General features: G+C 73.9%; 48 protein-coding genes and 5 tRNA genes (1 of these 53 only partly in view). 19 read left to right on the forward strand and 34 right to left on the reverse strand.

The annotated features are described in order from the left end of the window. Positions 1 to 144 precede the first annotated feature (144 nt). The 4 genes from IEW07_RS09840 to IEW07_RS09855 all read right to left on the reverse strand — a co-directional run bounded on the left by IEW07_RS09840 (position 145) and on the right by IEW07_RS09855 (position 4,981). Complete coding sequence (locus IEW07_RS09840) at positions 145 to 1,665, reverse strand: multicopper oxidase family protein (RefSeq protein ID WP_188536729.1); 1,521 nt, start codon at positions 1,663 to 1,665, stop codon at positions 145 to 147. Further along, on the reverse strand, positions 1,662 to 1,925 hold the full coding sequence (locus tag IEW07_RS09845) for an SHOCT domain-containing protein (protein ID WP_188536731.1): 264 nt from the start codon (positions 1,923 to 1,925) through the stop codon (positions 1,662 to 1,664). The genes IEW07_RS09840 and IEW07_RS09845 overlap by 4 nt, the downstream gene beginning before the upstream one ends. Before the next feature lie 76 nt (positions 1,926 to 2,001). Further along, a complete protein-coding gene (locus IEW07_RS09850; protein ID WP_188536733.1) occupies positions 2,002 to 2,676 on the reverse strand; it encodes a DUF305 domain-containing protein in 675 nt (224 codons plus the stop codon). A gap of 58 nt (positions 2,677 to 2,734) precedes the next feature. Then, positions 2,735 to 4,981, reverse strand: a complete 2,247-nt coding sequence (locus IEW07_RS09855) for a copper-translocating P-type ATPase (protein WP_188536735.1) — start codon at positions 4,979 to 4,981, stop codon at positions 2,735 to 2,737. A 355-nt stretch (positions 4,982 to 5,336) separates the two neighbouring features. On the opposite strand from IEW07_RS09855, the gene IEW07_RS09860 reads away from it, so the two are divergent. Both IEW07_RS09860 and IEW07_RS09865 read left to right on the forward strand, forming a co-directional pair. Next, positions 5,337 to 5,729 carry a hypothetical protein gene (locus IEW07_RS09860; protein WP_188536737.1) on the forward strand — a complete coding sequence of 131 codons (393 nt, stop codon included), beginning with the start codon at positions 5,337 to 5,339 and terminating at the stop codon, positions 5,727 to 5,729. 277 nt (positions 5,730 to 6,006) lie between these two features. Further along, positions 6,007 to 6,567, forward strand: coding sequence for a GNAT family N-acetyltransferase (locus tag IEW07_RS09865; protein ID WP_188536738.1), 561 nt, complete (start codon positions 6,007 to 6,009; stop codon positions 6,565 to 6,567). On the opposite strand, the gene IEW07_RS09870 is transcribed toward IEW07_RS09865, so the two are convergent. The 3 genes from IEW07_RS09870 to IEW07_RS09880 form a co-directional block, all read right to left on the reverse strand. Next, positions 6,564 to 9,083, reverse strand: coding sequence for an AMP-binding protein (locus IEW07_RS09870; protein ID WP_188536740.1), 2,520 nt, complete (start codon positions 9,081 to 9,083; stop codon positions 6,564 to 6,566). The genes IEW07_RS09865 and IEW07_RS09870 overlap by 4 nt on opposite strands. Before the next feature lie 729 nt (positions 9,084 to 9,812). Further along, complete coding sequence (gene lepB / locus IEW07_RS09875; protein ID WP_188536742.1) at positions 9,813 to 10,430, reverse strand: signal peptidase I; 618 nt, start codon at positions 10,428 to 10,430, stop codon at positions 9,813 to 9,815. A 15-nt stretch (positions 10,431 to 10,445) separates the two neighbouring features. Beyond that, complete coding sequence (locus IEW07_RS09880) at positions 10,446 to 11,039, reverse strand: DUF6448 family protein (protein WP_188536744.1); 594 nt, start codon at positions 11,037 to 11,039, stop codon at positions 10,446 to 10,448. A gap of 195 nt (positions 11,040 to 11,234) precedes the next feature. On the opposite strand from IEW07_RS09880, the gene IEW07_RS09885 reads away from it, so the two are divergent. From IEW07_RS09885 to IEW07_RS09895, 3 genes are all read left to right on the forward strand, one after another. Beyond that, positions 11,235 to 11,666: an OsmC family peroxiredoxin gene (locus IEW07_RS09885; protein ID WP_188536747.1), complete on the forward strand. Its 432-nt coding sequence runs from the start codon at positions 11,235 to 11,237 to the stop codon at positions 11,664 to 11,666. 197 nt (positions 11,667 to 11,863) lie between these two features. Then, on the forward strand, positions 11,864 to 12,406 hold the full coding sequence (locus IEW07_RS09890) for an SRPBCC domain-containing protein (RefSeq protein WP_188536749.1): 543 nt from the start codon (positions 11,864 to 11,866) through the stop codon (positions 12,404 to 12,406). 142 nt (positions 12,407 to 12,548) lie between these two features. Further along, a complete protein-coding gene (locus IEW07_RS09895; protein WP_188536751.1) occupies positions 12,549 to 12,830 on the forward strand; it encodes a hypothetical protein in 282 nt (93 codons plus the stop codon). A gap of 87 nt (positions 12,831 to 12,917) precedes the next feature. Here the strand turns inward: IEW07_RS09895 and IEW07_RS09900 are convergent. From IEW07_RS09900 to metG, 9 genes are all read right to left on the reverse strand, one after another. Next, positions 12,918 to 12,993, reverse strand: a tRNA-Glu gene (locus tag IEW07_RS09900). Between the two features lie 164 nt (positions 12,994 to 13,157). Continuing rightward, positions 13,158 to 13,230 (reverse strand) — tRNA-Glu (locus tag IEW07_RS09905). 72 nt (positions 13,231 to 13,302) lie between these two features. Then, positions 13,303 to 13,374, reverse strand: a tRNA-Gln gene (locus IEW07_RS09910). Between the two features lie 96 nt (positions 13,375 to 13,470). After that, positions 13,471 to 14,067 carry a cupin domain-containing protein gene (locus IEW07_RS09915; protein WP_188536753.1) on the reverse strand — a complete coding sequence of 199 codons (597 nt, stop codon included), beginning with the start codon at positions 14,065 to 14,067 and terminating at the stop codon, positions 13,471 to 13,473. A 142-nt stretch (positions 14,068 to 14,209) separates the two neighbouring features. After that, entirely contained in the window at positions 14,210 to 15,724 is a 1,515-nt protein-coding gene (gene gltX, locus IEW07_RS09920; RefSeq protein WP_188536755.1) for a glutamate--tRNA ligase, read from the reverse strand. 91 nt (positions 15,725 to 15,815) lie between these two features. After that, positions 15,816 to 16,589 (reverse strand): fumarylacetoacetate hydrolase family protein, encoded by a 774-nt coding sequence (locus IEW07_RS09925; protein ID WP_188536757.1) that lies wholly within the window; start codon positions 16,587 to 16,589, stop codon positions 15,816 to 15,818. A 93-nt stretch (positions 16,590 to 16,682) separates the two neighbouring features. Continuing rightward, on the reverse strand, positions 16,683 to 17,792 hold the full coding sequence (locus IEW07_RS09930) for a branched-chain amino acid aminotransferase (RefSeq protein WP_188536759.1): 1,110 nt from the start codon (positions 17,790 to 17,792) through the stop codon (positions 16,683 to 16,685). A gap of 97 nt (positions 17,793 to 17,889) precedes the next feature. Further along, entirely contained in the window at positions 17,890 to 18,966 is a 1,077-nt protein-coding gene (locus IEW07_RS09935) for a 3-isopropylmalate dehydrogenase (protein WP_188536761.1), read from the reverse strand. A gap of 83 nt (positions 18,967 to 19,049) precedes the next feature. Further along, positions 19,050 to 20,612 (reverse strand): methionine--tRNA ligase, encoded by a 1,563-nt coding sequence (metG, locus tag IEW07_RS09940; protein ID WP_188536763.1) that lies wholly within the window; start codon positions 20,610 to 20,612, stop codon positions 19,050 to 19,052. 98 nt (positions 20,613 to 20,710) lie between these two features. On the opposite strand from metG, the gene IEW07_RS09945 reads away from it, so the two are divergent. Next, positions 20,711 to 21,379, forward strand: a complete 669-nt coding sequence (locus IEW07_RS09945; protein WP_188536765.1) for an AIM24 family protein — start codon at positions 20,711 to 20,713, stop codon at positions 21,377 to 21,379. On the opposite strand, the gene IEW07_RS09950 is transcribed toward IEW07_RS09945, so the two are convergent. The 5 genes from IEW07_RS09950 to IEW07_RS09970 form a co-directional block, all read right to left on the reverse strand. Continuing rightward, positions 21,333 to 22,178: a CPBP family intramembrane glutamic endopeptidase gene (locus IEW07_RS09950; protein WP_188536767.1), complete on the reverse strand. Its 846-nt coding sequence runs from the start codon at positions 22,176 to 22,178 to the stop codon at positions 21,333 to 21,335. The two genes, IEW07_RS09945 and IEW07_RS09950, sit on opposite strands and share 47 nt — an antisense overlap. Positions 22,179 to 22,388: 210 nt before the next feature. Then, on the reverse strand, positions 22,389 to 23,414 hold the full coding sequence (gene ilvC / locus IEW07_RS09955) for a ketol-acid reductoisomerase (RefSeq protein ID WP_188536769.1): 1,026 nt from the start codon (positions 23,412 to 23,414) through the stop codon (positions 22,389 to 22,391). Between the two features lie 105 nt (positions 23,415 to 23,519). Then, positions 23,520 to 24,029, reverse strand: a complete 510-nt coding sequence (gene ilvN, locus IEW07_RS09960; RefSeq protein WP_188536771.1) for an acetolactate synthase small subunit — start codon at positions 24,027 to 24,029, stop codon at positions 23,520 to 23,522. A 3-nt stretch (positions 24,030 to 24,032) separates the two neighbouring features. Further along, positions 24,033 to 25,925, reverse strand: coding sequence for an acetolactate synthase large subunit (locus tag IEW07_RS09965; protein ID WP_188536774.1), 1,893 nt, complete (start codon positions 25,923 to 25,925; stop codon positions 24,033 to 24,035). A gap of 276 nt (positions 25,926 to 26,201) precedes the next feature. Beyond that, a complete protein-coding gene (locus IEW07_RS09970) occupies positions 26,202 to 27,206 on the reverse strand; it encodes an NAD(P)-dependent oxidoreductase (protein ID WP_308738224.1) in 1,005 nt (334 codons plus the stop codon). A 210-nt stretch (positions 27,207 to 27,416) separates the two neighbouring features. Between IEW07_RS09970 and IEW07_RS09975 the strand changes: the two genes are divergently transcribed. Continuing rightward, positions 27,417 to 27,492 (forward strand) — tRNA-Lys (locus IEW07_RS09975). Positions 27,493 to 27,780: 288 nt separating this feature from the next. Here IEW07_RS09975 and IEW07_RS09980 read toward each other — a convergent pair. Continuing rightward, positions 27,781 to 28,317 carry a MarR family winged helix-turn-helix transcriptional regulator gene (locus IEW07_RS09980; RefSeq protein WP_188536778.1) on the reverse strand — a complete coding sequence of 179 codons (537 nt, stop codon included), beginning with the start codon at positions 28,315 to 28,317 and terminating at the stop codon, positions 27,781 to 27,783. Between the two features lie 271 nt (positions 28,318 to 28,588). Between IEW07_RS09980 and bcp the strand changes: the two genes are divergently transcribed. From bcp to IEW07_RS10015, 7 genes are all read left to right on the forward strand, one after another. Beyond that, on the forward strand, positions 28,589 to 29,062 hold the full coding sequence (gene bcp / locus IEW07_RS09985) for a thioredoxin-dependent thiol peroxidase (protein ID WP_188536780.1): 474 nt from the start codon (positions 28,589 to 28,591) through the stop codon (positions 29,060 to 29,062). A 35-nt stretch (positions 29,063 to 29,097) separates the two neighbouring features. Continuing rightward, a tRNA-Leu gene (locus tag IEW07_RS09990) sits at positions 29,098 to 29,184 on the forward strand. 59 nt (positions 29,185 to 29,243) lie between these two features. After that, positions 29,244 to 30,857, forward strand: coding sequence for an ABC transporter substrate-binding protein (locus IEW07_RS09995; protein ID WP_188536782.1), 1,614 nt, complete (start codon positions 29,244 to 29,246; stop codon positions 30,855 to 30,857). Between the two features lie 137 nt (positions 30,858 to 30,994). Continuing rightward, complete coding sequence (locus IEW07_RS10000) at positions 30,995 to 32,479, forward strand: malate:quinone oxidoreductase (protein WP_188536784.1); 1,485 nt, start codon at positions 30,995 to 30,997, stop codon at positions 32,477 to 32,479. Positions 32,480 to 32,758: 279 nt separating this feature from the next. Continuing rightward, the gene (locus tag IEW07_RS10005; protein WP_188536786.1) at positions 32,759 to 35,923 is read left to right on the forward strand and encodes an efflux RND transporter permease subunit; all 3,165 of its coding nucleotides are present in this window, start codon (positions 32,759 to 32,761) and stop codon (positions 35,921 to 35,923) included. Positions 35,924 to 36,003: 80 nt separating this feature from the next. Further along, positions 36,004 to 37,152 carry an LLM class flavin-dependent oxidoreductase gene (locus IEW07_RS10010; protein WP_188536788.1) on the forward strand — a complete coding sequence of 383 codons (1,149 nt, stop codon included), beginning with the start codon at positions 36,004 to 36,006 and terminating at the stop codon, positions 37,150 to 37,152. Positions 37,153 to 37,415: 263 nt separating this feature from the next. Beyond that, positions 37,416 to 37,850 carry a MarR family winged helix-turn-helix transcriptional regulator gene (locus tag IEW07_RS10015; RefSeq protein ID WP_188536790.1) on the forward strand — a complete coding sequence of 145 codons (435 nt, stop codon included), beginning with the start codon at positions 37,416 to 37,418 and terminating at the stop codon, positions 37,848 to 37,850. A gap of 30 nt (positions 37,851 to 37,880) precedes the next feature. On the opposite strand, the gene IEW07_RS20970 is transcribed toward IEW07_RS10015, so the two are convergent. Beyond that, a complete protein-coding gene (locus IEW07_RS20970) occupies positions 37,881 to 38,705 on the reverse strand; it encodes a transglutaminase-like domain-containing protein (RefSeq protein WP_229741730.1) in 825 nt (274 codons plus the stop codon). A gap of 225 nt (positions 38,706 to 38,930) precedes the next feature. On the opposite strand from IEW07_RS20970, the gene IEW07_RS10025 reads away from it, so the two are divergent. The 4 genes from IEW07_RS10025 to IEW07_RS10040 are packed head-to-tail and all read left to right on the forward strand — an operon-like array spanning position 38,931 to position 42,808. Continuing rightward, positions 38,931 to 40,082 (forward strand): YihY/virulence factor BrkB family protein, encoded by a 1,152-nt coding sequence (locus IEW07_RS10025; RefSeq protein WP_229741731.1) that lies wholly within the window; start codon positions 38,931 to 38,933, stop codon positions 40,080 to 40,082. Positions 40,083 to 40,105: 23 nt separating this feature from the next. Then, the gene (locus tag IEW07_RS10030; RefSeq protein ID WP_188536792.1) at positions 40,106 to 40,870 is read left to right on the forward strand and encodes an alpha/beta fold hydrolase; all 765 of its coding nucleotides are present in this window, start codon (positions 40,106 to 40,108) and stop codon (positions 40,868 to 40,870) included. Positions 40,871 to 40,928: 58 nt separating this feature from the next. Further along, entirely contained in the window at positions 40,929 to 42,056 is a 1,128-nt protein-coding gene (locus IEW07_RS10035) for an S-(hydroxymethyl)mycothiol dehydrogenase (protein WP_188536793.1), read from the forward strand. Beyond that, positions 42,053 to 42,808 carry an MBL fold metallo-hydrolase gene (locus tag IEW07_RS10040; RefSeq protein ID WP_188536795.1) on the forward strand — a complete coding sequence of 252 codons (756 nt, stop codon included), beginning with the start codon at positions 42,053 to 42,055 and terminating at the stop codon, positions 42,806 to 42,808. Before IEW07_RS10035 ends, IEW07_RS10040 begins: the two co-directional genes overlap by 4 nt. Positions 42,809 to 42,923: 115 nt before the next feature. Here the strand turns inward: IEW07_RS10040 and IEW07_RS10045 are convergent, their stop codons facing one another. From IEW07_RS10045 to IEW07_RS10060, 4 genes are read right to left on the reverse strand one after another with little or no spacing between them, the layout of a single operon-like run. Then, positions 42,924 to 44,228: a hypothetical protein gene (locus IEW07_RS10045; protein ID WP_188536797.1), complete on the reverse strand. Its 1,305-nt coding sequence runs from the start codon at positions 44,226 to 44,228 to the stop codon at positions 42,924 to 42,926. Between the two features lie 59 nt (positions 44,229 to 44,287). Next, positions 44,288 to 47,452: an AAA family ATPase gene (locus IEW07_RS10050; RefSeq protein WP_188536799.1), complete on the reverse strand. Its 3,165-nt coding sequence runs from the start codon at positions 47,450 to 47,452 to the stop codon at positions 44,288 to 44,290. After that, positions 47,449 to 48,615, reverse strand: coding sequence for an exonuclease SbcCD subunit D (locus IEW07_RS10055; RefSeq protein WP_188536801.1), 1,167 nt, complete (start codon positions 48,613 to 48,615; stop codon positions 47,449 to 47,451). The genes IEW07_RS10050 and IEW07_RS10055 overlap by 4 nt, the downstream gene beginning before the upstream one ends. A gap of 44 nt (positions 48,616 to 48,659) precedes the next feature. Next, entirely contained in the window at positions 48,660 to 49,631 is a 972-nt protein-coding gene (locus tag IEW07_RS10060; protein WP_188536803.1) for an MIP/aquaporin family protein, read from the reverse strand. Between the two features lie 212 nt (positions 49,632 to 49,843). Here IEW07_RS10060 and IEW07_RS10065 point away from each other — a divergent pair, with 212 nt between their 5' ends. Further along, positions 49,844 to 51,010: an ADP-ribosylglycohydrolase family protein gene (locus IEW07_RS10065; protein WP_188536805.1), complete on the forward strand. Its 1,167-nt coding sequence runs from the start codon at positions 49,844 to 49,846 to the stop codon at positions 51,008 to 51,010. Here the strand turns inward: IEW07_RS10065 and IEW07_RS10070 are convergent. From IEW07_RS10070 to IEW07_RS10100, 7 genes are all read right to left on the reverse strand, one after another. Beyond that, a complete protein-coding gene (locus tag IEW07_RS10070; protein WP_229741732.1) occupies positions 50,979 to 51,617 on the reverse strand; it encodes a 3'-5' exonuclease in 639 nt (212 codons plus the stop codon). The two genes, IEW07_RS10065 and IEW07_RS10070, sit on opposite strands and share 32 nt — an antisense overlap. A 23-nt stretch (positions 51,618 to 51,640) precedes the next feature. Beyond that, positions 51,641 to 52,507 (reverse strand): phosphotransferase family protein, encoded by an 867-nt coding sequence (locus IEW07_RS10075; RefSeq protein ID WP_188536807.1) that lies wholly within the window; start codon positions 52,505 to 52,507, stop codon positions 51,641 to 51,643. A gap of 25 nt (positions 52,508 to 52,532) precedes the next feature. Next, positions 52,533 to 53,183 (reverse strand): RdgB/HAM1 family non-canonical purine NTP pyrophosphatase, encoded by a 651-nt coding sequence (gene rdgB / locus IEW07_RS10080; protein WP_188536809.1) that lies wholly within the window; start codon positions 53,181 to 53,183, stop codon positions 52,533 to 52,535. Continuing rightward, entirely contained in the window at positions 53,176 to 53,961 is a 786-nt protein-coding gene (gene rph, locus IEW07_RS10085; protein WP_188536811.1) for a ribonuclease PH, read from the reverse strand. Before rph ends, rdgB begins: the two co-directional genes overlap by 8 nt. A 57-nt stretch (positions 53,962 to 54,018) precedes the next feature. Next, a complete protein-coding gene (locus IEW07_RS10090; RefSeq protein ID WP_188536813.1) occupies positions 54,019 to 54,858 on the reverse strand; it encodes an MBL fold metallo-hydrolase in 840 nt (279 codons plus the stop codon). Between the two features lie 55 nt (positions 54,859 to 54,913). Then, entirely contained in the window at positions 54,914 to 55,849 is a 936-nt protein-coding gene (gene murI, locus IEW07_RS10095; RefSeq protein WP_188536816.1) for a glutamate racemase, read from the reverse strand. A gap of 126 nt (positions 55,850 to 55,975) precedes the next feature. Next, a protein-coding gene (locus tag IEW07_RS10100; RefSeq protein WP_188536818.1) for a DUF2017 domain-containing protein crosses the window boundary here: on the reverse strand, positions 55,976 to 56,454 show its 3' portion. The gene runs 82 nt beyond the window's last position; 479 of the gene's 561 nt are visible here — the last part of the coding sequence; the start codon falls outside the window, past its right edge — the gene reads right to left on this strand; the stop codon is at positions 55,976 to 55,978.

Consider the following 56,454-nt stretch of genomic DNA (forward strand, 5'->3'; position numbering starts at 1 on the left):
ACCCGCAGCTACCGGGCGCTGCAGCCGATCAACCGCGACGCCATGGCCGCGTTCCTCTACCGCATGGAGCTGGCGGGCGTGAGGGCGCGGTGAGGCGCTGTGCCACCGGGGCGCTCGCACCGGTGGCTCGGGGCGGGCCCGCCGTCAGCGGGCCTCGACGGTCCCCATCATGCCCAGGTCCTCGTGGTCGAGGATGTGGCAGTGGTAGACGGTGCGCCCGGGGAAGTCGTCGAAGGCCACCCTGACCACCACGCGGCCGCGGGCGGGGATGTTGACCACGTCCAGCCAGACCGGCTCGGCCAGGTCCCGGTTCCCGTCCTCGACCACCTGCATCGGCCACACGTGCAGGTGGAAGGGGTGGTCCATGGGACTGGAGTTGGTCAGGATCCACTCCTCCACGGTCCCGGCCCGCACGGTCTCGTCGAGCCGGCCGGGGTCGAACTCCTGGCCGTTGATGGTGAAGGACATCATGCCGGGGCCGTCTCCGTCGTCCATCATGCCGCCGTCCAACATGCCGCCGTCCATCATCCCGGCGCCCATGCCGCCCATGGCGAAGTCCAGGGTGCGCCGTTGCGCGACCGGCTCCTCGCGCAGGTCGCGCAGCGGTGCCGCGGCCGCCACAGCCTCCGGCTCCGGGGCCCGGTCACCCGCCACCCCCAGGGTGAGGAGCTCGACGGGCTCGTCGCCGCCGGGCCGGTCGTCGCCCATCATCCTGCCCATCCCTCCGCCCATCATGCCGGCCATGCTGCCGCGGTCGACGGGAGAGGTCACCAGGGTGGACGTGCCCTGGCGGGTCTCCACCAGCAGCTCCACCCGGTTGCCCGGCGCCAGCTCCACCTCCGTGACGTCGACCGGTTCGCGCAGCCGGCCGACGTCACGGCTCAGCAGCCGCAGACCCTGGCCGTCCAGGGACAGGTGCAGGAACCGGGCGGGGCAGGCGTTGACCACCCGCCACAGCTCCCGCTCCCCCGGCGCGGCCGACAGCTGCGGGCGCACCTGACCGTTCACCAGCACGATGCGCCCCTCGCGGCCCATCATCTGCTCCATGGGCGTGACGTCGGAGAGGTTCCCGTCCGGGTCCAGGGACAGGTCGGAGACCACGAGCACCCGCTCCCGGGTCACGGGCACCGGGTCGGGGTCCTCGACGACGATGACCCCGTAGAGGCCTGCGGCGATCTGGTCGGCGACGTGCCCGTGGTGGTGGGGGTGGTACCAGTACGTGCCCGGCGGGTGGTCCTCCGGAATCCGGTGCTCGTAGTCGAAGGACTCCCCCGGGGCGATGCTCACGAACGGGTTGTCGCCGTTGCCCTCCGGGGACACGTGCAGCCCGTGCACGTGCAGGTTCGTGGGCGCCGCCAGGCCGTTGCGCATCCGCACGCGCAGGGTGTCGCCGGGGCGCACGCGCAGCGTGGGCCCCGGCAGGGAGCCGTTGAAGGCCTGCACGTTCGCGGTGCGGCTGCCGATCCGGACCCGGGCCGGAGCGGCCTCCAGGTCCTGCTCGAGCAGGCCCCCGGCGCTGGGCAGCACGGGCGGCTCGACGATCTGCCCGCCGCCGCGGCCCACCCCGCCCGTGCTCGCCCACCACAGCCCGGCCCCGCCGGCGGCCGTCGCGCCCGCCCCCACGAGACCGAGCGCCAGCAGCTGCCGGCGGGTCAGGGGGCTCACCGACCGCCCTCCTCGAGGCCGCGGAGCCGCTCCCGGTACTCCTCGGTGCTGATCTCCCCGCGGGCGTAGCGCTCGTCGAGGATCTCCCGGGCCCGCCGCGGGCCCGCCCCGGGCGGCGGGCCGTAGCCGCCCGGCGGAGTGCCACCGCCGGTGAAGGATCTCACCAGCACGAACACCAGGAGGACGAGGCCCAGGATCAGCAGTATCCAGAACCCCCACATCCAGCCCATGCCCCAGCCCATGCCGTCGCCCCACATCATGACCGTGCTCCTTCTCTCGTCGTGGCTGTTGCCGGGGCCCCGTGTGCCGGCGGCCGCCGGGGAGTGACCTGTCAGGTCACGACTGGTCCGGCAGCTCCTGGAGCATGCCGTCCATCTCTGCGATCTCCGCCTCCTGGGCGTCCACGATCTCCTGGGCCAGCTCCACCGCCTGCGGGTTCCCGCCGCTGGAGACCTCCTCCCGGGCCATGTCGATCGCGCCGCGGTGGTGCTCGATCATCTGCTCCAGGTACAGCCGGGCCGCCTCCTCGCCCTCGGCCTCCTCGAGCGCCGCCATGTCCTCCTCGGTCATCATGCCGCTGCCGTGGCCGCCGTGGCCGGTGTCCGCGTCGTCCGGGGTGGCGGAGGCGCCCCACGCTTCGAGCATGGAGTTCATGCGCTCGATCTCCGGGCCCTGGGCGTCGATGACCTTCTGGGCGAACTGGCGCACCTCGGTCGGGATGTCGTCCTTGGCCAGCAGCGTCTCGCTCATCTGCACGGCCTGTGCGTGGTGGGGGATCATCATCTGCGCGAACATCACGTCGTCGTCGTCGTGCTCGGCGGCGACCGGTTCCTCCGAGGGGGCCCCGGTCGTGGCGCCGGCGGCTGCGGTGCCGGTCTGGGCGCCGGCCGCCGCGGTGGGGGTGGTCTGCTCCGAGGCGGCACCGGTGCTCTCACCGCTGCCGGCGGCGCAGCCGGCCAGGGCCAGGGCGGAGGCCAGCGCGAGAGTGCTGAGGGTGGTGGATCGTTTCACGGTGTGTCCTTCTCGTCGGTTCGTCGGGGGCGGGGTGAGGGGCGGAGGATCGGTGGGATCAGCGGACGGGTGCCGCGGCGGGCTGCTCGTGCGCGGGCTCGTGCCGGCGGGCGGGGGCCGGGGCCAGGTGGGCGGGGTCGAGGTCGATCCGGCGCAGCAGCTGGGCGTTGAGCGCCACGACGATCGTGGAGGCCGACATCAGCACCGCCCCGACCGCCGGGGACAGCACGACCCCGACCGGCGCGAGCACGCCCGCGGCCAGGGGCACGGCGAGCACGTTGTAGCCGGTGGCCCACACCAGGTTCTGGACCATCTTGGTGTAGCTGGCCCGCGAGAGGTCGATCATCGACAGCACGGCCCGCGGGTCGTTGCCGGCCAGCACGACCCCGGCGGACTCCATGGCCACGTCGGTGCCGGCGCCGATGGCGATGCCGACCTCGGCCCGGGCCAGGGCCGGGGCGTCGTTGACGCCGTCGCCGACCATCGCCACCGTCATCCCGCGCTCCTGCAGCTCGGTGACCCTGGTGTCCTTGTCCTGGGGCAGCACCTCGGCGAAGACCTCGTCGATGCCCAGCTGCGCGCCCACGGCCTCGGCGACCTGGCGGGCGTCGCCGGTGATCATGGCGACCTTCACCCCGCGCTCCTGCAGGGCGGCCACCGCGGCCCGGGACTCCTCGCGGACCTTGTCCTCCAGGGCCAGGGCGCCGACGACCGCCCCGTCGCGCAGGACGTGCAGGACGCCGGCCCCGCGCCCGGCCCACTCACCCGTGGTCCCGGCGATCTCGGCCGGGGTGTCCAGGCCCAGCCCGCGCAGCATGTTGGGCCCGCCCACCGCGATCTCGGCGCCGTCGACGCTCGCGCGCACGCCCCGGCCCGTCACGGAGCTGAAGCCGCTGCCGCGCAGGCCCAGCCCGGCGGCCTCGGGGTGCTGCGCCGCGGCCGTCACGATGGCCCGGGCCACGGGGTGCTCGCTGTCGGCCTCGGCCGCCGCGGCCAGCGCCAGCAGCTGCCCCTCGGAAACCCCGGGGACCGCGGCGACACCGGTGACGGCGTGGGCGCCTTCGGTGAGGGTCCCGGTCTTGTCGAAGAGCACCACGTCGATCGTGCGCATCCGCTCCAGCGCCATGCGGTTCTTGATCAGCACCCCGGCCTTCGCGGCGCGTTCGGTGGAGATCGCGATGACCAGCGGGATCGCCAGGCCCAGGGCGTGGGGGCAGGCGATCACGAGCACGGTGACGGTGCGCACCACCGCGTCGTCGGGCTGCCCGAGCATCGTCCACACGACGGCGGTGAGCAGGCCCGCGGCCAGGGCGAACCAGAACAGCCACGCGGCCGCACGGTCGGCCAGGGCCTGGGCGCGGGAGGAGGACTCCTGGGCGGCGGCGACCATCCGCTGGATCCCGGCCAGGGCGGTGTCCTCGCCCACGGCCCCGATCCGCACGCGCACGGCGTTGTCGGTGGCCACCGTCCCGGCCACGACCGTCTCGCCCACCCCGCGGGCGACCGCCCGGGACTCACCGGTGATCATGGACTCGTCGAACTCGGCCGTCCCCTCGAGGATCTGCCCGTCGGCGGGCACCCGGCCCCCGGAGCGGACCAGCACGACGTCGCCCACGGCCAGCTCGGAGACGGGCACGGTGACGGTCTCACCGTCCACGACCTTCTCGGCCTCGTCGGGCAGCAGTGCGGCCAGGGCGTCCAGGGCGGAGGAGGCCGCGCCCAGGGCGCGCATCTCCATCCAGTGCCCCAGCAGCATGATCACCACCAGCAGCGCCAGCTCCCACCAGAAGTCCAGCTCGAAGCCGCCGACACCCAGGGTGGTGACCCAGGAGGCGGCGAAGGCGACGGTGATGGCCATGGCGATCAGCAGCATCATCCCCGGCTGCCGGGACTTCAGCTCGGTGAGCCCACCCCTGAGGAAGGGCATGCCGCCGTAGCAGAAGATGACCGTGCCCAGCACCGGGGCGATCCAGGTGGAGCCCGGGAACTCGGGCACGTGGTAGCCCAGCAGGTGCCCGACCATCGGGGAGAAGACCACCACGGGGATCGACAGGACCAGGGAGAGCCAGAACTTGTTCTTGAACATCGCCGTGGAGTGCCCTGCGTGCTCCCCGTGGGTGTGGACCTGATGGTCCTCGTCCACGGCCGAGTACGCGTGGCCGTGGGGCATGGCCTGCCCGTGCGTGGCCTCATCGGCGTGGTCCCGGTGGTCCAGGGGGTGGCCTGTGTGCTGACCGTGGTCGTGATCGGCGTGCAGGTCCTCAGGGGCCATCGGGTGGTCGTGGTGGTGGTGGGGGGTGCTCATGCTGTGCTCCTTCCGCGGAGCGGGGCGCAAGGTCCCGCCGTCGAACGTGTCGTCTTTCCGAATCTATACCCCCGAGGGGTATCGATCAAGGCCTGGCACCGGCAATGCGCCCCCGGCACCCGCGTCGCAGCACCCCGGAGAACCCACGCATTCAGTGTCCTCCCGGACGGCTTTCGGCGACGCTCCAGCCCGCAAAACTTCGTGAAACCTTCACCGCAGCGCGGAGGCCCCCGGTTTGCAGCGCAACCCGCAGGATGCTTAGTATCCAGGAGGGCCCGGACGGACAGTGGGCTTACTGTTCCTGCCGGCCCAGCGGCCCGCCACCGGGCCCCGCCCCGCACGAGAGAGGACCGCCGTGAACCGCAAGATCTCCGTCCTGGTCGAGGTGGACCTCGACGGCCAGTACGTCCGCGTCAACGTGACCGGAGCCCTGACCGAGGTGAACCAGCAGGGTCTCTACCCCGTGCTGCGCCGGGCCCGGACGATGCTCCCCCGGGCCACCGTCACCGTGGACCTCACCTGCGTGCACCACCTCGAGCCCGCGGCGGTGGACCTCCTGCGCTGGGCGGCGGAGCAGGACGAGAGCCTCGGCGACGCGGTCGAGATCCTGGCGCCGGAGAACATGCCGGCCGAGCCCGCCGTGGCCGCGCTGGACGGCCGCCGCCGGCTCCGCAGCGGGGTCCTGCAGCGCCGCTCGGCCGGTCTGCCCGCGCCGCTCCGGGAGCTCGCACTGGACACCGCCTCCTGACGGCCCGCCGGACCGCACCCTTACCCCACCCCTTCCCCCGAGCCCCACCCTGTCCCCACAACGGCCCACAACGTGTCGGCCGAGCCCGGGAGTACTGGCGGATTAGATAACGAATCTGTAACGTACTCGTCGAGGTTGTCCCCCGCTTCCTCGACATACCGCTCGCACCCCTCGTGCGCGGCGGTCAGGCTGCCCCGGTTCCCGTCTCCCCCGGCGGGCGCCGGGGCACCTTCCATTCTTTTCAGAAGGACCCACTAGTGTGTCTCCAATGCTGAGGTTGCGCCCTCTGACCACCGAGGACCGGGCGGCGATCGCGGAGTTCGTGCTGAACGACCCCGACCACACGAGAACCTGCTTCGACCGCGAGCCCTCCCCCGCGGACGCGGACGACCTCCTGTCGTCGGCCGCCTACGGCTCGGGCGACGTGGCCCCCACGCTCCTGGGGGCTTTCGACGCGGACGGTGCCCTGGTGGGGCTGATCGACTGGGCCTGCAGGTGGCCGACGCCGGCGACCGGCTACATCGGGCTGCTGCAGGTCCGTCCCGGCCACCGCCGTCAGGGCGTGGCCACCGCGCTGCTGGCGCACGCCCAGGAGGCGGCGGCCGCGGCCGGGTGCCGGCAGCTGATGCTGGCGGTGATCGCCCGCAACGAACCGGCCCGCGCCTTCTGGGAACGGCTGGGCTTCCAGTGGCTCGCTCCGCAGCGGGCCCGGCGCGCGGCGCCCCTGGAGGCCGTGGTGATGCACCGGCCCATCCCCGCCCCGCAGGACGGGACGAGGGGGGAGGCGCAGCCGGCGGCCGCCGCGCACTCCGCACCCGCCGTCGGGGTGCCCGCCTAGACCGAGGCCACGGGCCGGCGCGCCCGGCTCCCGCTCCGCCTGCGGAGCCCGTCCAGCGCCCGGGTGGACAGCGCCCAGTAGGCAACCCCCGCGACGAGCGAGACCGCCACGGCCAGGACCGGGCTCACCGGCACCAGTGCGGGGTAGACCAGCCAGTGCGTCAGGTAGATGCACAGCGAGGCCCCGGCCAGTGAGCCGGTCAGGCGCCGCAGGCCGGCGGGCACGGGGAGCGCCGGCACCCAGAGGAGCAGGAGGACCCCCGCGGCCACCGTGGCCTCCCGGAGCGTGCTGTCGAAGTAGCCGGGCACGCTCAGCAGCACGACGGCCGACACGAGGCCGCGCTGCAGGACCGTCCGCGAGCGCGCGGCCGCCCACCCCAGGGCGAAGAGCCAGAACACCGGCGCGGGCTTGGGCAGCCCCGGGTCCACCAGGTCGTAGCGGCTCAGCAGCCCGACGGCGACGAGGCCCAGGGAGAAGGCCAGGGGGAAGCGCCGCTCGGCGCGGTCCGCCCAGGGCACGGCCATGAGGACCGTCACGGCCACGAGGACGTAGACCAGCATCTCCACGAACCAGAAGTGCCACTGGCTCGTCAGCTCCTGGGGCCCCACCATGCCGTTGAGCAGCACGACGTTGGCGAGGGTGTAGTCGTCGGTGACCACCCAGGCGAAGGCGATGAAGGCCACGGAGGGCACCACGATGCGCCCGAGACTCCGCAGCTGCCGCTTCAGCCGCGGGAGACGCTCCCCCGCGAGCTGGAACCGGGCGAAGTTGTACCCCGCCAGCGCGAAGAGCACGTGGGCGGTCTGCAGCGTGAACAGCTCGACGTGGGCGCTGACGACGCAGACGATCGCCACCGCACGCAGCACGACGCCGGTCTCCAGGAACGACAGGACGCGCCGTGCGCGACGGGCGGGCCGGGGCGCCAGCTCCCCCACCGGCGTGACGTGCCAGTCCGGAGGCAGGTGCCCGAGGGCCTGCTCCAGCCGGACGGAGGCCGCCACGTAGGACAGCGAGTCCCCGCCCAGCGAGACGAACGTGTCGTCGTCGTCGACGTCGGGGCGGTCGAGCACCTCGGCGAAGATCCGCTTCACGTCCGCCGGGCCCTCCGCCCGGTCCGGACGGGGCGCCGGAGCGGCGGGGCGCTCCGGCGCGAGGGAGAGCACGCCCGGGTAGTCGACCTTGCCCGTCGCCAGGCGGGGCAGGCGCTCGACGGCGTGCATCTCGAGGGCCGCGCGGGGCAGCCCCAGGTCCCCCGCGAGCGCCTTGGCCAGCAGCCGGGCGTCGTGCTCGCCCTCGAGCGCGACGACCAGACGCTCGTCCGAGCCAGCCGCGGCCGCGGTCACGCCGAGCTCGGCGAGGAGCTGCTCCACCCGGCCCAGGTCCACCCGCAGGCCGACGATCTTGACGAAGCGGCTGCGCCGGCCCACGACCTCGTACAGTCCGTCCGGGTGCCGCCGGGCCAGGTCGCCGGTGCGCAGCTCCTCCAGCTCGCGACCGGTCGCGAGGTCGGCCGGGCTCTCGGCGTAGCCGAGCATGACGTTCGGGCCGGTGTAGACGAGCTCGCCGTCCGCGGACCCCTCCACCGGGTCGATCCGGAAGGAGCCGCCCGGGATCGGGACGCCGATGGTGCCGGGGCGCTCCGCCGCCAGGTGCGGCGGCAGGTAGGCCATCCGGGCGGTGGCCTCGGTGGCCCCGTACATGACGAACAGCTCCCAGCCGCGCCGGCGGCCGAGCTCGGCCCAGCGGCGCACGGCCTCGGGGCCGAGCCGGCCGCCGGCCTGCGTCACGTACCGCAGGCCGGGCAGGTCCATCTCCGCGAAGCCGACGCGCTCGAGCAGCTCGAAGGTGTAAGGCACGGCCGCGAAGGACGTGGCGCCCCGGTCGCGGAACAGCTCCCAGAAGCAGGGGTCGACGACGGACAGGTCCGTCAGCACCAGGCCCGCGCCGCGCAGCAGGTGGCTGTTGACCACCGACAGCCCGTAGCAGTAGTGCAGGGGCAGCGTGGTGGCGGCGCGGTCCTCCGGGCCGATGCGCAGGTACTGCGCGATCGACTCGGCGTTGGACTGCAGGTTCTCGTGCGAGAGCCGCACCAGCTTGGGCGACCCCGTGGACCCGGAGGTGCTCAGCAGGAGGGCGAGATCGGGGTGCAGCTCGTGGCGGCTGCCGGGCCGGCGCTCCTCCAGCAGCACCTCCCCCGACCCGGAGCGCAGGACCACGTCCGGGTCGTAGGCGGCCACGAGCGGATCCAGCGCCGCGGGCCTGCCGGCCGGCACGAGCAGCAGCGGGTGCCCGCCGGCCAGGGCCGCGAGATAGCCGACGAGGGAGTCGAGGTCGTTGGCGGCGGCCAGCGCCACCAGCCGTCGCACGGGACCCAGGCGGGCCGCCACGGCCTCGACGCGGCCGGCCAGCTCCCGGTAGGTCACGGTCCGGTCGGCGGTGAGGACGGCCGGCCGGTCCCCGTGACGGGCGAGCTCCACGGCGAAGGCGGCGTTCGGGACGGCGAGCTCAGTCGACACGGTGCGCGGCCTCTCCTGGGGTGGGTCCCACGGCAGGTGCAGGACCTGCTGGGACGGTCAGGGGGCGGACGGCTCCGTGCGGGAGCGCGGTGGCGGGCTGCATGGCTCTCCTTGCCGAAGGCTCGGGGGCGGGCACCGTCTGGAGCCCCGGAAAGCATACCGGCAGTTCGGGCACGGATGTGTTGCGTAATGCGGATGGGGCGACATCCCTGCTCGAGGGCCGCCCTCCTGCGACACAAAGAGGTGCGGGTGCGAACGATGGTGCCGCGTCATCGCCGGGTCCCTGGCCCGGACGCCAGGCCGAGCCGTGTGCCGACGAGTGCGCTGCCGCGCGTGCCGACGAAGCAGCCACGGGACCACCGACCAGGGAGTGCGCCGATGACCTGGGCCGCGCGGTGCACCACCGGTGATGAGGCCGAGGGCTTCTCCATGCCGGAGGAGGTCTACGCCGTCAGGCGGCTGCAGGAGGCCCCGGAACGGCGAAGTGCCCCGGCTCCGTCACGAGGGGGACGGGACCGGGGCACTCCCCGCACGGGGACCGTGCGGCGGACGGTGAAAGAGACACCTCTGCACGCAGAGGACGACTTTCCCCCGTGCTGGGCGGCGACCCAGCAGAGCTCAAATCTACCGGCCGCCGGGGTCCCTGTCATCGGGGACACGTCACAGAGCGGACATGGGAGACCGGCCCGCGCCGGGGCCGCGGAACGCACGCGGGGTCCGGCAAGCGCATCACGGGCGCGGAACCTGTGGCCCGCCGGCCCTGCGGGGGGCACCATGGGCGGGTGGAGGTGCCGCCGCACCCCGCGGGCCGGGTCCGGGGCCGCCCAGTGGGTCCCGGACCCGGCCTCTGTCCGCGCCGGCCGTCGCACGGAAGCGCGTGACCACCCTGCCCCGCGCCGCCGCGACCGGGAGGAAGGGCCTGCTCCAGCCACGGCTGTCGCTCGAGCGCGCACGGTTGTCTCCCAGCAGCAGCAGGTGGCCCTCCGGGACGGCGAAGGTGCCGGCCGACGGGCCCCCCGGATGCTTCACGTACTCCTCGGCCAGGGGCGTCCCCTCGATGCGGACACGCCCGTCGCCGTCGATCTCGACCCGTTCGCCCGGCAGGCCCACGACCCTCTTGACGACCGCCCTGCCGAGCTCGGCCGACATCACGACGAGCACGTCACCGCGCCGGATCCGTCCCCCGCGTCCCAGCCGCCGGGTCAGCACCCGCTGTCCCGGGGCCAGGGTCGGCGCCATGGACGACGACTCGACCTCCGTCACGAAGACCAGCAGGCGGCGCAGCAGCAGCCCCAGGGCGGCGGCGCCGAGCACGGCGGCCGTCGCCGCCGGCAGCGTCCCGTCCATGGTGGTCGCCGTCCACTAGTCGTGGTGCCCGGCACGGGCGTGGTGGGCGTGCCCCTCGTCCTCGCCCTCGGCAAGCTTGAAGAAGCTCACGTACGCCTGGACGAAGGCCCGGCCCGCCTCGACGTCGTCGACGTCGTGCTCCTTCCGCTCCAGCACGGCGGTGAGCCTCTTCTCCAGCTCCGGGAGCCGGTCCGGGGGCACCAGCCCGGCGAGCGGCTGCAGCGTCCCCTCCTCGACGCACCGGTCGGCGGCGGCGACCCTCGGATCGACCGGCACCCCCGAGGGCCTGAGACCCGCGAAGGGTGCCCCCTCGCCCGCACGGTGGAGCCGCACCAGGTTCTCCAGGAACCAGCGGTCCGCGACCTCCCGGGCGTCGGCGCCCAGCACCCGCGCCCTGACGCTCTTGTCGAACACCTCCCGCAGCTCCTCCTCCGCCTCGGGGGCGACCCACTTGAGCGCGTGGTTCAGGTTGTTCGCCTCCAGTGCCCTGCGGCCGTCCAGGGCCGTGGGACCGTCCATGGTGTCGCAGTGCGCCGCCGCCCTCAGGGGGTGGAGGAGCACCAGGAGCAGTGCCGCGGCCGAGGCCACGAGGACGACGAGCAGGGTCATGACGTTCTCCTCAGCGTTCTCCCAGCGATCCGGTGGCTCCACCGTACGCGCGGGAGCGCGGCGCAGGACCGGCCGGGAGCAACATTTCGCCGTCGCCGCCCGGACAGATCAGCAGCCTGATCGGTATCGTGGCAGGCAGCGCCCCCGGCGCCGGCAGGCGGAGCGCCCGCGTGCCGTGGAACTTCAGGAGGAACCATGCCGAAACCCGTCGTGAGCAGGGCCAGCACCGTCTGGACCGGCGATCTCGCCAGCGGCTCGGGCGCCGCCCGTCTGGACGGCTCGGGGCTGGGCCCCTTCGACGTCGACTGGAAGACGCGCTCGGAGGAGGGCCCCGGCCCGAAGACCACGCCCGAGGAGCTCATCGGCGCCGCGCACGCCTCGTGCTACTGCATGAGGCTGTCCGGCCTGCTCGCCGAGAACAAGACACCGCCCACCCAGCTGGACACCTCCGCCGAGGTCACCTTCGTGGCCGGCGAGGGCATCACCGGGGTCAAGCTCTCCGTCAGGGCCCAGGTGGCGGACCTGTCCGCGGAGGACTTCGACCGCATCGCCGAGGAGGCCAAGGCCACGTGCCCGGTCTCCCAGGCGCTGTCCGTGGACATCACCCTGGACGCGCAGCTGGTCTGACCAGCGCCGTGCCGCGCGCCGAGGGCGGCGGTCCCGCACCGGGACCGCCGCCCTCGGCGCCGCGCGGGCCCGGACGACGACGGCGGTCGCCGCGGCGGGCCGGTCCCTCCTGTCACGGGGCCGGGGCGGTCCGCTACCGTGACAGCAGCGCACCGGCGCCGGTGAGCGCGCCGGCCCGCCGAGGAGGAGGGTCCGTCATGAGCGCGTACGGCAGGTTCGAGGAGATCGAGGGCCGCGGCGCCCTGGTGTTCCGGCGGGAGCTCGACGCCCCGCAGGAGCGCGTCTGGGAGGCCGTCACCACGCCGGCGGGCTTGGCCGCCTGGTTCCCGTGCCGGCTCGACGGGGACGTCACCGCGGAGGGCACGACCCTGGCCTTCGTCTTCCCGGAGGAGGACCCGTCCGGCGAGGACGCCACCCACGGCGTCGTCCTCGCCGCCGAGCCCGGACGGCGCCTGGCGTTCACGTGGGAGGCGGACGAGCTGCGCGTCGGCCTGGAGCCGCTGGGCGCGGGCCGGTGCGCCCTGGAGTTCGTGACCCTCCTGCCCCCGGACGACGTCTCGGCCGCGGCCAGGACCGCCGCGGGCTGGCACGCGTGCCTCGACGCGCTGGCCGAGCACCTGACGACCGGTGCCGCCGCCCCTCCCCCGGCCGATCCGACCGAGGAGTTCCGCGGGCTCTACGAGGCGTACGTGGCGGCGGGCTTCCCCTCCGGGGCGCCGGTCCCGGGCGACGAGGCGTAGCCGCAGCTCCTGCCAGGACGCGGCCGGCTCCGGGCGCCGCCGTGGGCGAAGCCTCACGGTCCGGCAACCGCCCGGCAACGTCCCGGTCACGTGGGCGCGGGATGCTGGGCACCTCGGCACCGCCCCCCGGAAGAAGAAGGCCATGATCCAGTACCCAGACCGCCAGATCCACGACCTCGACGAGCTCGCGACCGGCGACGTGGTCGACGTGTGGCAGCAGCGTTCCCTGTGCTGCACCGGCGCAGTCGAGGAGGTCGCGCCCCAGTTCGGCGTGCTGTGGATCCGGGAGACCGGCACCGGCGCCCGCCGGCTCGTCTCCGCCGCCGACCACCGCCTGTGCCGGCACGTGCCGCCCGCGCGCCCCGCCGACCAGGCCCCCGCGTCCCCGGCCCGGGAGAAGGCGGAGGCCCGCTGGGCCTGGTGAGCGCCGGGCGTTCCGGGCCGCCCGGACATGCAGAAGCACCAGGGCATGCAGAAGGCCCCCGGACCTGTGGTCCGGGGGCCTTCTCCGTGGTGACCCCAGCGGGATTTGAACCCGCGTTACCGCCGTGAGAGGGCGGCGTACTAGGCCGCTATACGATGGGGCCGTGATCGTCCGGTCCGCGGTTTCCCGCGACCGGCCTCGAACACTGTACCAGCTCCGCGCCGTCGTGCCGAACCGGGATCGACGGGGCGCCGGCCGGGCCTCGACGGGGCCTCCGCGGGCACGAAGAAGCCCCCGGACCAGTGTGGTCCGGGGGCTTCTCTGCGGTGACCCCAGCGGGATTTGAACCCGCGTTACCGCCGTGAGAGGGCGGCGTACTAGGCCGCTATACGATGGGGCCGCGTTCCGTCCGGTGCCTCGACCTGAGGTCGGGGCTGCCGTGCCGGGCGGTTCCGCCCGGGGCGGAACAGCGCTGGGATACCAGGACTCGAACCTAGAATGACGGTACCAGAAACCGTAGTGTTGCCAATTACACCATATCCCACTGTCCTCACCGGTCCTGCGGTCTCCCGCACCAACCGGCGCAACGCAAGAAAACTATACCGGCCGCGGGAGGTCTCGGCAAATCGGGTGGTCCTCCTCAGCGGCAGTACTTCTCCTCCAGCCGCCGGTCGACCCCCCGGCGCCGCGCCACGTGCGCCAGCACCCCGGTCAGCGGGTCGAGCCAGCGGTGGAGGCCCGGCAGGTTGATGTCCGCCCACCGGACCAGGACGGCGGTCTGGATCGGGTTCCGGGGCCTGCCGTCCCGCCGGGTGCGACCGTCGCGGGCGAGCCCGTACAGGACGACCAGCCCCTTCTCGAACCCCTCGAGCGCCGGACGGACCTCGACGAGGAACCGGGCCGGGCTCCCCGTGTCGTTCTTCCACCGGAACAGGTGCTCCACCGGGACCTCCACCTCCCCGCCGGGCCCCAGGTCCCGCACGGCGTGGCCCACCTGGACCCGCAGGCTGCCCGCGAGGACGCGCAGCCGCATCTCGAACCGGCGGTGGTAGTGGGTGAGCACCTCCCCGCCCGGGTCCACCTCGACGAGGAGGAGCCCGTGGTCGCCGCCGGTCTCGGCCCCGGTGCGCAGCCACGTGATCGTGTCCCCCTGCACCGGGTTGCGGTGCCGCGGGCGGCCCGCCCGCATGGCGTCGATCGTGTCGATGCTGTCGATGGTGTCGAAGGTCCAGTCCATGGTGATCGCCCCCGCACACCAGGCTACGCCGCAGCCCCCGGGTGCGGCCTCCCGGTGCGCGCAGGTTACTCCCCCGCCGACGACGACGGCCCGCCCCGCCTCGGTGTACGGGGCGGGGCGGGCCGTCGCGGGGCGCGGGGGCTCAGCCGAGCTCGGCGGCCAGCTTCCGCAGGCGGGCCAGGGACGAGTCCTTGCCGAGGATCTCCATGGACTCGAACAGCGGCGGGGAGATCCGCCGGCCGGACACAGCGGTGCGCACGGGGCCGAAGGCCAGTCGCGGCTTGATGCCCAGCCCGTCCACGATGGCCTCGCGCAGGGCGGTCTCCAGGGCGGGCGCGCTCCAGTCCTCCAGTGGCTCCAGGGCCCCCAGCGCGGCCCGGAGGACGTCGCCGGCCGAGTCCTTGAGCTGCTTGCGGGCGTCCTCGGCGACCTCGATCTCGTCGTCGCCGGCGAACAGGAAGGACAGCAGCTCGGGGGCCTCGCCGAGCAGGTTCATCCGCTCCTGGACCAGCGGGGCCGCCTGGTCGAGGATCTCGCCCTGCCGTGCGTCGAGGCTCTCCCCCAGCACGCCCCCGGCCTGCAGGTACGGGACCAGCCGGTCGCGGAAGTCCTGGGCGCCGAGCATGCGGACGTGGGTGCCGTTGATGGCGGTCGCCTTCTTGAGGTCGAAGCGCGCCGGGTTGGCCAGGACGTCGCGGACGTCGAAGCTCGCCACGAGCTGCTCCACGGTGAAGACGTCCTCGTCCGCGGACAGGGACCAGCCGAGCAGGGCCAGGTAGTTGAGCAGGCCCTCCGGGATGAAGCCGCTGTCCTTGAGGTGGAAGAGGCTGGACTCGGGGTCGCGCTTGGACAGCTTCTTGTTGCCCTCCCCCATGACGTAGGGCAGGTGGCCGTACTCGGGGACGTACTTGGCGAAGCCGATCTCCACCAGCACCTGGAACAGGGCGATCTGCCGGGGCGTGGAGGAGAGCAGGTCCTCGCCGCGCAGCACCTGGGTGATCTCCATCAGGGCGTCGTCCACGGGGTTCGTGAGGGTGTAGAGCGGCTGGCCGTTGGCGCGCACCACCACGTAGTCCGGGATGGACCCGGCCTTGAAGACGATCTCGCCGCGGATCATGTCGTGCACCACGATGTCCTCGTCCGGCATCCGGAAGCGCAGGACGGGCTCACGGCCCTCGGCCCGGTACGCCGCGACCTGCTCGTCGCTGAGGTCGCGGTCGAAGTTGTCGTAGCCGAGCTTGGGGTCGCGGCCGGCCGCCCGGTGGCGGGCCTCGACCTCCTCGGGGGTGGAGTAGCACTCGTAGACCGCGCCGTGCTCCACCAGCCGGGCCGCGACGTCCGCGTAGACGTCGAGGCGCTGGGACTGCCGGTACGGCCCGTGGGGGCCGCCCGTCTCGACGCCCTCGTCCCAGTCGATGCCGAGCCAGTGCAGGGCCTCGAGCAGCTGCTGGTAGCTCTCCTCGGAGTCCCGCAGGGTGTCGGTGTCCTCGACGCGGAACACCATGGTGCCGCCGGTGTGCCGGGCGTGGGCCCAGTTGAACAGGGCGGTGCGGATCAGGCCCACGTGGGGCGTGCCCGTCGGGGAGGGGCAGAACCGCACGCGCACCGGGGTGGCGGCGGGATCGGAGGCGGCCGGGATGAGGGGCTCTGCAGTCATGGCTCTTTCGGTGGCTGTGTCGGTGGGTGTCGGTGGTGGTGCGGTGGGTGCCGGTGCTCCGTCCGGCACGACGGGGTGCGGCAGCGCGCCGTCAGCGGCGCAGGACGGTGGGCAGGACACCGATGCCCTCGATGTCCACCTCGATGCGGTCGCCCTCGTCGACGATCCCGACGCCGGCCGGCGTGCCCGTGAGGATCACGTCGCCGGGCAGGAGCGTGAACGCCTGGGAGACGTAGGAGACGAGGTAGGGCACGTCGAAGACCATGTCGCGGGTGTTGCCGTCCTGCTTCGGCTCGCCGTTGACTCGGCTGCGCACGGCGACGGCGGAGGTGTCGAGGTCGGTCTCGATCCACGGCCCCAGCGGGCAGGCGCCGTCGAAGCCCTTGGCGCGGGCCCACTGGCCGTCGGTCTTCTGGACGTCGCGGCCGGTGAGGTCGTTGGCGCACGTGTAGCCGAAGACGACCTCGGGAACGCGCTCCACGGGGACGTCCTTGCACATCCGGCCGATGACGACGGCGAGCTCGCCCTCGTAGGAGACCTGCTCCGTCCAGGACGGCAGGGTCACGGGGTCGCCGGGGCCCGCCACGGAGGTGTTGGGCTTGAAGAACAGCATCGGGGAGGTGGGCAGCTCGTTGCCCAGCTCGGCGGCGTGGTCGGCGTAGTTGCGGCCGACGCACACGATCTTCGAGCGCGGGATCACCGGGGCCAGGAGGCGGACGTCGGCCAGCTCGTGGGTCCGCGAGGTGGGGTGGATCCCGGTGTAGAAGGGGTCGCCCGCGAGCACGGTGAGCGTCTCCTGCCCGGCCTCACCCCCGACCACGCCGAAGTGGATCTCGTTGTCGACCGTGAACCTGGCAATACGCATGGGTCCAGGCTATCCCACGGCCCGCACGGCGGCGGCGCGGCCCCCGGCGCCGGGAACCGCTCCGCCGCGGGGCAGGTCGTGGAGGGACGCGGCTCAGACGAGGCGGGTGAGCCAGCCGTGCGGGTCCTCCGCCCTGCCGGTCTGGATCTCCAGCAGCTGCTGGCGGATGCCCATGGTGACCTGCCCCGGCCGGGCGTCCTCGTCCCCGATGGTCTCCTCCGTGGAGATCAGCCGGCCGATCGGGGTGATGACCGCGGCGGTGCCGCAGGCGAAGGCCTCCGTGATGCGACCGCTCCGCCAGCCCTCGCGCCACTCGTCGAGGGTGAAGCGGCGCTCCTCGACGGCCATCCCGCGGTCCTGGGCGAGCCGGATGATCGAGCTGCGGGTGACGCCCTCGAGGATCGTGCCGGTGAGCTCGGGGGTGACCAGCGTGCCGTCGTCGTAGACGAAGAACACGTTCATCCCGCCCAGCTCCTCGACGGCGTCCCCGCGGTCGTGGTCCAGGAACATGACCTGCTGGCAGCCGTGGGTGTCGCCCTCGATCTGGGCGATCAGCGAGGCCGCGTAGTTGCCGCCGCACTTGGCGGCGCCCGTGCCGCCCCGGCCCGCGCGCGCCCAGTTGCGGGAGAGCCAGATGTCGACGGGCTTCACGGGCCCGCCGAAGTAGTTGCCCGCCGGGGAGGCGATCACCGAGTAGAGCACCTGCCGGGAGGGGCGCACGCCCAGGAACGCCTCGGTGGCGATCATGAACGGGCGCAGGTACAGCGACTCGCCGTCCCCGTCCGGGACCCACTGCTCGTCCGCGGAGACGAGCTCCCGGAGGGAGTCCAGGAACAGCTCCTCCGGCAGCTCCGGGAGCGCCAGGCGCCGGGCCGAGCGGTTGAGCCGGGCGGCGTTGGCCTCGGGACGGAACGTCCACACGGACCCGTCCGCGTGCCGGTACGCCTTCAGGCCCTCGAAGATCTCCTGGCCGTAGTGGAGGACCGCGGCCGCCGGGTCGAGGAGCAGCGGCCCGTACGGCTCGATGCGCGGATCGCTCCAGCGGCCGGTGCCCGCCACGACGTCGCCGAACCAGTCGATCTTGACCATGTGGTCGGTGAAGTTCGTGCCGAAGCCCGGATCGGCGAGGATGGCGGCCCGCACCTCCTCCGGGACCGGGTCCTGGTTGAGGTGGTGGGCGAAGGTGGTGGGCTGAGTGGTCACTGCGTCTCCCTGCGGGGTCGACCCCGTGGCGACCGGCACGCGGGGCGGGCGGATGGTTCGTGCTCCAGCCTATCCCCGGAGCACGGGCGGGTGCGGCTCAGGCCAGCTGGGCGAGGATGCCATCGCCCACCTGCGCGGTGCTGCGGTCCTCGGTGCCGTGCTCGGCGAGGTCCTTCTCCACGGCCGCCTCGATCCGCGCGGCCAGGTCGGGGTGGCCGAGGTGGTCGAGCATCATGGCCGTGGCGAGGATCGCGGCGACCGGGTTCGCCTTCTGCTGCCCCGCGATGTCCGGGGCGGAGCCGTGGACGGGCTCGAACATCGACGGCGCGGTGCGGTCCGCGTTGATGTTGCCGGCGGGGGCCAGGCCGATGCCCCCGGTGACGGCGCCGGCGAGGTCGGTGAGGATGTCGCCGAAGAGGTTGTCGGTGACGATGACGTCGAAGCGCGCGGGGTCCGTGGTCAGGAAGATCGTGGCGGCGTCCACGTGCAGGTAGTCCACGACGACCTGCGGGAACTCGGCGCCGATCTCCTCGACCAGCCGGGCGTAGAGCCGGCCCGCGTTGACCAGCACGTTGTGCTTGTGCACGAGGGTGAGCTTCTTGCGCTCCCGCTTGGCGGCCAGCTCGAAGGCGTAGCGCACCAGCCGGCGGACGCCGTAGGCGGTGTTCAGGGAGACCTCGGTGGCGATCTCGGCGTCGGTGCCGGCGCGCAGGCGGCCGCCGTTGCCCGCGTAGGGTCCCTCGGTGCCCTCGCGGACCACCACGAAGTCGATCGCCCCCGGGTCCGCGAGCGGGCTCGTGGTGCCCGGGTAGAGCTTGGAGGGGCGGAGGTTGACGTAGTGGTCGAGGCTGAAGCGCAGCTTCAGCAGGATGTCGCGCTCCAGGATCCCCGAGGGCACGCGCTGGTCGCCCGGGGCGGCGCCGACCGCGCCGAAGAGGATCGCGTCGTACGCCCGCAGCTCCTCGAGGGTCTCCTCCGTGAGGGTCTCCCCCGTCTCGAGCCAGTGCTCGGCGCCGATGCCGAACTCCCGCTTCTCCACGGTGACACCGGCGGCGGAGGTCACGGCGTCGAGGACCTTCTCGGCCTCGGCCACGACCTCCGGGCCGATGCCGTCGCCGGGGACGACGGCGATCTTCAGGTGGGCGGGGGCTGCTGCGGTGGTCGACTCAGTCATGCCGTCAGGATAGGAGCACGCCCGGGGTCCCATCCACGCTTCGGACGGACGTCTCACATCCCGGACAGCATGACGGCGTCCGCTCAGGCCTGCAGCGCCGCCGGCTCCTCGTAGCGGGGGAACACCGGCTCGGGCTTCGGCAGCTCCGTGCCGGCCACGACGGGCGTGCCCAGGGCCGTGAACAGCCGGGCCTCGCCCCCCTGCTGGCCGAGGACGTCGAGGAGCTTCGCGGCCGAGTCCGGCATCACGGGCTGGACCAGGATGCCGACGACCCGCACGACCTCCAGCGTCACCCACAGCACCGTGGCCATGCGCTCCGGGTCGGTCTTGCGCAGCTTCCACGGCTCCATGGCGGTGAAGTAGCGGTTGGTCTCGGCGACGACCCGCCAGATCAGCTCGAGCGCGCGGTGGAACTGCTGCTCGTCGAACTCGGCGCGCACCGGCTCGTAGAGCCCCGCGGCGGCGTCGAGCATCGCCCGGTCCTCGGGGGTGAGCTCCCCCGGCACGGGCACCCGCCCCTCGCAGTTCTTCGCGACCATGGACAGCGAGCGCTGGGCGAGGTTGCCGAGGTCGTTGGCGAGGTCGGAGTTGATCCGGTTGCGGATCCCGTCGTGGGAGTAGCTGCCGTCCTGGCCGAAGGGCACCTCGCGGAGCAGGAAGAAGCGCAGGGGGTCGAGGCCGTACTCGGCGACGAGGGCGTGCGGGTCGATGACGTTGCCCACGGACTTGGACATCTTCTCGCCCTGGTTGAACAGGAAGCCGTGCGCGAAGACCCGCTTGGGCAGGGGCAGCCCCGCGGACATGAGGAACGCCGGCCAGTAGACGGCGTGGAAGCGGGCGATGTCCTTGCCGATCACGTGGGCGTCGGCCGGCCAGTACGTCCGGAACAGCTCGGAGTCGGTGTCCGGGAAGTCCACGCCGGTGAGGTAGTTGGTCAGCGCGTCCACCCACACGTACATCACGTGGTCGGGGTTGCCGGGCACGGGCACGCCCCAGTCGAACGTGGTGCGGGAGATGGAGAGGTCCTCCAGCCCGGAGCGCACGAAGGAGGCGACCTCGTTGCGGCGGGTCTCGGGGTGGACGAAGCCCTCCTTCTCGTAGAGGGCCAGGAGCCTGTCCTGGTAGGCCGAGAGCCGGAAGAAGTAGGACTCCTCCTCGGTCCACACGACCTCCGTGCCGGTGCCCACCGAGTAGCGGCCGCCGTCCTCGCGGAGCTCGGTCTCGTCCTCGGCGTAGTAGGCCTCGTCGCGCACCGAGTACCAGCCGGCGTACTTGCCGAGGTAGATGTCCCCGGCCTCCTCCATGCGGCGCCAGAGCGCCGCGGAGGCCGCGTAGTGGTCGGCGTCCGTGGTGCGGATGAACCGGTCGTAGGAGATGTTCAGGGCGTCGTCCATCTCCCGGAAGCGGGCGGCGTTGCGGTCGGCGAGCTCCCGGGCGGTCAGCCCCTCCTTCTCGGCGGTCTGCTGCATCTTCTGCCCGTGCTCGTCGGTGCCGGTCAGGAAGCGGACGTCGAAGCCGTCCAGCCGCTTGAACCGCGCCATGACGTCGGTCGCGATGACCTCGTAGGCGTGCCCGATGTGCGGAGTGCCGTTGGGGTACGCGATGGCCGTGGTGATGTAGTACGGGGTGCGGTGGGAAGAAGTCACGGCGTCCACTCTACCGATCCGGGGATTCCCGTGGTCGCGGTGCCACCATGGGGAGGACAGCGTGCACCCGTACGAGGACAGCGACACAGGAGGCCACCGTGCGCAGCGAGCTCTTCGCCCAGGACAACTTCGAGCGGCAGACCCAGGAGCGGTGGGCGCTGCAGTCCGCCTACATGCTCCGCGTCGGCCTGGGGCCCGACGTCGTCGCCACCAAGGGCGCGATGGTCGCCTACCAGGGCCGGATGGACTTCCGGCACGAGGGCTCCGGCTCCATCGGCAAGCTCATGAAGAAGGTCCTCACCAGCGAGGACGCCCCCATGATGCGCGTCTCCGGGCAGGGCGAGGTGTTCTTCGCCCGTCAGGCCCGCAACGTCTTCACCGTCCTGCTCGAGGGCGAGGCGCTGACCGTCAGCAGCGACTCCCTGCTGGCCTTCGACGACACCCTGGGCTGGGACATCCGCCGGGTCCAGGGCGCGGGGCTGATGGCCGGGGGGCTGTTCAACCTGGAGCTGTCCGGGCACGGCATGCTCGCCCTGTGCGCCGACGGCGCGCCCATGATCCTCGACTGCTCCCAGCAGCCCACGTTCGTGGACCCGCAGGCGGCGGTGGCGTGGTCGGCGAACCTCGCCCCCGGGATCAAGAACGACGTGTCGATGGGCTCCCTGCTCCGCGGCGGCTCCGGCGAGTCGTTCCAGCTCGCGTTCCACGGCCCCGGCTTCGTCATTGTCCAGCCCTCCGAGGGCCTCCCCGTGGTGCGGCAGGGCTGACCCGGGGCTCGTGGCCGAGCCGGCCGCCGGTGAGGACGACCACCGCCAGCGCCCCCAGCACGTAGGCGCCGAACAGGACGAGGTCCACGGCGTCCAGCGGCCCGGCGTGCTCGCCCGCCGCGGGCAGGAGGACGAGGTGGTCCTGCGCGGCGGTGAAGCTCGCGTGCAGCAGCACGCAGAGCAGCACGCTGCCGCTGCGGTTGTACAGCCAGGTGTAGAAGAACGCCAGGACGAACGGCACCGCGAAGCCCAGGGGGCCGTAGAGGGGGACGTGCCACACGCCCCAGACCAGTCCCAGCACCGCCGTCCCGGCGAGGGGGCCGAGCCGGTCCTGCAGGCGGGGCAGGGCGAAGCCGCGCCAGCCCGGCTCCTCCAGCCCGCCGCCGAGCACGGCCACGAAGCCGAGGGTCGCCAGGTGGGCCGGCGCCCGCTCCAGGGCCAGCGACCAGTCGACCGGGCGCCCGGAGGCGGCGAGGACGGCGTTGACGACGCCGTAGAGCAGGAGGGGCAGCCCCAGCGCGTACGCCCACCAGCGCGCGGGCACGGGCCGGCGCCAGAGCCGCCGCACCCACTCCCCCACCGGCTCCCCGGCCAGCCAGGTCACGGCCAGCGCCGCCACGGGCGGGCCGAAGCCCCCGAGCACGAGGAGGGCGGAACCGCCGGACCCCAGCAGCAGGGGCAGCCACAGCAGCCACGACCAGGCGAAGGCCAGGACGAAGTACGAGCTCAGCTGGTGCCGTGCGACCCACCCCCGCGGGCCCGGGGCCGGGACGGTCCGGCCCGTGCTGCGAGCTGCCATGCGGATCACCCCCGGAGCGCCCGTCCGCCTGCCCCCAGGCTAGGTCCTGCGGGCGACCGGTGCGAGGGGCCGCCACCGGACGCCCGGAGCACGACGAGGGGCCGCGTCCGCACGGAATGCGCCAGGCATCCCGTGCGGACGCGGCCCCTCGGCCGGGTGGTGCGCAGCCCGCGGCCCCTCACCGTCCTGCGACGGCGGGACCGCCGCGGATCAGCGGGCCGCGGTGCCCTCGACGTAGTCGGCGTCGGGGGAGGTCCACGCGAAGAGACGGCGCAGCTCGCGGCCGGTGGTCTCGATCGGGTGCGACTCCTCCTTCTCGCGCAGCTTCTTGAACTCGGGGGCGCCCTTGTCCTGGTCCTCGATGAAGCGCTTGGCGAAGGTGCCGTCCTGGATGTCCGCGAGGACGGCCTTCATGTTCTCCTTGACCGCGGGGCTGATCACGCGGGGGCCGGAGACGTAGTCGCCGTACTCGGCGGTGTCCGAGATGGACCAGCGCTGCTTGGCGATGCCGCCCTCGACCATGAGGTCCACGATGAGCTTGAGCTCGTGGAGCACCTCGAAGTAGGCGATCTCCGGCTGGTAGCCGGCCTCGGTGAGGGTCTCGAAGCCGTACTGGACCAGGTGGGACACGCCGCCGCAGAGCACGGCCTGCTCGCCGAAGAGGTCGGACTCGGTCTCCTCGGTGAAGGTGGTCTTGATGACGCCGGCGCGGGTGCCGCCGATGCCCTTGGCGTAGGACAGGCCCAGCTGGAGGGCCTTGCCGGAGGCGTCCTTCTCCACGGCCACGAGGGCGGGCACGGCGCGGCCGGCCTCGAACTCGCGGCGCACGGTGTGGCCCGGGCCCTTCGGCGCGACCATGACGACGTCGACGCCCTCGGGGGCCTCGATGTAGCCGAAGCGGATGTTGAAGCCGTGGGCGAAGAACAGGGCGTCGCCCTGCTCCAGGTTCGGGGCGATCGACTCGGCGTAGACGTGGCGCTGGACCTGGTCCGGGGTCAGGATCATGATGACGTCGGCCTCCTTCGCGGCCTCCGCCACGGTGAGGACGCGCAGGCCCTCGGCCTCGGCTTTGGCGCGGGACTTGGAGCCCTCGGCCAGGCCGATCCGGACGTCGACGCCGGAGTCGCGCAGGTTCAGTGCGTGGGCGTGGCCCTGCGAGCCGTAGCCGATGACGGCGACGGAGCGGTCCTGGATGATCGAGAGGTCGGCGTCGTCGTCGTAGAAGATCTCTGCCATGGGGTGTCTCCTTGCAGCATGGGTGGGCGCGGCGGGACCGCCGCGTCATGGTTCAGGGGTGTGTCTGCGGGCCCGCGCCCGCGGCCACCGCCGCCCGGTGGGGCGTCAGTGGCGCAGGGCGCGGTCGCTCATCGACTTGGGACCGCGTCCGAGGGCCAGCGTACCGGCCCGGACGATCTCCCGGACGCCGAAGGGCTCCAGGACGTCCAGCAGGGCCCGGAGCTTGTCCGGGGCGCCGGTGGCCTCGATGACGAGCGACTCGGTGGAGACGTCGACAACGGTGGCCCGGAACAGGTCTGCGGCTTGGGTGACCTGCAGACGGGTCGTGGCGTCGGCGCGCACCTTGACCATGATGTGGTCGCGTTGCACCGACGACTCGGTGGTGAGCTCGACGATCTTGATGACGTTGATGAGCTTGTTCAGCTGCTTGGTCACCTGCTCGAGCAGCTCGCCCTCGGCGTCCACCACGACGGTGATGCGGGAGACGCCGTCGAGCTCCGTGGGTCCCACGGCGAGCGAGTCGATGTTGAAGGCGCGGCGGGCGAACAGTCCGGCCACGCGGGTGAGCACGCCGGGCTTGTCCTCGACCAGCACGGAGAGGGTGTGTCGGCTCATGGGTCAGTCCTCCTCGTCCCAGTCGGGGGTCATGTTGCGGGCGATCTGGATCTGGTCGTTGGACACGCCGGAGGGCACCATGGGCCACACCATCGCGTCGGCGGAGACCACGAAGTCGATCACCACGGGGCGGTCGTTGATCTCGAGGGCCTGCTGGATGACGTCGTCCACGTCCTCGTCCCGGGTGCAGCGCAGGGCGGCGCAGCCGTAGGCGTCGGCGAGCTTGACGAAGTCGGGCACCATGATGCTGTCGTGACCGGTGTTCAGGTCGGTGTTGGAGTACCGGCCGTCGTAGAACAGCGTCTGCCACTGGCGCACCATGCCCAGCGAGGAGTTGTTGATCACCGCCACCTTGATCGGGATCTTGTTGATCACGCAGGTGGCCAGCTCCTGGTTGGTCATCTGGAAGCAGCCGTCGCCGTCGATCGCCCACACGGTGCGCTCCGGCTGGGAGACCTTGGCGCCCATCGCGGCCGGCACGGCGAAGCCCATGGTGCCGAGGCCGGCGGAGTTCAGCCACTGCCGGGGCCGCTCGTACTGCACGAAGTGCGAGCTCCACATCTGGTGCTGGCCCACGCCTGCCACGTAGACGGCCTCGGGGCCGGTGAGGGCCGAGATCCGCTCGACGACGTACTGCGGGGTGCCCAGCCCATCGGCCGGCTTGGTGTAGCCGAGGGGGTACGTGGCCTGCAGGCTGCTCAGCGCGCTCCACCAGGCGGAGAGGTCCGGGGTGCCGCTGCGCTCGAACTCCTGCCGGACGGCCGTCACGAGGTCGGGGATGATCTCCTTGACGTCACCCACGATCGGCACGTCCGCGGTGCGGTTCTTGGAGATCTCCGCGGGGTCGATGTCCGCGTGGATCACCTGGGCCGTGGGGGCGAACGTGGGCAGGTGCCCGGTGACGCGGTCGTCGAAGCGGGCGCCGAGGGTGACGAGCAGGTCGGCCTGCTGCATCGCGTACACGGCCGGGACCGTGCCGTGCATGCCCGGCATGCCGAGGTTCTGGTCGCGGGAGTCCGGGAACGCGCCGCGGGCCGTCAGGGTGGTGACCACGGGGGCGCCGGTCAGCTCGGCCAGCTCCATGAGCTCGGCCGACGCGTCGGCGCGGATGGTGCCGCCGCCCACGTAGAGCACGGGACGCTGCGCGGCGGCGATGAGCTTGGCGGCCTCGCGGATCTGCTTGGAGTGCCCGCGGGTGACGGGGCGGTAGCCCGGGAGGTCCATCTGCGGCGGCCAGGAGAACGTCATGGTGTCCTGCTGGGCGTCCTTGGCGATGTCCACGAGCACCGGCCCGGGACGGCCGGTGGAGGCGAGGTGGAAGGCCTCGGCGAGCACGCGCGGGATGTCCTGGGCGTGCGTGACCAGGTAGGAGTGCTTGGTGATGGGCATCGTCATCCCGACGATGTCCGCCTCCTGGAAGGCGTCGGAGCCGATCACCTTGGAGGAGACCTGGCCGGTGATCGCCACCATGGGGATGGAGTCCATGTGGGCGTCCGCGATGGCGGTCACCAGGTTGGTGGCACCGGGCCCGGAGGTCGCGATGCACACCCCCACGCGGCCCGAGGCGAGGGCGTAGCCCTCGGCGGCGTGGCCGGCGCCCTGCTCGTGGCGGACCAGGATGTGGTTGATCTTGTCCGTGTCCATGAGCGGGTCGTAGGTCGGCAGGATCGCGCCGCCGGGGAGGCCGAACACGTCGGTCACGCCCAGCTCCTCGAGCGCACGGACGATGGCCTGCGAGCCGGTCATCTCCAGGGGCGCCACGGCGTTGCGCGGGCCCATGACGGACGGGACTGCGGGGACGACGTGCTCGGGGGCCCCGGGGGGCCGGTGGTCAGCGGCGGTCTCCGCGCGCTTGGTGGCCATCAGCGCCGGGCTGATCGGCTGTCCCTTGCTCATGTCACTGTCCTTCGTGATCTCGATGGTTCTGTTCCCGCCCCCGCGCCGGAGCCGGAGCGGCCGGGCAAGAAAAAGGGCCCTCGCTGCACCGGTGGTGCGACAGGGCCCGTGCGCTCGACCGATGCGCCGGCTCAGGCCCCGCGTCCGACGAGGACGCGTACCGTGAGCTGGACGACACCGTGGCTGAGCTGCATGGCTCCATCGTCCGCCGCCCGCCCCGGTGTGTCAATTGTCGGACATCCCGTCCCACATCGTGAGACACCCCACACTCGCGGGCTAGGCAGGCTCGGGCGGGAAGGCCAGACGGCCCTCCTGCTGGAGGAAGAGCGGCCGCTCCCCCGCGGCCAGCCGGGTCAGCTGCTCCACCAGCAGCCGGCGCACGCGCGGCTCGTAGGAGGTGCACGAGCCGCCGGTGTGCGGGGTGACGATCGCCCCGGGCGCGCGGTAGAGGGGGTGGTCCGCGGGCAGCGGCTCGGGCTCGACGACGTCGAGCGCGCAGCGCAGCCGGCCGGACACGACCTCGTCCGTCAGCGCGGCGGTGTCCACCACGCGACCGCGGCCCACGTTGACGACGAGCGCGTCGTCGGGCAGCCGGGACAGCAGCGCGGCGTCGACCAGCCCGTCCGTGCCGCCGCTGGAGGGCAGCGCCACCACCAGGACGTCGGTGCGGGGCAGCAGCTCGGGCAGCTCGTCGACGCCGTGCACCCGGCCGCGGTCGTCGGTGCGGGCCCGCGAGGCCACGCGGGTGGTCTCGACCTCGAAGGGCACGAGGCGGTCCACCACGGCGGAGCCGATCTCCCCCACCCCGAGGACGAGCACGCGGCTGTCGGCCAGCGTGCGGGTGCTGAAGCGGCGGTAGACGCCCGCGTGCTGCTGCAGGACGGCACGGTCGATCTCGCGCTGGGCGGCGATCATCAGCCCGAGCGCCAGCTCCGCGGTGCCGGCGGCGTGCACCCACCCCGCGGTGGTGAGGGCGAGGTCCGGGCCGATGGCTGCCGGGACGCCGTCGAAGCCCGTGCTCTGCAGCTGCACCAGCCGCAGCCGGGACGCCGAGGGCAGGGCGCGGAGCCAGGGGCCGCCGAAGTACGGGGCCACCGCGACGTCGATCTCGTCCGCCCGGGCGCCGACCGGCTCCCCCACCATGTCCCAGAGGACGTAGCGGAAGCCGGGGACGCGGGCGGCGACGTGGTCGAGCAGCTCCTGCTCGGGGAGGGAGACGACGCGCAGCTCCGAGAGCGGGACCTGGGGGTCGGCGGGCGCAGGGGTCTGTGCTGGGGCCATGTCCGCCATCGTAGACGCCGCCCGCCCGCCGGGGGACGCCGGCGGCACGGGGGGCGTGGGGGCCGAGCGGGTGCCGGGTGGGGGCCGAGTGGACAAGGCCGTACGAGGTGGTAGAGTACTTTCTCGTTGCGAGGCGAGGAACGGCGCGAGCCGACCGGCGCGATTCGGCCCCGGGGCCGGTTCCGTGCTAGTGTTCTTGCCGCACGACATGCACCTCTAGCTCAATTGGCAGAGCAATTGACTCTTAATCAATGGGTTCTCGGTTCGAGTCCGAGGGGGTGCACCACACAGGAGGGCCCCGTCCGCGGCAGCGCGGACGGGGCCCTCCGTCGTGCCCGGAACATTCGTCGCGCCCGGGCCCTTCGTCCCGTTCAGGCGGTCCCGTCGCGCCCGTGCGGTCGGGCGCCCCTGGACCCACGGGGTTCCGGGCGCGAAAAAACCCGGGGCGGCGATCCGCCCCGGGTGGCACTCGCCCGCCCCGGCCACGGGGCCCGCCGGGCGCGCGCAGCGTCCCCGGCGCACCCGGACGCCCTCCTCGCACCTGGGACCCCAGGTGCACGGAGCACGCCCGGGCTCAGGCGGTCGGGTCCGACTGCGCCACGGCCTCGGCGGTCTCGCGGACGTCGGCCGCGGACGTGGCGTCCGGCGAGCCGGCGTCGGTCACGGTGCCGTCGGGCTCCACGCGCAGCTTCCAGCGGGCACCGCCCAGGGTCGTGATGATGTCGGCGAGGGTCCGGCGCAGGGCCTCGTCGGTGAGGAGGCCGTCGCCCACCAGCTCGTCCTCGAGCTGGGTGGCGGCCTCGAGCACACGCCGGCCCTCGGGCGTGATCGACACGAGGTGGCTGCGCCGGTCCCGGACGTTCTTGGAGCGCGTGACGTGACCGTGCAGCTCGAGCCGGTGCAGGGTCTTGCCCATGGTCTGGGCCTGCACCCGGACCTTGTGGGCCAGCTGGGCCTGCGTCATGCTCCCGGCCGTCCTGAGCACGTCGAGGGCCATGACCCCCGCGTGGGTGACCCCCAGGGTGGCGAGCCGCTCGTTCCACGCGTGCTCCACGAGCCGCGCCGCGGTGGAGAGCAGTCGGTTTGTCGGCCATTGAGTGGTGAAAGGCATGCAAAGCAGTCTACCGACCTCACGGACGGAAATCAGCATCAAGGTAAGTAAACTTATGAGCTTTCCTCTCCGCGTGAACACGCGGTGACCTGGTTCTCCCCCGGCGCCGGCCAGGAGGAGCCCGCCGGAGGCCGCCTGCGGCCCGCCCCGGGGAGCCGTCCGGCCCGTCCACCAGCCGGCACGGGGGAACCGGCGGTAGGGTTCGTTGTTCGGACCCAGACCCGGCCGAGCATCCCTGGCCGGGCACCCCACGGACAACGGAGGACCACCCATGGCCGCACGTCTCGAGCCGGGCCAGCAGGCCCCGGACTTCACCCTGCCCGACGCCTCGGGCCGGCCCGTCTCCCTCTCCGACCTGCGCGGGCGCCGCGTGGTCGTCTACTTCTACCCCAAGGCGGAGACCCCCGGGTGCACCACCCAGGCCTGCGACTTCCGGGACAGCCTGGACCGGTTCGCCGCCGAGGGCTTCGCCGTGCTGGGCATCTCCCCGGACGGCCCCGAGGCGCTGGCGAAGTTCACCGAGAACCAGTCGCTGACCTTCCCGCTGCTCTCCGACGCCGACCACGCCGTGGCCGAGGCGTACGGCGCCTGGGGCGAGAAGAAGAACTACGGCAGGACGTACGAGGGCGTGATCCGCTCCACCGTGGTGGTGGACCCGGACGGCGCCGTCGAGCTCGCGCAGTACAACGTCAAGGCCACGGGCCACGTGGCGAAGCTCCGCCGCGACCTCGGCCTGGAGGGCTGAGGATAGGATGGGCGGGGGCCCGCAGGGCCCCTTCGGCGCGAGTGGTGGAACTGGCAGACACGCAGGATTTAGGTTCCTGTGCCCTGACCGGCGTGCGGGTTCGAGTCCCGCCTCGCGCACCACGTCCCCGGGCACGGGCCCGGGGACCCCAGCACAGATCCTGCGAGGCAGCGAAGGACCCATGGCGCCCAGGCGAACCCCCCGCACCGCGGCTGCCCTCGTGCTCGTCGCGGGGCTCACGGCGCTGAGCGCGTGCTCCCCCGCACCGGAGGACGACCCCGACGACGCCGCCTCCCGCTCGGTGCCCACCCGCGAGTTCGTCTTCGCCAATGCCGCGGCGGCGCCGACGCTGGACCCAGCGGCCGCCGCCACCATGGAGACCTCCCGGATCGCCGCGCAGGTGCTCGAGGGCCTGGTCTCGGCCGACCCGTCGACCGGGGAGCCCGTCGCGGCGCTGGCGACGTCGTGGGAGGTGGCCGACGACGGCCTGTCCTACACCTTCCAGCTGCGCGAGGGCGTGCGCTTCCACGACGGCACCGACCTCGACGCGGCCGCCGTGTGCGCCAACTTCGAGCACTGGGCGGCCCCCGGCACGCCGCCCGGCGGGACCCGGACCCCCTTCGACACCGTCTTCCGCGCCGACGGGGCGGGCGGGACGTCGCTGTACGAGGGGTGCGCGGCGCCGTCGTCGTCCACGGTGGTCCTGAGCCTGTCCTCCGTGCACACGCCCCTCCTCCGGGCCCTCACCCAGCCGGCGTTCGGCATCGCGTCCCCGGCCTCCCTCGCCGCGGGCACGCAGGGCGAGCACCCCGTGGGGACCGGCCCGTTCCGCTACGTCTCCGGCGGCGGCGAGCGCGTCGTCCTGGAGGCCGACCCGGGCTACTGGGGCGAGCTCGGGGACATCGGGACCCTCGAGTTCCGCACCATCGCCGAGCCGGAGCTGCGCTACACGGCGCTGCGCCTGGGCCAGGTGGACGGCTACGACCAGGTGGGCCTGGACTCCTTCGCCCCGCTGGCCCGGCAGGGCGTGCAGGTGCTCCAGCGGGACCCCTACTCGGTGTCCTACCTCGGCATCAACCAGGACGTGGAGCCGCTCGACGACCCGGAGGTGCGGGCGGCGATCGCGGCGGCCGTGGACCGCGGGGCGATCGTGCGGGAGCACTACCCGGACGGGACGCGGGTCGCCGACCAGTTCCTGCCCGCGCGCTTCGCGATGGACGGCACGGACCTGCAGGTGCCCGCCTACGACCCCCAGCGGGCGCAGGAGCTGCTCGCGTCCTCCTCCTACGCCGGCGAGCCGCTGAAGTTCTACTACCCCCGGCACACGTCGCGGACCTACATGCAGGAGCCCGAGAAGGTCTACGCGGACATCAGCGCCCAGCTCGTGCGGGCGGGCTTCGTGATCGAGCCCGTCCCGGTGGACTGGTCCGACGGGTACGTGGAGAAGGTCCAGGACCCCGAGGGCGACCACGCCCTGCACCTGCTCGGCTGGAACGGCGGGTACCGGGACCCCGACTACTTCATGGCCCCCCTCTTCGGCTCGGCCAACGGGGAGCTGGGGATCGACGACGCCTCCCTGTTCGGGGTGGTCAACCGCGCCGCGGCGCTGCCCGACGGCGAGCAGCGCGCCGCGGCGTACGCGTCCATCAACAACCGGATCTCGCGGCTGCTGCCCGCCGTCCCGCTCGCGCACCCCGTCTCCGCCGTGGCGGTGGACGGCTCCGTGGCGTCCTTCCCCCTGACGTCCACGGGCTACGAGGAGTTCAACGAGGTGCGCCTGACGCCGGAGGGCTGACCGGGGCCGCGGCCGGAGGGACGGCCCGCTCCGCGGGCGCCCTGCACGCATTCGGGAATCGTCCGGGCGTGGCGATAGTCTGAACCCGACCATCACCGGCGCACCGGAGCGCCGGGCGTTCTACGGGAGCATCGACTGTGACATCACCTCAGACAACGGAATCGACCGACGTCCTCCTGATCGGCGGGGGCATCATGAGCGCCACGCTGGGCGTGTTCCTCAAGGAGCTCGAGCCGCAGTGGGACATCCTCCTCCTGGAGCGCCTGGACCAGGTCGGTGCGGAGAGCTCCAACGTCTGGAACAACGCCGGCACCGGCCACTCGGCGCTGTGCGAGCTGAACTACGCCCCCCAGGCCGCCGACGGCTCCGTGAGCGCCACCAAGGCCCTGAGCATCAACGAGCAGTTCCAGCTCTCGCGCCAGTTCTGGGCCTCGCTGGTCACCGAGGGCAAGCTGCAGGACCCGCGCAGCTTCATCAACCCCGTCCCGCACATGTCGCTGGTCTTCGGCGACGCGCACGCCGACTACCTGCGCCGCCGGTACGACGCGTTCAAGCCGCACAAGCTCTTCGAGCGCATGGAGCACAGCGAGGACCGCGAGACGATCGCCGAGTGGGCACCGCTGACCATGCACGGCCGCGGCGAGGGCCGCGTGGCGGCGTCCTGGTCCCCCGAGGGCACCGACGTCGACTTCGGGGAGCTCACCCGGCAGCAGGTGGCCCACCTGCAGGCCCAGGGCGGCACGGTCCGCTTCGGCCAGCAGGTCGTGGCCCTCGACCGGCAGAGCGACGGGAGCTGGCTGGCCAAGGTCAAGAACCGGATCAACGCCGAGGGCCACCGGCTGGTCCGCGCCAAGTTCGTCTTCGTGGGCGCCGGCGGCGGCGCCCTGCCGCTGCTGCAGAGGTCCGGCATCCCCGAGGCCAAGGGCTTCGGCGGCTTCCCGGTCTCCGGGCTGTGGCTGCGCAACAGCGACCAGGCGGTGGCCTCCCAGCACAACGCCAAGGTCTACGGCCAGGCCTCCGTGGGCGCCCCGCCCATGTCGGTCCCCCACCTGGACACCCGCTTCGAGCACGGCCGGCGCTCCCTGCTCTTCGGGCCCTACGGCGGGTTCAAGCCCAACTTCCTCAAGCAGGGCTCCTACCTGGACCTGCCGCTGTCGGTGCGCCCGCACAACATCTACCCGATGACCCGTGCCGGGCTGGCCAACCTCGACCTCGTGAAGTACCTGATCAGCGAGCTGGCCAAGTCCAAGAAGCAGCGCGTGGAGGCCCTCCAGGAGTTCTACCCGACCGCCGACGGCTCCCAGTGGGAGCTCGTGGAGGCCGGTCAGCGCGTGCAGGTCATGAAGCGGGACAAGGAGAAGGGCGGCGTGCTGCAGTTCGGCACCGAGCTCATCACCGCCGCCGACGGCTCCATCGCCGGGCTGCTCGGCGCCTCCCCCGGCGCCTCCACGGCCGTGCCGATCATGCTCAACCTGCTCGGCAAGGCCTTCCCGGCCCGGATGGCCGGCTGGGAGCCCCGGCTCAAGGAGCTCATCCCCTCCTACGGCACGACCCTCGACGACCACCCGCAGCTGGCGGACGAGGTCATCGGCCACACCGCACGGGTGCTCGGCATCAACTGACCCGCTCCCCCGGGCGGCCGCCGCGGCCGCCCGGGAGCAGCAGGTGCCCGACGGGGCCCGGACCGACCGGTCCGGGCCCCGTCGTCGTCCCGGGCCCCGTGGTCGTCCCGGGCCCCGTCGTCCCCGGGCTTCCGGGGACCCGCCGGGCCGGGGACCTGTCGGGGCGGGAGACTACGCTGAGGAGCGTCCGCGCCGCTCCTCTGCGGGGCGCCGCCGTCCTGCTCTCCGCCTTCTCTCCCACTATCTTCTCTCCCACTTCTTCTCTCCCAAGGAGCGCGAGTGTTCCACCTCGCCCGTGCCTCGATGGCCAACCGTGCCCTGATCGTGCTCATCACGCTGTTCGTGGCCCTCTTCGGCGTGTTCAGCATGCGGTCCATGAAGCAGGAGCTCATCCCTTCGCTCGAGATCCCCGCGATCAGCGTGGTCTCGGCGATGCCGGGGGCCTCCGCCGAGGTGGTCGACGAGCAGGTGGGCCGGCCGCTGGAGCGGGCGCTGAACATCGTGGAGGGGCTCGAGTCCTCGACGTCCACCTCCAGCAGCGGGCTCTCCAGCATCCGGCTCGGCTTCGAGTACGGCACCGACCTGGACCGGGCGCGCAACCAGGTGGAGCGGGCGATCTCCAACGTCCGCTCCCAGCTGCCGGACGACGTCGAGCCCGCCGCCTTCGCGGGCTCCGTCGCCGACTTCCCCATCGTCTTCCTCGCCGTGTCCTCCGACGAGCGGCTCAGCTCCCTCACGGCGGACCTCGAGCGCCTGACGGTCCCCGACCTGCAGGAGATCGACGGGGTGCGCTCGGCCGAGGTCAGCGGCGGCCCCGAGCAGGTCGTGTCGATCCTGCCGGACCGGGCGGCGCTCGCCCGGGCCGGCGCCACCCCCGCCGACATCCGCACGGCCCTCGAGGAGAGCGGCGGGCTCGTGCCCGTGGGCACCGTGGACGACGGCGCCACGACCCTCCCGGTCCAGGCCGGCTCCCCCCTGGACTCGCTCGAGGCCGTACGGAACGTGCCCCTGCCGCTCCCGGAGGACGCGCCCGACGGCGCCGCGCCGGTCACCGTGGGCGCGGTGGCCGCCGTGGAGCTCGCCGACCAGGAGCAGACCTCGATCACCCGCACCAACGGGGAGCCGACGCTCGCCGTGTCCGTCACGAAGACCCCGGACGGGGACACCGTGGGGATCTCCCACGCGGTCGAGGAGATGGTCCCGGAGCTGGAGGCCCAGCTGGGCAACGGGGCGCGGATCACCACCGTCTTCGACCAGGCGCCCTACATCGAGCAGTCGATCGAGGACCTCACCGTCGAGGGCCTGCTGGGGCTCGCGTTCGCCGTCCTCGTGATCCTGGTCTTCCTCGCCTCGATCCGCTCCACGCTCGTCACCGCGATCTCCATCCCGCTGTCCCTGCTCGCCACGTTCATCGGGATCAGCGCCCTGGGCTACTCCCTGAACCTCCTGACCCTGGCGGCCATCACCCTGTCCGTCGGCCGCGTGGTGGACGACTCGATCGTCGTGATCGAGAACATCAAGCGCCACTACGGGACGGTCGACCACCGCACGGACCCGGCCGGGGCCAAGCGGCGGGCCATCCTCACGGCGGTGCGCGAGGTCGCGGGGGCCATCACCGCCTCGACCCTCATCACCGTGGCGGTGTTCGTGCCCATCGCGTTCGTGGGCGACGTCACCGGCGAGCTGTTCCGGCCCTTCGCCCTGACCACCACCATCGCCCTGCTGTCCTCCCTGGTGGTCTCCCTGACGATCGTGCCCGTCCTCGCCTACTGGTTCCTGCGGGACCCGCGCCTGGCCCGCGCCCGGCGGGGCGCCGCGCCCGCCCCGCGCCCGGCGCCCTGGGACGGAGGAGCCGGGTCCCCCGCCACGCGACTGGAGGGGGGCTACCTGCCCGTCCTGCGCGGCACCCAGCGCCACCCCTGGGCGACGCTCGCGGTCAGCGTGCTGGTGCTGGGCGGGACCGCGGCCCTCCTGCCCGTGCTGCCCACGAACCTGCTGGGCGACACCGGCCAGAACACCATGACCGTGGAGCAGGACCTGCCCCCCGGGACCGCGCTGGCGGTGACCTCCGAGCAGGCCTCCCGCGCCGAGGAGGTGCTCTCCTGGACCGAGGGGATCGAGGACATCCAGGTCACCATGGGCCCCGGCGGCGGCTTCTCCGCGTTCCTGCCCGGCAGCGGCACCGACAGCGCCACCTTCTCGGTGACCACGGACGCCGGGGTCGACCAGGAGCAGCTGCGGGCCACGGTCCGCGAGCGCCTCGGCCGGCTGCAGGGCGCCGGCGAGTTCACGGTCCAGGGCGCCCAGGGCTTCACGAGCAGCGACGTCGAGGTCCTCGTCACCGCCCCCGACCAGGAGACGCTGGCCGCGGCCGACGAGGCCGTGGTCGCGGCGCTGCGGGGGATCGACTCCGCGGCCCAGGTGACGAGCAACCTCGCGGCCACCCAGCCGACCGTCGTCGTCACGATCGACCGTGCGGCCGCCGCCGCCCGGGGCCTCTCCGAGGAGGAGGTCACGGGGGCGCTCGCGGGCACCGTCAATCCCCTGCCCGCCGGGTCCATCGACCTGGACGCCAACTCGGTGGCCGTGACCGTGGGGGAGGGCCGCGCCGTCGAGGACGTCGAGACCCTGCGCGGGCTGCCGGTGCCCGCCGCCTCGGGGACGGTCCGCCTCGACGAGCTCGCCGAGGTCGAGGAGGCCCTGACCGTCGAGACCATCACGTCGAGCAACGACCGGCGCACCGCCACGGTGGCCGTGACCCCGGGCGGCGACGACCTGGGCGCCACGAGCGCCGCGGTCGAGGAGGCCCTCGACGGCCTGGACCTGCTGGAGGGCGCCTCCGCCGAGCTCGGGGGGGCGGCCACCGAGCAGGAGACCACCTTCCGGCAGCTGGGCCTGGCGGTCCTCGCCGCGATCGCGATCGTCTACGTGGTGCTCGTGGCCGCGTTCAAGTCCCTGGTCCAGCCGCTGATCCTGCTGGTGTCCATCCCGTTCGCCGCCACGGGCGCGGTGCTCGCGCTGCTGGCGTCCGGGGTGCCACTGGGCCTGGCGTCGCTGGTGGGCGTGCTGATGCTCGTGGGCATCGTGGTGACCAACGCGGTGGTGCTGATCGACCTCATCAACCAGTACCGGGGCCGGGCGCACGGCATGGCGCTGGAGGAGGCCATCGAGAAGGGCGCCGCCCGCCGTCTGCGACCCATCGTGATGACCGCTCTGGCCACCATCCTCGCCATGACCCCCATGGCCCTCGGGATCACGGGCCAGGGCAGCTTCATCTCGCAGCCGCTGGCCGTGGTGGTGATCGGCGGGCTGATCTCCTCGACCCTGCTGACGCTGGTGCTGGTGCCCGTGCTGTACCGGCTCGTGGAAGGTGGCAAGGAGCGGCGGGCCGTCCGGCGCGAGGAGCGGATCGCGGCGCTGACGGGCACCGGGAATAATGGTTGACGTGTCCATGTTCTTCTGACGAGCGCGGATCGGCGGACCCCCCGGGGCCGTCCCGCGACCGGACAACCTGAGGAGGACCCATGCAGATCGGCGTGTTCAGCGTCTCGGACATCACCCCGGACCCCACCACCGGCCGGACCCCGACCGAGCACGAGCGCATCAAGGCCCAGATCGCCATCGCCCGCAAGGTCGAGGAGATCGGGATGGACGTCTACGCGATCGGCGAGCACCACAACGAGCCGTTCTTCTCGTCCTCCCCCACCACCCTGCTCGGCGCGATCGCCGCGCAGACCGAGCGGATCATCCTCTCCACGGCCACGACCCTGATCACCACGAACGACCCGGTGAAGATCGCCGAGGACTTCGCGATGCTCCAGCACGTGGCGGACGGGCGCGTGGACCTGACCCTGGGCCGGGGCAACACCGGCCCCGTCTACCCGTGGTTCGGCAAGAAGCAGCAGGACTCCGTGAACCTGACCGTGGAGAACTACCACCTGCTGCGCCGGCTGTGGGACGAGGACGTCGTGGACTGGAAGGGCAGCTTCCGCACCCCGCTGCAGCACTTCACGTCCACCCCGCGCCCGCTCGACGGGGTGGCCCCGTTCGTGTGGCACGGCTCGATCCGCACCCCCCAGGTCGCGGAGATCGCCGCCTACTACGGCGACGGGTTCTTCGCCAACCACATCTTCTGGCCGCGGGAGCACTCCCAGCGGCTGATCGACCTGTACCGGGAGCGCTACGAGCACTACGGCCACGGCTCCGCCGACCAGGCGATCGTGGGCCTGGGCGGCCAGTTCTTCATGCGCCCCAGCTCCCAGGACGCGGTGCGCGAGTTCCGCCCCTACTTCGACAACGCCCCGGTCTACGGGCACGGCCCGTCCCTGGAGGACTTCACGGCCCAGACCCCCCTCACCGTGGGCTCGCCCCAGCAGGTCCTCGAGCGGACGCTGGGCTCCCAGGAGTTCTTCGGGGACTACCAGCGCCAGCTGTTCCTCATCGACCACGCGGGCCTGCCCCTGTCGACCGTCCTGGAGCAGCTGGACCTGTTCGGGGAGCACGTGCTGCCGGAGCTGCGGCGCGAGCTCGACGCCCGCCGGCCCGCGCACGTCCCGGACGGACCCGTCCACGCGGAGCGGGTCCGGGCGCGGCGCGAGGCCGCCGCCGCCGCCCCGCAGGAGGCCGCCGCCGCCGCCCCGCAGGAGGCCGGCGCCGTCCCCGCCGCCCGATGACGGCTGTGTGACCGGAGCGGCTCGTGCGCTCTTTCGTGGACGTTCCCGATAGGGAACGCATGGGGGGGCGCTCGAGGTCCCGGCGGCGTCCCGGAGGCCGCCGGGGACGTCGGCGCAGGTCATCGGCAAAACGGCTGGTCGGGACCCCTCCACGCCCTTTTCGGGGGCGTGGAGGGACCCCCGAAGGGGGGACACCAGGGCCCGTTCGAATTATGAAACGCAGTCGTAGCATGAGTTTTGTGTCCAGCAGAGAATCGGATCGCGTGCAGACGAGCACCGACGCCTGGGAGGCCCTGTACAGGGCCCAGGTGACGGTGATGCGGAGGCTGCAGCGGCAACCAGAGTTCGCGGAACTGTCCGCGCGCGAGTACGACGTGCTCTTCAACCTGTCCCGGGCGGACGAGGCGGGGATGCGGCTCAACGAGCTCAACGAGTATGTGCTGTTGACGCAGTCCAGCCTCAGCAGGATGCTCGAGCGCCTCGAGCTCAAGGGCCTCGTGCACCGGTGGCAGGACCCGCAAGACCTGCGGGGGCTGCGGATCCGGCTCACGGAGCAGGGCCACGCGATGCAGGCCCAGATCGCCGAGCAGTTCCGGCTGCACGTCCACGAGCTGATGTCCGCGGGCCTCGACCCGGACGAGCTGCTCATCCTCACCCGGCTGGCCGACCGGCTGCGGGAGGCCGTCAACGAGCTCTGAGCCCGTCCGCCGGTCCCGCCGCGACGGCGGTCACAGCGGCAGGACGATCCGGGCCCGGGGGTCCTCGACGGCCTGCGCAGAGGACTCCGCGCGCACCCGCATCTCCCCCAGCGTGATCCGCCCGCCGAGGGTGGTCATGAACGCCGTGCCGGACGCGTCCGCGCCGGTGGCGATCCGCACGAACTCGGAGCGCGGGGCCAGCCCGGTGGCGTCGAGGACGTACCACGCCCCCTCGTGCCAGGCCTCGACCACGGCGTGGAAGTCCATGGGGTCGAGCCCCGGCGCGTACACCGAGACCAGCCGGGCGGGGACGGCGAGGGCCCGCAGCAGCGTGATGACCAGGTGGGCGTAGTCCCGGCACACGCCCTGGCGCGCCAGGTAGGTGTGCACGGCGGTGTCCGTGCCCGTCGAGGACCCGGGCACGTAGTCCAGGTGCTCGTGCACCCAGTCCCGCACCTGCTGCAGCGTCCCGTACCCGCCGGCCCCGCCGCGCGCGCCGGGGAAGAGCGCCTCCGCGGCGCCGGCCATCTCGTCGAACGGGCAGTAGCGGCTGGGCCGGGTGTAGCGCACCCGGTCGACCGCCTCCGCGGGGGGCGCCGCGCCGGGCCGGCCCTCCACCTCCAGCGCGTAGGACACGGAGCACTCCGTGCCCCCCGGCACGCGGGCCAGGTGCACCCGGGTGCCGTGCAGGTCCACCGTCTCCTCCAGGGGCGCCTCCCGGCCGTCCACGAGCAGTCGCAGCACCTCCCCCTCCGGCACGGTCCCACCGGACCGGGCCGCGGCCAGGGAGAACACGGCGAGGTGGTCGGTCTCGGCGGTGAAGTCCACCCGGGCGGAGACGGTGCGCGTGGTCAAGGAGGGCCTCTCGGACGGAAGTCGGGCGGACGTCGGACGGACGCCCGGCAGAAGTCGGACGGAGGGGGACGGACCGGGCCGGCCCTGACCGGACCGCTGGTCCGCCGGTCCATTGTCGCTCACGGCGGAGGTTCATCAGTACACTGATGCACGAGACATCCCCCACACGCCCCGCCGGACGGAGTCCCGCGCACCGCAGCCGGCGGCCGAGCCGAAGGACGCAGCATGGCCCAGGACACGACCCAGGACAGCCGGTCCAAGGAGCAGACTGCTCCGGACCCCGAGGACCCCCGCAAGCCCGGCAGCCCCACCGACCTGACCAAGCCCTCCTGGGGCTACGTCTTCAAGCGGGCGCTGTCGGAGTTCTCGAAGGACGACTGCACGGATCTCGCCGCGTCGCTGACGTACTTCGCGGTGCTCTCGCTCTTCCCCGCCCTGCTGGCGATCGTCTCCCTGCTCGGCGTGTTCGGCCAGGGCGAGGCCACGACCCGGGCGATCACCGACTTCCTCGACCAGTACGCTCCCGCCGAGCTGGTGACGCTGCTGGAGAACCCCATCAACAACCTCACCACCAGCACGGGCGCCGGGATCGCGCTGCTCACCGGTATCGTCGGTGCCCTGTGGACCGCCTCCGGGTACACCGGTGCGTTCGGCCGGGCCATGAACCGGATCTACGAGGTCGAGGAGGGCCGGCCCGTCTGGAAGCTGCGGCCCATGAACATCCTCGTGACCCTGATGCTGGTCCTCATCGTGGTGCTCATCATGCTCATGGTGCTGATCTCCGGCGGCATCGCCCAGTTCGTGGGCGACATCGTCGGTCTCGGCGACACCACCGTGACCGTGTGGAACATCGCCAAGTGGCCGGTCGTCGTGATCCTCGCGGTGGTCCTCATCGCCGTGCTCTACTACTTCACGCCCAACGTCAAGCAGCCCAAGTTCCGCTGGATCAGCATGGGCTCGATCGTCGCGCTGCTGGTCGCGGCCCTCGCCGCGGCCGCGTTCGTCTTCTACGTCAGCAACTTCGCCTCCTACAACGCCACCTACGGCATCATCGGCTCGGTCATCGTCCTCCTGCTCGGGCTGTGGATCATGAACAACGTGCTGCTGCTGGGCGCGGAGATCGACGCCGAGGTGGAGCGCAGCCGCCAGCTCCAGGGCGGGATCAAGGCCGAGAAGACCATCCAGCTCCCGCCGCGGGACACCCGCCAGGTCGACAAGAAGGAGGAGAAGTGGGACAAGCTCGTCGACCTCGGGCGCAAGCTGCGCCTCGGCCACGAGCACATCGACTACTCCTCCGGGGACTCGGGCCGGAACGGCACGAAGGAGGGGGCCGCGGCGTCCGGCCGGGGCACGGGCGACCCGACGCGCTCCTCCTGAGTTCGGGACCGGCGGACCCGCACATGGAGCTCCTCGAGCTCGGCGCGAACCGGAGCGGCGGACCCGTGGTGCTGATCCACGGGTTCGCCGCCTCGGCGTTCTCCGGATGGGTGCGCACGGGGTGGGCCGCGGCGCTGGAGCGCGGCGGATTCCGGCCCCTGGGCGTGGACCTGCCCGGGCACGGCCCGGGCCGCGACGGGGAGCTCGCCGGCACCGGCCGGGAGGCCCTCGTCGCCCGCCTCGGGGAGCTCGTGGCCGGTCTCGACGGCGGCGGGCCCGTCCCGCTCGTCGGGCACTCCCTCGGGGCGCAGCTGGCGTGGGCGGCCGCGGCCCGGGACTCCGGGATCGGGCCCCTCGTGCTCGGCGGGATCGGGACCCGGGACCGGCTCTCCGAGCTCGGCCGCGCCCTCGAGGGCGATCCCGCGGTCTCCCCCGCCGCCCGGGCGCTCGCCACCGCGCTCACGGACCGGGCCGCCCACGATCCCGGGACGGACGCGGGCCGGCGGGTCCGGGCGTGGGCGGAGTTCGCCCGGCGGGTCGGCGCGGACCCGTTCGACCCGGACGCCGCGGTGCCGCGGCAGCCCGCCCTGCTGTTCGCCGGGGCCGAAGACGCGTGGGCGGAGCCGGAGGAGCTGGCCCGGCGACGACGTGCCGTGGGCGCGCCCACGGAGGTGCTCGTGGTGCCGGACCGCGGCCACGTGGACGTGCTGACGGCCCGTGCCGCGCGGCAGGGGGCCGTGGCGTTCCTGCGGCGCGCGGCGGGGAGCCGTCAGGTGGACGTTCCCTAGACTGGGAAGCGGTGTTCCGCCACGGAACCGTCCCGCCGTCAGCAGAAAGGGTTTCCCCATGCACGAGGTCAGAGCCGTCGTCGTGAAGGCGAAGAACGCACCAGCAGTCGTCGAGACCATCCTCGTCCCGGACCCCGGGCCCGGGGAGGCCCTGGTGGAGGTGATCACCTGCGGGGTCTGCCAGACGGACCAGCACTACCAGGCCGGCGGGGTCGGGGAGGACTTCCCCTACCTGCTGGGCCACGAGGCCTCCGGGGTCGTGGCCGCCGTGGGCGAGGGCGTCACCGAGGTCGCCGTCGGGGACAAGGTGATCCTGAACTGGCGGGCGGTGTGCGGGCAGTGCCGGGCCTGTCAGAAGGGCCAGCCCTGGTACTGCTTCGACACCCACAACGCGACCCAGAGGATGACCCTTACCGATGGCACCCCGCTGTCCCCGGCGCTGGGCATCGGCGCGTTCGCGGAGAAGACTCTGGTCGCGGCCGGGCAGTGCACCAGGATCGAGGGCGAGCTTCAGGACCACCAGTACGCCGCCGTCGGTCTGCTGGGGTGCGGGGTGATGGCCGGGATCGGGGCGGTGCTCAACACCGCGGCCGTGCGGCGTGGGGAGTCGGTGGCGGTGATCGGCTGCGGCGGGGTCGGCACCGCCGCGATCGCCGGGGCCGCCCTGGCCGGGGCCACCACGGTCATCGCCGTGGACCTCGACGACGAGAAGCTGGCCACCGCCCGGAAGTTCGGGGCCACCCACACGGTCAACTCCCGCCAGGCCGACCCGGTGGCGGCGATCCGGGAGCTCACGCACGGGTTCGGGGCCGACGTGGTGGTCGACGCGGTGGGCATCGCCGCGACCTTCCGGCAGGCGTTCGAGGCGAGGGACCTGGCCGGGCGGATGGTGCTGGTGGGGGTCCCCGCCCCGGGGACGACCTGGGAGATCCCGCTGGACGAGGTGTTCGGCCGGGGCGGGGCGATCAAGTCCGCCTGGTACGGCGACACCCTGCCCAGCCGGGACTTCCCGATGCTGGTGGACCAGTACCGGCTGGGGCGGCTGGACCTGGACGGGTTCGTCTCCGAGCGGATCGGGATCGAGGACGTCGAGCCCGCGTTCGAGAAGATGAAGGCCGGGAAGGTCCTGCGCTCGGTCGTGGAGATCAACCCCGTGGAGACCACCCCCGTGGGGACCGGACGATGAGCGGCGAGGCCGGCGCCAACAGCCCGCACGAGGAGGACCACGCCCGCGACCGGGACCGGGAGCACCCCGAGCAGCCCGTCGTCGCGGGCACGACCCCCCGCACGGACGCCTCCGGGCGGGTCCGCGTGGACTCGTGCGTCACGCACGGCACGTTCTCGCTGGACGGGGGCACGTGGGAGGTCGACAACAACGTGTGGATCGTCGGCGACGACGACGAGTGCCTGATCATCGACCCGGCGCACGACCCGCAGGCGGTCGTGGAGGCCGTCGCGGGGCGCACCGTGCGCGCGATCCTGCTCACCCACGCCCACGACGACCACATCCGGGCCGTCAAGGAGGTCGCGGGCCAGGTGGGCGGGCGGATCCACCTGCACCCGGCCGACACGATGCTGTGGGAGCAGGTCTACCCGGCTACGCCGTTCGACGCGGAGCTCGCGGACGGCGACGAGTTCACCGTGGGCGGGGTGACGCTCACCGCGATGCACACCCCCGGTCACTCCCCCGGCTGCGTGTGCTTCCATGCCCCGGACCTGGGCGAGCACGGCGTGCTGTTCTCCGGGGACACCCTGTTCCAGGGCGGTCCCGGCGCCACGGGGCGCTCCTACAGCGACTTCGGCACGATCGTCGAGTCCATCCGCACCCGCCTGCTGAGCCTGCCGGAGCAGACGGAGGTGCTCACCGGCCACGGGGACGCCACCACGATCGGCGCGGAGAAGCCGCACCTTCAGGACTGGATCGACCGCGGCCACTGAGCCGCGTCCGCTCCTCCGCCGGCGCCCGCCGGGCCGGCCGCCACGGCCGCCCGGCGGGCGTCGCTCCGTCCGGGCCGCCGGCCGGTCCGGACTGCTGGCCGGTCCGGACCGCCGGTCAGTCCCGGACGGGCAGGGTGCGCCGCCACCGGTGGACGAAGCGCAGCGCCGCGGCGAGGCAGACGACCGCGGAGGCCACCGGGACCAGGGCCGCGGTCCGGTAGCCCAGCGACGCCCCCGACCACCCCGAGAGCACCAGCCCGACGGTCAGGCCGATGCTCATGGCCGACGTCATCACCGTGGTGAGCAGCGTGACCTGCGAGGAGGGCACGACCAGCCCGGCGATCTCGTACACGGCGACCAGGCACGGCCCGACGGTCAGGCCCGCGAGCGCCAGCACCAGCACCATCCCCGAGGACTCGTCGGGGATGGAGAGCAGCATGGCCGCCAGCACGGACGCGGCGGCGCAGGCGACCCAGCGGTTCCACAGCCGCACGACCCCGGCTCGCACCGACGCGAGCACGGCCGTGAGCGCGGAGGTGAGGCCGGTGACGGCGTAGAGCCAGCTGACGGAGACGACGGTGTCCACGGAGGACGCGAAGACGACGACCGAGCCCAGGATCGAGCCGAGCAGGGAGCCGGTCGCGGCCATGCCGATCACCGGCAGCACCTGCAGCGCCTGGAGCCGGCGCCGGTGCTGCCGCGCGGCCCGGGTGCGCTCGCGCGGGGCGCGCCGGAGGATGTGCACCAGGACCGGCGGCAGGCCCGCGGAGAAGTGCGTCAGGAAGATCGCGGTGCCGGCGACTGTCACGGCCGCGGAGAGGACGGGGACCGCGGCCGGGCCGAGGGTCACGGCGACGACGCCGGCGACCGTGGCCGCGGAGACCGTGGCCACGGACTCCATGACGCTCTCGTGGCGCAGCGCGGTGTCGAAGAGGTCCTCGTGGTGGGAGTGCGTCAGGATGGTCCGCCAGCGCAGACGGCACACCACGCCCATCTGGGGCTGCACGAGGCCCGCCAGCAGGCACGGGACGAGGAACCCCGCGTCCAGCTCCGCGCCGGGGGTCTGCGTCAGCACCCGCACGAGCCACCACACGGCCAGGGGATTGAGGATCCCGATCAGCAGGAGCCCCAGCTTGCGCCCGCGCCACGAGGCGGCCGCCCCCATCGCGAGCCCGCACACGGCCGAGCCCAGGGTCACCGCGCCGGCGCACAGCGTGCCGAGCGCCGGGGACCCGGAGGCCAGGCTCACGGCGGTGAGCACGCCCAGGGGCAGCAGCGTCTGGGGCAGCCGCACCAGCAGCGTGAGCACCGGGAAGAGGGCCCCGCTCACGGCCGCGAGCTGCCGGGAGTCGGCGAGCGGGGAACGGTCGACGGGCGCGGGGATCCACCCGAGGGGCTCGGGCGGGCGCGTGGTGGTCACGAGATCCTCCGGTTCCTCCCGGCGCTGGCAGGGTCCGCCCCCAGCCTAGCGGGGCCGGCTCAGACCGCGCTGCCCGCGGACGTCACGGCCAGCGTCGAGCCCCGCGGGGAGCGGCGGACCAGGATCTGGTGCGGGATCCGGGCCTTCATCTCCTGGACGTGGGAGACCAGCCCGATGACGCGCCCGCGCTCGCGCAGCCCGTCGATGGTGTCGAGGACCTCCTCGAGGGTCTCCTCGTCGAGGCTGCCGAACCCCTCGTCCACGAACAGGGTGTCGATCTCCACCCCGCCGGCCTGTGCCTGCACGACGTCGGCCAGCCCCAGGGCGAGGGCCAGCGACGCCATGAACGTCTCCCCGCCGGACAGGGACTCGGTCCCCCGCCGGGCGTTCGTCCAGGCGTCCTCGACCTGCAGGCCCAGCCCGGACTTCCGCCCGCCGTCCTTGGCGTCCGAGTGCACGATCCGGTACCTCCCGCCCGTCATCCGCTCGAGCCGGACGGCCGCGGCGGCCGCGACCTCCTCCAGCTGGGCGGCCAGCACGAAGGAGTTGAGCGTCATCCGCAGGGCGTTGTCGGAGGAGGTGCCGTTGGCGGTCTCGGCGAGCTCCCGCAGGGTGGCGGCGGCGGCCGAGGCCCTCGCCGTCGCGGCGTCGGCCGTCCCGGCCTCCTCGGCGAGCCGTGCCAGCCGCTCCCGGGCGGCCGTCAGGCCCGCGAGGCGGCCGGTGCTGGCGTCGCGCTGCGCGTGCAGGTCCGAGAGCTCGGTGCGCGCCCGGTCGAGCGCACCCGGGTCCGGGGCCGTCGCGCCGGCGGCCTCCTGCTCCAGCACGCCGGTGAGCTCGGCGGCCGCGAGCTGCGCGGCGACCCGCAGGGCGCGGCCCTCGAACTCCTCGACGTGCCGCTGCTGCTCCTGCGCCGTCCCGGGCTCGAGCAGGGCCCCGGCCAGGTCGGCCTCGTCCGCGAAGGACGAGTCCTGGAGCGCCGTGCGCAGCTGCGCCGCGGCGTCCCGGTCCGTCTCCTCCGCACGGGCGAGCGCGTCGTGCGCCTCCCCGAGGCGGGCCAGCGTGGCGACCAGGTGGGCGGCCGCCGCTTCCTTCCCGGGGAGGCCGGCGAACCCGCGGGCGTGCTCGGCGAGCTCCGCGGCGAGGGCGTCGTGCTGGGTCCGGGTCTGCTCGAGCGTGGCCGTGGCGGTGGAGCGGGCGACGTCGGCGTCGTGCAGGGCACGGGCCGTGCGGTCGCGCTCCGCCCGGAGCCGCTCCAGGCCCGCCTGCGCCTGCCCCAGCTGCCGGGCGGCGGACTCCGCGCCCTCGGCCTCCGCGGCGGCGGCCCGTGCGGCGTCCTGCGCGGCGGCGGGGTCGTCCGCGGCGCCGGCGGCGCGCAGCCGGGTCACGGCGTCGCGGGCGGTCCCGAGGGCGCGGCGGGCGGTCTCCGCGGCCTCGGCGGTCGTGTCCCGCCGGGCCAGCGCCGCGCGCAGCGCGTCCTCGGTGACCGTGCCGGCGCCGCCGGTGTCGGCGGGGGCGGGGTGCTCGGCGCTGCCGCACACGGGGCACGGCACGCCGTCCTCGAGCTCCGCCGCCAGCAGCCCGGCCGCCTCCTCGAAGCGTCGCTGCTGCAGCTGCTCGGCGTGCTGCGCGACGGACCGGCGCTCCCGCTCGGCCTCCTCGTAGCGGGCGAGCTCGTGGTCGTGGCGGGCGCCGGCGGCCGCCAGCTCGCGGGAGGCCTCCAGCACGCGCGCGGCCTCGTCCGCCCGGCGCCGCAGGTCGGGGGCGGCCGCGGCCCGCGGCCCGAGCTCCGCGCCCGTGCGCTCCAGCGCCGTGCGCTCGGCGTCCTGCCGGGCCGCCCGCGCGTCGAGCTCCGCCGCCTGCCGCACCATCGCGGCCTCCTCCTCGGTCAGGCGCTCGACCGCGTCCGCGAGCCCGGCCAGTTCGGCCTCGCGGCGGCGCACCGCGCGGACCCCGGCCAGGGCCTGGTCGGCGGCGGCCCGCAGGCCGGGGGCCGGCCGGTCCTCCCCCGCCAGCGCGGCCGCGGCCGCGTCCTCGTGCCCGGGGAGCAGAGCGGCGGGGGCCGTGCGGAGCAGCCCGTCGGCGGCGACGTCCGCCAGCGCCCGGGCGCGGAGCTCCCGTGCCCGGTCCAGCCCGTCCTGGGCACGGCGGCGGGCGTCCAGCACCACTCGCAGGGGCACGGCGGCCCGGTGCCGGTCGAGGGCCTTGCGCCGCTCCTCCGCCTCGGAACGGCCGGCGGCGAGCTCGGTCTCCTCCCGGCGCAGCTCGGCGAGCCGCCGCCACAGCCGCAGCTGCTCCTGGAAGTCGGCCGCGCGCCGTTCCACCTCGTGCAGGCGGGCGTCCAGGGCGGCGTGCAGCGCGCGGCCGCGCTCCTCGGCGTCGCGCGCTCGGGCCAGGACGGCGGCCACCGCGGCGGCGGCCCCGCCCTCACCGGCCCCTCCTTCACGGACGCCGAGCGCTCCGGCGCCGGCCGCTCCCGCGTCCGGCTCGTCCCCGGGGCTCTCCTCCGGGGCCTCCGCGGCGGCGGCCTCCCCGCCGGGGTCCAGGGACCGCACGGTCCCGAGCTCGCGCTCGGCGTCCCGCACGATCCGCGCGGACTCCGCGGCGGCGCTCTCCGCCGCCGCGCGGGCGGTGCGGGACCGGGCGACGAGCTCCTCCTGGACCCGCTCGTAGGAGGCCGTGCCGAAGAGCCGCTTGAGCACCGCCTCCCGGTCCGCGGAGCTGGCGCGCAGGAACTCGGCGAACTCCCCCTGCGGCAGCAGGATGACCTGGGTGAACTGCTCCTTGCTCAGCCCCACGACCTCCTTGACCAGCTCCCCGACGTCGTCGAGGCGGGTGGCCTTCGCCTCCCAGCCGCCGTCCGTGCCGCGCTCCTGGAGCAGTGCCTTCGGCTGGCGGACGGCCGTCCCGGAGGCGGCCCGCGTGGAGGGCGCCTCCCAGTACGGGGACCGCGTGAGGAGGAACCGCCTGCCGGCGGCGGTGAACTCGAGCTGCACCTCGGGGGCGGCCGTGGGCTCGGCGTGGTGGCTGCGCAGGGCGCGCGCGGCGCGCCCGCCCGGCACGGTGCCGTAGAGGGCGAAGCACAGGGCGTCGAGCACGCTCGTCTTGCCCGCGCCGGTGACGCCGTTGAGCAGGAACAGCCCCGCCTCGTTGAGGGGCTCGAAGTCGATGACCTCGTGCCCGGCGAAGGGCCCGAACGCGGTGATCTCCAGACGGTGCAGCCTCACTCGGGCACCTCCCCGGCGCGGACGTCCTCGACCACGGCGCCGAGCACGCGGGCCTCGTCCTCCGCCACGGGGCGGCCGCGGACGTGCTCGTAGAACGCGGCGCAGACCTCCAGCGGGCTCTCGGCACGGGCCACCCGGGCGGCGTAGGTGCGCTCCCGGTCCTCGGGCGCGTTGGCCGGCTCGAAGCGCAGCTCCAGGGTGCGCGGGAACCGGGCGCGCAGGGAGTCCATGGGGTGGGGCGGGCGGTGGTCGTCCTCGAGGACCACCTGGCACAGGGCGTCCTCGGCCCAGGCGTGGCGGGGGTCCTCCAGGAGCTCGGCGAGCGTGCCGCGCAGCCGGGCGAGGCGGTGGCCGTGGACGTGGTCCAGGGGCCGGACCTCCGGGGGTCCGCCGGGGACGAGGTCCACCAGCCACGCCCCCTTGGTCTGGCCCTCCTCGGAGAAGGAGTAGGCCACCGGCGAGCCGCTGTAGCGGACCGTGCCGGTCACGGTCTGGCGCCGGTGCAGGTGGCCGAGCGCGGCGTAGTCTGCCCCGGCGAAGACCGACGGCGGGACGGTGCCCAGCCCTCCCACGTTGAGGTCGCGCTCGGAGTCCGTCTCCGCGGCGCCCGAGGCGAACGTGTGGGCCAGGACGACGACGGCCACCGGGCCCTCGAGCTCCGCCCGGCGGCGCGCGGCGTCGGCGCGGACCCGGTCGAGGGCGGCGGCGGTCACGGAGGGGTGGTCGGGCGCGGCGTCCAGGGCCGCCGCGACAGCCCGGGGCTCGAGGTAGGGGACGCCGTAGACGAGCACCGTGCCGCCGGCGGGGTCGGGCAGCACGACGGGCCGGTCGACGTCCTCGACCCGGGTCCGCAGGTGCACCCCGCCGGGCTCGAGCAGGGGCCCGCCGAAGCCCAGCCGCACCGCGGAGTCGTGGTTGCCGCTGGTCAGCACGAGCTGCGCACCGGCCGCCCGCACGTCCGCGAGCGCCCGGCCCAGCAGCTCCACCACCTCCGCGCGGGGCTGGGCCTGGTCGTAGACGTCCCCGGGGACCAGGACGACGTCGACGGCGTGCTCCCGGACCCAGCCGACGATCTCGGCGAGCACCGCCCGCTGCACGTCGAGGGTGCCCTGCCCGTGGAAGGACCGGCCCAGGTGCCAGTCGGAGGTGTGGAGGAATCGCATGCGGTCAATCTAACGGCCCCGCCGGACACGACGGGGCCGCCGGCTCACGCGTGCCGGGACGGGGCGGCCGGGGCGTCGGCCGCGGGCGCGGTCCCGCGCTCGTCCGTGGGCTCGACCACGGGCTCGGCACCGCCCTCGTGCGTGGGCTCGTCCGCCGGCTCGGCCGGGGCGGCCGCCCGCGGACGGGACAGGCCCGCCGCGCGGTGCACGAGCCCGGCGACGAGCCCGCCCAGCAGCGGGGCGAGCCAGAACAGCCACAGCTGCGGCAGGTGGGAAGCCCCGGCGACCACGGCCGCGCCGGTCGAGCGGGCGGGGTTCAGCGATCCGCCGTCGAAGGGGGCGGTGATCGTCAGCAGGAAGGCGAAGGCCGCGCCGATGGCCGCGGGGGCGAGCACCGCGTTGGCCCGGGCCGAGGTGGAGCCGAGGACCACCAGCGCGAACAGGGCGGTGGCCACGAGCTCGACGAGCAGCACGGTGGTCCAGCCCGCCTGGGAGGCGGAGTTCTCCCCGTACCCGTTGGAGACGGCGCCGAGGACCTGCGCGGTCGTGGCGCCGTCGAGCAGCGTGCCGAGCACCGCCCACAGCACCCCGGCCGCGCACGCCGCGCCCAGGACCTGGGCCACCACGTACCCGGCGGCGTCCCTGGCGCCGGTGCGCCCGGCCACGACGGCGGCCAGCGTCACCGCCGGGTTGAAGTGGCCGCCGGAGACGTGGCCGAAGGCGACGATCGCGGCGAGCAGGCCCAGGCCGAAGCCGAGCGCCGAGTCGATGACCTCGGTGGCGAACATGCCGGTGCCCAGGCCCGCGAACACGAGCAGCGCGGTGCCCGCGAACTCGGCGGCCCAGCGGGCGGGGGCGCTCGGCGCGGCGCCGGTGGTGATGGTGGTGGCTGCATCCTTGCGGACGGCGACGGGCACGGGGGCCGCGAGGTCCCCGTCCCGTGCGGCATCGGGGCGGACGGGGGAGGCCGCGGGCGGGCCGCCGTCGTGGAGGGAGGTGGATCCGTGGTCGGTCATGGGTGCTCCTGGGGGGGTCGGGGGGATGTGCGGCGCGCGGGCGCCCTCCCCATGCCACCACGGCCGCCTGAAGGGGAGGTGAACGGCGGAGGTGAACGGCAGCGGTGAACGGCAGCGGTGAACAGCAGCGGTGAACAGCAGCGGTGAACAGCAGCGGTGAACAGCAGCGGTGAACAGCAGGCCCGGCCGGGCGGCCCGGATACACTGACCGCATGCCCGCACCCCTGCTCCAGCCCGACACCGGCCTCGACCCCTCCTGGCCGGAGTACGCCGACTCCGTGCGCGCCGCCCTGCTCGGCGGGGCGGTCGGGGACGCCGTGGGCTACCGCGTCGAGTTCGTCCGGCACCCCGAGCTCGCCGAGCGGTTCGGCGCCGACGGCCTGGCCGGCCTGGACACCGGGTCCGACGCCGTCCCCAGGGACGGGAACGGCGGGCCCGTGCCGGTGCTGCGGATCTCCGACGACACCCAGATGGCGCTCTACACCCTCGACGCGCTCCAGGAGGTCGTCGAGTGGGCCAACAACGGCCAGGCCGCGGACGAGACGGCGTGCCTGTGGCTGGCCTACCTCCGCTGGCTGGACACCCAGGGCGTGCCGCATCCGGCCGAGGCGCCCCGCCCGCTCCCCCGCTGGATCGACGCCCGCGAGGTGCTCCACGCCCGGCGGGAGCCCGGCAACGCCGTGCTCACCGCCCTGCGCAGCGGGCGCATGGGCGAGGTGGAGCGCCCGATCCTGCCGGATGCGAAGGGCTGCGGCACCGTGATGCGCTCGGCGCCGTTCGGCCTGCTGCCCCACGTGGGCTGGCGGACGCTGGCCCCGCTGGCCATCAACGGGGCCGCCCTGACCCACGGCCACCCCGAGGCGCAGTCCTCCGCCGCCGTCTACGGGTTCGTGGTGCACGCCGCGATCCGGGCCCGGCGGGAGGGCGTCGAGCGCCCGGTGGCCGCCGCCGTCGCGGCCGCCCGGGAGACCGCCGAGCACCTCACCCGGCCCGTGGCCGAGACCCTGGGCCTGCTCGACGCCGCCGTGCGCGCCGCCGGGACGGAGGCCCTCGCGCCGCAGGACCTCGCCCGGCTGCTCGGGGAGGGCTGGACCGCCCCGGAGGCCCTGGCGATCGGGCTCTACGCCGCCCTGCGCGCCGAGGAGGAGGACCCCGCGCCGCAGGATCCCGAGGCCGTCTTCCGGCGCGGCGTGGGACTGGCCGTCGCCCACGACGGCGACTCCGACTCGACGGGCACCGTGGCCGGCGCCGTCCTCGCGGCGGCCCTCGGCAGCGCGGCCGTCCCGCGGCGCTGGATCGAACTGCTGGACGCCCGCGACGTCGTGGAGGAGGCCGCCGAGCGGTGGCTCAGGGAAGTGGGGGCGGCGCCAGCCGCTTGACCGCCAGGCCCGATCCCCCGAGCAGCTCGTGCACCGTGGCCGTGCCGGCCCGGCGCACCAGGTCCACGACGATCCCGGCGCACGCGCGGGCGTCCTCCAGGGCGTCGTGGTGGCGGCGCAGCGGCACCCCCGCCGCCTCCGCGGCCCGGGGCAGCGCGTAGGAGGGCAGGTCGTAGCCGCGCCGGGCCAGGACCAGGCTGCAGGCGTAGGCCAGCGGGGCGTGGACGGTCCCCGTCTCGGCGCAGGCCGCGCGGATCACGCCCATGTCGAAGGCGGCGTTGTGCGCGACGACCAGCTCGTCCGGGTCCTCGGCGAGGATCCAGTCCTCGATCCGCGGCCACAGCTCGTCGAACACCGGGTGCCCGGCGACCGCCCGCTCCGTGATGCCGTGGATGCGCGTGTTCCCGGGGTCGAAGCCCGCGCGGGTGCGCGGCGGGCGCATCAGGGCCGAGCGCTCCTCGACGACGACGCCGTCCCGGACCCGCACCAGCCCCACCGCGCACGGGGAGCCGATGAAGCGGTTGGCGGTCTCGAAGTCGATGGCGGTGAAGTCCAGGGAGCGGGACGCGGTCACGGTGGGCGGTGCGGGGAGGGCTGGGAACGGCACCGCAACAGCCTACTGCGGCGCGCTCAGGCGTGCGCGCCGCGCAGGTTCGTCTCGATCCAGTCGTCGGCCCGGGCGATCGCCTGGTTGACCTGCGCGGTGTCGAGATCGTGGTGCAGCGCGTACGCGACGGCCTGCAGGGGGAAGGTCCGCGCGTGCAGCTGGGCCCGCTCGTACACGGACTCGGAGACCGCGGCCCGGAGGGTGTCCCAGCCGTACCACAGGCCCAGCGACGCGGCGTCGTGCGCGGGGTCGTAGAGGCACGCGTGGTCCCAGTCGATGATCCCCGTGAGCTCCTCGCCGTCCCAGAGCATGTTGTGGCCCATGAGGTCGCCGTGCACCAGGCTGGGCACCACGGTGGGCAGGGCGGCGAGCTCGCTCACGGCGCGCAGCGCGGCCTCCTGGTTGCGGGGCAGCAGGCGCGGGATGACCTCGTCGAGCAGCACGTGCCGGCGCCGGTGGCCGCCCCAGTGCTGGCCCGGCTTGTCGAGGAAGCGGGCGAACCCGGAGGCGTCCACCTCCGCCAGCTCGGTGAGCACCCGGTGCAGCACGGCCGGGTCCACATGGCCCGGCGGGTGCGGCAGGCCGGGCACCCAGGTGAGCCCGACGCCCGTGTACCCGTTCGTGACGACCACGCCGGTGAGCGGGCGCGGCGTGCCGAAGGAGAAGCGCGGGAGCCGGCGCAGCACCTCGGTGCGCCGGGCGACGTGGCCGCACACGGTCGGGTTCTTGGCGATCCGCACCGAGATCCGGTGCCCCACGTTCACGACGATGTGCGCCGAGCCGCCCGCGTGCACCTCCCACTCGCCGCGGTCCACGGCGATCCCCGCCTCGGCCAGGACGGCCTCGACGGCGCCGGCGAACGGCAGGTGGTGGGGTGACGACCAGGGCATGGGCTTCTTCTCGGCTCGAGCGGGGTCAGAGTGGGTCGGGGTCGGGCGGGGTGGGCAGGACGCCTACGAGGTGCGGCAGCAGCGCCCGCATGGCGCGGCCGCGGTGGCTGATGGCGTTCTTCTCCTCGCGGGACAGCTGGGCGACCGAGCGGTCGGAGCCCTCGGGGAGCAGGACGGGGTCGTAGCCGAAGCCGCCGTCCCCCGCGGGCTCGCGGAGCAGGGTGCCGCGCAGGACCCCCGTCTCCACGTGCTCGAAGCCGTGCGGGGTGACCAGTGCCGCGGCGCACACGAACTGCACGCCCCGGTGGGCGTCGGGGACGTCGGCGAGCTGGTCGAGCAGCAGCCGCAGGTTCGCGGCGTCGTCGCCGTGCCGGCCGGACCAGCGCGCGGAGAAGATCCCCGGGGCGCCGCCCAGCACGTCCACGGCCAGCCCGGAGTCGTCGGCCACGGCGATCAGCCCGGTCGCGGCGGCCGCGGAGCGGGCCTTGAGCAGGGCGTTGGCCTCGAAGGTGGTGCCGTCCTCGACGACGTCGGGGGCGCCCGCCGCGCCGGCGTCGACCACGAGGCGCTCGACGTCGACGCCCGGGAGCGCGGCCGCGATCATGTCCCGCAGCTCGGCGAGCTTGCCGCGGTTGTGGGTGGCCAGCACCACGCGGGCGCCGTCGTGCTCACTCACCGGTGCCCTCGCGCAGGGTCTCGAGCTGGACCTGGGTGAGCTGGACGCAGCCCAGCAGGGCCAGGTCGAGCATCGCGTCGAGCTCGGCCCGGTCGAACGGCGCGCCCTCGGCGGTGCCCTGCACCTCCACGAAGTCGCCGGAGCCGGTGACGACCACGTTCATGTCGGTCTCGGCGCGCACGTCCTCGACGTAGGGGAGGTCGAGCATCGGCACGCCGTCGATGATGCCCACGGACACGGCCGCGACCGTGTCGGTCAGCGGCTGGGCGCGGCGGGCGATCAGGCCCTCGGCGCGCGCCCAGGACACGGCCTCGGCCAGCGCCACGTAGGCGCCGGTGATCGCGGCGGTGCGGGTCCCGCCGTCGGCCTGCAGGACGTCGCAGTCCAGGACCACGGTGTTCTCGCCCAGGGCGGAGAGGTCGATGACCGAGCGGAGGGAGCGGCCGATGAGCCGGGAGATCTCGTGGGTGCGCCCGCCGATCTTGCCCTTCACGGACTCGCGCGCGGAGCGGGTGGACGTGGCGCGCGGCAGCATCGCGTACTCGGCGGTGACCCAGCCCCGGCCCTCGCCCTTGAGCCAGCGGGGGACGCCCTCGGTCACGGACGCGGTGCACAGCACCCGGGTGCTGCCGAACTCGATCAGCGCGGAGCCCTCCGCCTGCTGGGACCAGCCGCGGGTGATGGTGATGGGGCGCAGCTCGTCGGGCGAGCGGCCGTCGGACCGGACCACCCCCGCGCTCGAGGGGGCCGGGGCGGTCGGGTCGACAGGGGAATCCATGCCCCCCACCTTACCCCCGGGCGGGGACGCCGCCCGGTCCGGTCGGCGCCGTGGTGCTCACGGCCCGACGGGCGCGGCGGGCCGGCACGCCGGGCGGCCCGCCGGGGTGCGCACGATGCGGTAGGTGTAGGCCGGCTCGGCCACCCCGATCGGCCCGTCGAAGACCTCCTGCGCCTCCTCGACCGCGCGGGTCGGGGAGTTCCACACCGGCAGGTGCGTGAGCAGCAGCTTGCGCGCCCCGGCGTCGCGGGCGGCCTCGGCCGCGCGGCGGCCGGTGAGGTGGATGCCGCGCAGGGCGTCGTCGCGGCCCTCGTGGTAGGCGGCCTCGCACAGGAAGACGTCGGCGCCCCGGGCCGCGCGCACGAGCCCCTCGCAGGCGTCGGTGTCCCCCGAGTAGGTCAGGGTGCTGGGGCCCTTGGGGCCGTCGTAGTCGATGCGCAGGGCGTAGGGCTCCGGGGTCGGGTGCTCCACGAGGAACGGCGTGACGGTGAAGGGTCCCATCCGCACCGGCTCCTCCGGCACCCAGGTGTGGAAGTCGAACTCCCCCGTCATCCCCGGGTCCGCCGGCAGGCCGTGCGTGCCGCTCAGGTACTCGTGGGTGCCGGAGGGCGCCCACAGCGGGATCCGGTCCGCGCCCCACCCGCGCGGGTCCCACTTGACCGCCACGTGCAGGCCGGCCAGGTCGATGCAGTGGTCCGGGTGCAGGTGGCTGACGAGCACGGCGTCGATGTCGTGCAGGTCGATGTGGCGCTGGAGGACGCCCAGGGCGCCGTTGCCCATGTCCATCAGCAGTCGCCAGGTGCGGCCCTCGGCGTCCTCGCCGCTGACCAGGTAGCAGGACGCGGGGGAATCGGGACCGGCGAAGGAGCCGGTGCATCCGATGATCGTGAGTTTCATGGACTGGGCCTTCCAGGGGGACCGGTGGGACGGCGGCCGCACCGGCCGCGGGGCTTCAGGACGAGGACGCTCCGGAGCCCCCGATCATCTCGGGCGTGATCCGGGCCAGCGACCCGGTGGGGAACTGCTCGGCCACGGAGCTGGTGTGCCGGACGCGGCTGACCTCGGGGCCCAGGAAGCGGCGGGCCAGCACCTCGAAGGACGCGGCGTCGCCCGTGGCGAGGAAGTCGTGCCGAGCGGGCAGCTCGGGGTCGCGCTCGAGCCCGTGGCCGACGAGCGCCCGGTAGACGTCCTTCGCGGTCTCCTCCGCGCTGGAGACCAGGGTCACGGCGTCGCCCATCACGTAGGAGATGACGCCCGTGAGCAGGGGGTAGTGCGTGCACCCCAGGACGACCGTGTCCACCCCCGCCTCGTGCAGGGGGTCGAGGTAGCGCTGGGCGGTGGCCAGCAGCTCGGGCCCGGTGGTGATCCCGGCCTCCACGTACTCCACGAACGCGGGGCACGCCACGGAGCTCAGCTCCAGGTGGGGCGCGGCGGCGAAGGTGTCGTCGTAGGCGCGGGAGCCGATGGTCGCCTCGGTGCCGATCACGCCGATCCGCCCGTTGCGGGTCGAGGCCACGGCCCGGCGCACGGCCGGCTGGATGACCTCCACCACGGGGATGCCGTAGTCGCGGGTGTAGCGCTCGCGGGCGTCCCGGAGGACGGCGGCGGAGGCGGTGTTGCAGGCGATGACCAGGAGCTTCACCCCGGAGTCCACCAGCTCGTCCATGATCCGCAGCGCGTGGGCCCGGACCTCGGCGATCGGCAGGGGCCCGTAGGGGCCGTGGGCGGTGTCCCCCACGTACACGATCTGCTCGTGGGGCAGCTGGTCGATGATGGCGCGCGCCACGGTGAGCCCGCCCACGCCGGAGTCGAACACTCCGATGGGCGACCCGGGGTTGGGGCCGTCCGCGACCGCGCTGCCGGGTCCCACGACGTCGTCATCCTGCATAACGACAAGAGAATAGTCTCGGCCGGTCCGCCGCGCGAACCGCACGCCCCCCGGGGGCGCGTGATGCCCGCCACACCGTCCCGCCGGGCGGCGGCGGGACGGAGGACGCCCCAGGTCAGCCGCGGGTCAGTCGCGGGGCAGGCTGTGCAGCAGGGCCTCCATGAGGGTCTCCTGCAGCCAGGAGACGAAGTTGTAGAGCAGCGACATGTACGTCTCGACGTCCTCGATCTCCGACCAGTCGTCGTACCGGCCGATCCGCTCGGCGTCCTCCGCGCTGCGGATCCCCAGCCGGTCCGCGAGCACGAGCCGGACGTCGTTGAGGGCCCGGCCGAAGGCCTGCGCCTGGTCGGGGTCCAGCCGCACCGGCTGGCTCTCGAGCGAGAGGGCCGCCTGCTTCAGGGCGCCGATCTTCGCCTCGCGCAGTCCCCGCTCGGTGTACCGGCGGAACTCCGCGGCGCGCTCGGGGTCCTGGCTCGCGTCCGGGAGGAGCCGGCGCAGCGCGGGGTCCTCCGGCGCGGAGGGGTCCCCCGACACCCCGATCAGCCGCTCCAGGGGGTCCTCGGAGACGGGGTGCTCCGGGGCGAGCGCCTCGGCGACGTCGGCGA

The organism is Kocuria dechangensis, assembly GCF_014636775.1.
GTDB lineage: Bacteria > Actinomycetota > Actinomycetes > Actinomycetales > Micrococcaceae > Kocuria > Kocuria dechangensis.

What these genes read in the sequence shown, in the direction of transcription:
- IEW07_RS09935 (WP_188536761.1), bottom strand. Translation starts at nt 18,966, where the DNA reads ATGACTGAGTCGACCACCGCAGCAGCCCCCGCCCACCTGAAGATCGCC.
- IEW07_RS10030 (WP_188536792.1), top strand. Translation starts at nt 40,106, where the DNA reads ATGGAGCTCCTCGAGCTCGGCGCGAACCGGAGCGGCGGACCCGTGGTG.
- IEW07_RS09970 (WP_308738224.1), bottom strand. Translation starts at nt 27,206, where the DNA reads ATGGCCCCAGCACAGACCCCTGCGCCCGCCGACCCCCAGGTCCCGCTC.
- IEW07_RS10055 (WP_188536801.1), bottom strand. Translation starts at nt 48,615, where the DNA reads ATGCGATTCCTCCACACCTCCGACTGGCACCTGGGCCGGTCCTTCCAC.
- lepB (WP_188536742.1), bottom strand. Translation starts at nt 10,430, where the DNA reads ATGGACGGGACGCTGCCGGCGGCGACGGCCGCCGTGCTCGGCGCCGCC.
- IEW07_RS09965 (WP_188536774.1), bottom strand. Translation starts at nt 25,925, where the DNA reads ATGAGCAAGGGACAGCCGATCAGCCCGGCGCTGATGGCCACCAAGCGC.
- IEW07_RS09995 (WP_188536782.1), top strand. Translation starts at nt 29,244, where the DNA reads ATGGCGCCCAGGCGAACCCCCCGCACCGCGGCTGCCCTCGTGCTCGTC.
- IEW07_RS09915 (WP_188536753.1), bottom strand. Translation starts at nt 14,067, where the DNA reads ATGGACTGGACCTTCGACACCATCGACAGCATCGACACGATCGACGCC.
- IEW07_RS09845 (WP_188536731.1), bottom strand. Translation starts at nt 1,925, where the DNA reads ATGATGTGGGGCGACGGCATGGGCTGGGGCATGGGCTGGATGTGGGGG.
- IEW07_RS10075 (WP_188536807.1), bottom strand. Translation starts at nt 52,507, where the DNA reads ATGCCCTGGTCGTCACCCCACCACCTGCCGTTCGCCGGCGCCGTCGAG.
- IEW07_RS09980 (WP_188536778.1), bottom strand. Translation starts at nt 28,317, where the DNA reads ATGCCTTTCACCACTCAATGGCCGACAAACCGACTGCTCTCCACCGCG.
- IEW07_RS10060 (WP_188536803.1), bottom strand. Translation starts at nt 49,631, where the DNA reads ATGACCGACCACGGATCCACCTCCCTCCACGACGGCGGCCCGCCCGCG.
- IEW07_RS09890 (WP_188536749.1), top strand. Translation starts at nt 11,864, where the DNA reads ATGAGCGCGTACGGCAGGTTCGAGGAGATCGAGGGCCGCGGCGCCCTG.
- ilvC (WP_188536769.1), bottom strand. Translation starts at nt 23,414, where the DNA reads ATGGCAGAGATCTTCTACGACGACGACGCCGACCTCTCGATCATCCAG.
- IEW07_RS09885 (WP_188536747.1), top strand. Translation starts at nt 11,235, where the DNA reads ATGCCGAAACCCGTCGTGAGCAGGGCCAGCACCGTCTGGACCGGCGAT.
- gltX (WP_188536755.1), bottom strand. Translation starts at nt 15,724, where the DNA reads ATGACTGCAGAGCCCCTCATCCCGGCCGCCTCCGATCCCGCCGCCACC.
- IEW07_RS10065 (WP_188536805.1), top strand. Translation starts at nt 49,844, where the DNA reads ATGCCCGCACCCCTGCTCCAGCCCGACACCGGCCTCGACCCCTCCTGG.
- IEW07_RS10025 (WP_229741731.1), top strand. Translation starts at nt 38,931, where the DNA reads ATGGCCCAGGACACGACCCAGGACAGCCGGTCCAAGGAGCAGACTGCT.
- IEW07_RS09950 (WP_188536767.1), bottom strand. Translation starts at nt 22,178, where the DNA reads ATGGCAGCTCGCAGCACGGGCCGGACCGTCCCGGCCCCGGGCCCGCGG.
- IEW07_RS10040 (WP_188536795.1), top strand. Translation starts at nt 42,053, where the DNA reads ATGAGCGGCGAGGCCGGCGCCAACAGCCCGCACGAGGAGGACCACGCC.
- IEW07_RS10090 (WP_188536813.1), bottom strand. Translation starts at nt 54,858, where the DNA reads ATGAAACTCACGATCATCGGATGCACCGGCTCCTTCGCCGGTCCCGAT.
- IEW07_RS09925 (WP_188536757.1), bottom strand. Translation starts at nt 16,589, where the DNA reads ATGCGTATTGCCAGGTTCACGGTCGACAACGAGATCCACTTCGGCGTG.
- IEW07_RS09895 (WP_188536751.1), top strand. Translation starts at nt 12,549, where the DNA reads ATGATCCAGTACCCAGACCGCCAGATCCACGACCTCGACGAGCTCGCG.
- murI (WP_188536816.1), bottom strand. Translation starts at nt 55,849, where the DNA reads ATGCAGGATGACGACGTCGTGGGACCCGGCAGCGCGGTCGCGGACGGC.
- ilvN (WP_188536771.1), bottom strand. Translation starts at nt 24,029, where the DNA reads ATGAGCCGACACACCCTCTCCGTGCTGGTCGAGGACAAGCCCGGCGTG.
- IEW07_RS10035 (WP_188536793.1), top strand. Translation starts at nt 40,929, where the DNA reads ATGCACGAGGTCAGAGCCGTCGTCGTGAAGGCGAAGAACGCACCAGCA.
- IEW07_RS09855 (WP_188536735.1), bottom strand. Translation starts at nt 4,981, where the DNA reads ATGAGCACCCCCCACCACCACCACGACCACCCGATGGCCCCTGAGGAC.
- IEW07_RS09880 (WP_188536744.1), bottom strand. Translation starts at nt 11,039, where the DNA reads ATGACCCTGCTCGTCGTCCTCGTGGCCTCGGCCGCGGCACTGCTCCTG.
- bcp (WP_188536780.1), top strand. Translation starts at nt 28,589, where the DNA reads ATGGCCGCACGTCTCGAGCCGGGCCAGCAGGCCCCGGACTTCACCCTG.
- rph (WP_188536811.1), bottom strand. Translation starts at nt 53,961, where the DNA reads ATGGATTCCCCTGTCGACCCGACCGCCCCGGCCCCCTCGAGCGCGGGG.
- IEW07_RS10010 (WP_188536788.1), top strand. Translation starts at nt 36,004, where the DNA reads ATGCAGATCGGCGTGTTCAGCGTCTCGGACATCACCCCGGACCCCACC.